Origin of the sequence: Amycolatopsis tucumanensis, assembly GCF_021654135.1 — a bacterium.
GTDB classification, from domain to species: Bacteria; Actinomycetota; Actinomycetes; order Mycobacteriales; family Pseudonocardiaceae; genus Amycolatopsis_E; species Amycolatopsis_E tucumanensis.
This window is the reverse complement of the sequence record NZ_JAKGSD010000014.1, coordinates 2416-60086: the sequence shown is the minus strand read 5'-3', so window position 1 is coordinate 60086 and position 57671 is coordinate 2416. Positions and strand designations below refer to the sequence as shown.

The window sequence follows — 57671 nt, the reverse complement described above, 5'->3', positions numbered from 1 at the left end:
CGACGCCGTGCGATCGACACGCGGGGAGCCCGCCCCGGAGATCGTGCTGCGCGGCGTCCGGCCGGAGCCGGCGACCGGTGGCGTCGCCGAGGTCGTCGGCGCGGCCTGGCGCTCGCTGCGTCACGACGGACGTCTCGTGGTCGAGGTCGAACGCGGCGCTCCCGTGGCGGAGATCCGCGCCGCCCTGGAGTGGTACTTCGGTGAGATCGGCGCCGAGATCGACGACTGGGGCGACGGACGTCTCGTCGGCTGGGCGAAGCGCGCACGGCCGGTGGACCCGGACATCCCGGCCGGGAACCGGCTTGTGATCGGGGGCGATCGCGCGCCCGGCACGCCGCCCCCGGGCCCGGGCGACCTCGCGGTGAACACCGACGCCGTGACCCAGCCTGATGCCGCGGCGAACCCGCTGCCCGTGGGTGAGTTCGACGCCGTCCACTTCGAGGGTGTGCAGATCGACGCCTTCACCGGCCCGGCGATCGGGGCGCTGCCCAACGCCTTCGAGGCCGTGCCGGAGGGCGGCCGGGTGTCGATGGTCACGAGTGCGGACCTCGCGCCGCACGCCGGCGACCTGGTCGCCGCGGCGGTCTCGCTCGGCGCGACCGACCTGACGTTCACCGGCCTCTGGACCGACACCGTCGCGGTGCACATGGTCAAGGGTCCCTCCGACGCGTCCGGCTACGCCCAGGTCTACGCCACGGCGATCGACCGGATCGAAGCGGAGCTTTCGCGGAGCGACGACGCGCGGCTGCGGGCGATGCTCGAGCACGCCCACGCGGAGCACGCCCGGCACCAGGCGGCGGCCGCCGCGCAGACCGTGGAGCCGCGGCCGCCGGTGCGGCTGCGGATCGAACGGTGGGACCACGCGGACCTGACCGGTGAGGTCCTCCGCGCGGCAGGTGCGGCGCTGCCGGTCGGATCGACCGTGTCGATCACCACCGGCCGGAACGCCGACCGCGCCGTCATCGAGAACGCCCTGCGCGGCGCCGGCTTCGACCTCGATCACCTGCCCTCGCGTGCCATTACCGGCGTCAAGCGGTTCGAGCCGGGCGCCCATGGCTGGGCCGCCGACGACCAGGGCCGCCGGGACGCCGCGGAGGTCGTGGAGCTGTTGCGGGAACGGCGCGCCGTCGTGACCGACCTGCTCGCCCGCGTCGAGGGCGCCAAGCGCTGGGACACCGAGACGGTCAAGGACGTCGAGCGTCGCGTGCGGGGCCACCGGCTGACCCCTTCCGAGCTGCGGGGAGACCAGGACGCCGTACGCGCCCACCTGGCCGAGGTCCTGCGTGGTGAGGTCGCGCGGGCGGACGAGGTCCTCCGCCGCGCCGCCGAGCACCCGTTCGGCACGGAGCGCTTCCCGTCGCCCGCAGATATCGCGGCGGTGGGCGCCACCGGGCTGCTCGCGCTGGAGTTCGCCGCGGACGGGCGGTACGAGCAACCGCGGGCGCAGATGGACGAACCCGGGCTGCCGTGGCACGCCGAGACCCCGTGGACAGGGACGCTCGACGCACGGCGCTTGGACGAGGTGGCGGACTCGGCGCAGTACGACGAGATCGTCCTGGACCGGCTCGCCCGCGATCCGGTCACCGGCGGCATGGGCGCGGCCGCGGCCCGCGTGGCACGTCTGCTGTACAGCGACGGCCGCGTCGTGGTCGCCTTCGGCCCGGACACCGACGCGGACCTCATCGCGGAGGCGCGTGCGGCGTTCGGCGAGTGGTTCTTGCGCGTGCACGCGGAGACGTCGGATTCCGGCGACCGCCGGCTCGTCGCCGCGCTGCCGCGCGAGTTCCCCGCCGTGCCGCGAGCCGAGGGCCCGCGCCTGCTGGTCGGCGAGGCGTCCGCGTTGCCGGCCCCCGGCCCCGCCGATGTCGTCCTGTCCGCCCGGCATCTGACCTGGCCCGAGTCGCGACGGGACATCGCCCCCGCGGCCCCGGCACGCGGCTCCTTCGCCGAGGTCACGATCGACGGCCTGCAGGCGGTCTCGCACCCACCGTCCACGGGCGAGATCGTGGCCGCGTTCGAAGCCCTCCGCGACGGCGGCCTGTTCCGGGCACGGGCCGCCGAGCAGAGCGCCGTGACCTTCCCGGCGAGCAAGGTGCGCAACGAGGCAGGCGATCTCGTCGACCTCCTCGTCACCCTCGGCGCCACCGAGATCGTGCTGACCGGCGAGCCGGGGGTGACGGTGACCGCGCGCAAGGGCGCCACCGACGCGGCGGCTTACGTGGCGGCCTACACCGAGGCGGTCAAGCGTCTCTCCGCCCGGCCGAACGACCACACCTACGAGCTGCAGCACGCTCAGGAGCGGCTCGCGGTCCACCGGGCCGAGGCCGCCGGCGCCCCGGCCGCCACCCGTGACCCGGTAACCGTCCACATGGAACACTGGCCGACCCGGCAGCTCAGCTGGTACCAGCTGGAGAAGCTCGGCGCCACGCTGCCTCCGGGATCGGAGGTGCGGATCACCACCGGCACGCGCGACCTGGACCCGGCACCGCCCGCGCGGCGAGGGCGGCTGGAGATCACCACGTCACGTGAGGACGGCCGGGTCGTGATCTCCGCTCGCGTCGTGGACACGAGCGCCGGTGAAGTGCTGGCCCCCGCGATGCAGTCCGTGCGTGCCGGCCTGCCGCGCGTCAGGATCGACGAGGAGGGCAGCGGCCGCGTCCGGTTCCACGTCGGCAGCGTTCCGGCCGAGGTGGTCATCGGGGACGACGGCGAACTCGGCGGCGCCAGGTCCGCGTCGAGACTGGAACCAGGCGGCCGGGGTGGCCCCGCGATCCGGATCGCGGTCGCGGCGGGACTGACCCCGGAAGTGACCGCGCGGGAGATCGCCTTCCAGATCGGCAAGTCCCGTCACGAACTGGAGGAACTGCCCGCGGAGCGGCTGTTCCGCGGATTGCGGCGGCGCAAGCTCCCGGTTCCGTCGGCTGAGGTGGTCGGCCGGCTGGCCGTGCTCGAGGTCATGGCCCAGCAGCGTGCCGGCCGTCAGCTCACCACGCTGGCCGACATGCTCGCGCTCGAGGACGAGATCCGGCGGGCGTTGCCGGCGGGACTCGACTTCGAGCAGGTCAAGCTGGAGCGGCTGAGCACGCGAACCCGCGAGATGCTGGCCGAGCGGCCCGTGCCGCGGCCACCCGCGCCGACCGAGGTGGCCCCGTGGAACGTGCGGCGCGTCGAGCGCGGGTTCACCTTCAACCGGTTCGATCCGGCGTGGCAGGGCGCCGAAATCCCCGCCGTGCCGGCCCGCCCGACGCCGTCGGTGCCGTTCGACGTCCTGCGGGAGACCGTCGAGCACGCGGACAACGCCTACGCGCTGCTGGGCCGGGACCTCGACCTGCCCGCGCTGCACCGCACCTTCGGTGACCTCCTGCCGCAGGCCGTGCGGGCCGCGCACATCCACGGCGCCGAGTACCTGACCCAGCTGGCGCAGCGCTGGCCGGATGACCTGGGCACCGGGCTGACCGCGGCGCTCAACGCGACTCCGCCGCAGGTGGTTGCGCGGTCGATCGCGGACGCCGCGCCCTGGTTCGGTTTCCGCGCGGACGACACGGCGGCCTTCACCGAGTGGCTGGAGCGGGCCGGCATCCCCGCCGACCTGACGCAGGCGGACCTGCTGCGGCTGCGGGAGGTCGCCGCGCTGATGGTGCTGGGCGACCACTTCGTCACTGCCGCGCAGCGCCGCCAGTTCGCGGAAGCCGACCCCACCGCCATCGGCGACGCGTTCCACAGCCTGCCCGACGGGCTGACCGCGCACGCGCTGCTCCCCGGCTCGGACGCCGACTTCGTGCCGGCCGCGCTCGCCGAGATCGAGCGCCTCCCGCGCGCTCGCCAGGCGGAACTCAGCCGCGACGCGGACGCCATGCTGCACCGCTTCTTCTCCGGCGGAAGCGGCGGCGCCGAGGTGTCCCCAGCGGTGCGCGACCGCATCCGGGCGGCGCTGCACGCCCACGGCGCGACCTTCGCCGCCTGGCTCACCGGGCAGATCCCGGGCGCCGCCGTCACCCACGGGTACGCGCAAATGGACGTGGCCGCCGAGCTGACCGCGCTCGTGCCCGCCACCCCCGCGGCGCCGGTGACCGAGCCGGACTTCCGCGACGACCGCCAGGTGCGGGCCCGGCTGCAGGACCTGCTCACGCTCGTCGACGCCCACCAGCGCGGATCCGGCGGGCTGGTGCAGGCGGAACAGCGGCTCCGGGAGGCCGCCGAGGAAGGGCCGGCCGCCGCGATCGCGCTCGCCGACGAACTCGCGGAACCGATGACGAAGCTGCTGGAAGCCATCGGGGAGCGCGTCAACGAGCTGCGGGGCCAGGTGGCCGAGCTGGCCCGGCGGCACGAACCGGGAGAGAGCCGCGCCGAAGTCGCCCTCACCCGCCGGTACCAGCGCCTGACCGGGGCCCTCGACCTGGTGCGGACGCGCTGGGAGGACCAGCAGGAGCAGCTGACCTTCGCGCACACCGCGCTCGACGGGCTCACGGCGTGGACCGAACTCGCCGAAGAGGCGCGGGCCGCGGAAGCCGCGAACGGGCCGCTGCCGGTGCTGGGCGGCGAAACGGTGACGCCGGCTCTCGCGGACCTGTACGCGCGCGAGGCCGCACGCGAGCTGGAGACCGAGCTCCGGCGCGTCGACGAGCTGCGCAGGCCGTTCGAGGTCGCACTCGGCGAACTGGTCCGGGAAACCGAGTCCCTGGAGCAGATCCACGAGGAGCACCCCCGCCTCGCCGCGCACGGCGAGGACATCGACCCGGCCGAGGACCGGTCCAGGGTCTTCCGCGCGGACGTCGAAGGACTCGGGCGGCAGACGGCATCGACCGTGGCCGAGCGGGATCTGGCGGCCATCGAGCACCTGGTCGAACTGCTCGGCCAGCACGACGCGATCGTGCGGGCCCTGCGCGAGCAGGGTCACGAGGGCCGTCGCGCGGCGGACTTCGCCGCGCTGGCCCAGCACGCCGACCCGGCGCTCCGCCAGCTGGGGGCGGAGCTGGCGGCGGTCGAGGAGGAGCTCCGGCGCCTCGTCAGCGGCGACGCCGCCGCCACCGACCACGGGCTGGGCCTCAGCGTCGCGCTCGCCCGCAGCGACCACCGGTTCAAGCTGATCGAAGAGGTCATGATCAGCCACCGCCGGTTCCGTGGCCGCGTGCGTCCCGCCGGGGTGCGGTTGCTCGCGCAGCTCGCCCAGGCGGACGAGCACCCCGCGGGCGCCTGGGCCGCCGTCATGAAGGAGGTCCTGCAGGGCACCTTCGGCAACTCCGAGGTCAAGGGCGTCTTCGGCGATCGGCTCTACAACATCAAGCTGACGCAGGTCAACGAGTTCCCGATCAAGGGCCTGTACGTGCCGGTCGAGGAGCAGGCGCCGCCGGACATGGTGGCCGTCGGCGAGCCGTCGTTCCACAACATCGTCAAGGTCGTGTGGTACTCGGGCACGGACAAGACCCGCGGCGGGCGCGTCTTCCGGTCCGGCTTCACCATGCAGATCAACGTCGGTCCCACCGCCGAGCAGATTCGCGCCGGCGATCACCCGCTGGCGGAGCAGTTCCGCTTCCACGGCAAGGCGGCCTGGATCGAGCAGAACCACCCCGGTGAACGCATCGAGAGCGAAGCCGACCTCGCGAAGTTCATCAGCCGGCTCGGGCACGACCCGACGGCGGGCCTCGACCTACCGCTGCCAGCGCTGATCCCGGTCTACTGGGTCGAGGGCGGGCAGCTGGTCGTCGCCGTCCGGCCGGACGCCGACCCGGAGGCGGCCAAGGAGGCCCTGCACCGGTTGGTGCTGCGGGAGGTCGCCGCCTTCCGGTCGCAGAACCCGTCGGCGGGCATCGAGGCGCGGACCACGATGCTGGCGCAGGGCGGCAACCTCATCGGCATCGTGGTCGGCACCGCCGCGGGGCTGCTCTCCGGTCTGGGCGTGAGCGCGCTGTACCTGCTGGGCCGGTTGTTCTACTTCGCGTGGGCCGGGTTGTTCGCCCCGTGGTCCTACGTCACGGCGACGGGCAAGCAGACCGAGGCCGCCAACGAGATGCGGCGGCAGCGCGCGTTCATGATGCGCGGTGGCATCGGCCCGACCGCCGACTCGCTCGAGGAGGGCAAGCACGAGGCCGCCGAGGAGCTGCGCCCGATGGCCGACCTGGCCGCCGTCCGCAGCGTCCCGGAGACCGCCCCGCCGAGCAAGCCGGAGCCGCTCACCGGGAACGAGGCGGCCGACTTCCAGAACAAGCTCAGCACCGTCGGTGGCGAGATCGCCCAGCAGCTCGTGGACAACGACTTCCCGCGGACTCACCTGCGCGGCCGGGAAGATCTGATCGAGACGTTCGCGAAGCTGACCGACGTGCGCTGGTCCGACGAGCGCATCGCCCACCGCGACGCCGGCACCGTGGCCGTGCAGGACGCCGGCACGCTGATGTTCACGATGCCGACCGGGGAGCACGTCAAGGTCTCGCTCGAGGTCGGCCGGTTCGACCGGTCGTACCAGCTGCTCAAGGGCGGCGACGTGCCCTCCACCGAGCTGCGGTACTGGATCGGCATCTCGCCCGACGTATACCGCGCCGGCGACGCCGCGATCCGCGCGGCGGTCTCCGAGCAGCTGGTCGACGTGGTCATCAAGGCGGGACAGCTGTGGCTCCAGCCGCCGCTGCGGTCCCTGATCACTGAGCTGTACGGGACCTACCCCCTGGAGGTCCTGATCACCGCCGGGTTCGCCGCCGCGACGGGCGGCTGGAACATGCTCGGGTCCTCGATCGGCTCCAGCGCCGGTGGCCGCGGCGGCATGGTGAGCTCGCGCTACCTGAACTTCAAGTACCTGGCGCTGGCCCGGAAGCTGTGGGAGGACGCGGTCCGGGAACGCCAGGGCTTCAAGGCGCTGGTCGGCACGGGCGCGCGGACGGCGATGGCCGAGGATTCCCTGCGGCTCATGGGTTCCGCGGCCGAGCTGAACCGGAAGCTCGGCGCCGAGATCCGCCGCTTCCTGCCCGCCAGTCAGGCGGATCCCGAGTACGTGCCCGACGATCCGGGGCGGATGCTCCACGAGGGCGCCATCCAGATGCGGGACCGCATCCGCACCCGGCCGGGAATCGAGGACGCCCGGCTGCTCACCGCCGACGAAGTCCGCGCGGAACAGGCCGTCGCCGCGCACAAGAGCGCCGTCGAGGCCGCCGCCAAGGCCAAGGCGGCGGCGGAGAAGGCCGCCAAGGCCGTGAAGGAGGCCGCCGCGGATGAGGTCGCGGAGAAGACCGCGGCGGCCGAGCGGGCCCGGGCCGCCCAGCGGGACGCCGAAGAAGCGGTCAAGACCACGAAGGCCGCGTCCGAGGAGGCGGCCAGGGTGGCGGAAGAGGCCAGGCGCGTGTCGGTCGAGCGGGAGCGACGGCTGATCGAGCTGGCCGAGACGATCGCGGCCGGCCGCGGAACGCCCGAGGACGAGCGGGCCGCGGCGGAGCTGGCCGGGGAAATCAGGTTCGAGCAGGCCGAGGCGCTGGAGGCCGGTGGCGGGTCGTTCACGCTCGTCGCGCTGGCGAAGGGCCGGATGCGGACCCCGAAGATCCCCGCGGAGATCCGGCTCCGGATCGGGGTCAGCGCCGAACTGCCCGTGCCGACCATGCCCGCGGTCACTCGGGCGGGCGTGTACAAGCGCGAGCGGACCGACGTCCGCGAGTTCAACGTGCTGCTCCCGGCTCAGTGGACGACGGGCGACACCCGGCTGCCCGCCGCCGAGCTCACGGAGTGGATGCACCGGGAGGCCGACGACCTCGTCGAGCGGGAGCGCTTCCTGCACCCGCGGTCGATGGGACAGCTGGGCAGCGCGGCCGGCGGCAAGGCGGCGGGCAGCGGCGGGATGAGCGTCGCTCTGAGCCTGCAGCAGGACAACATCCCCGCCGCGGGCCAGACCGTCACCGACGTCATCCAGAAAACGCTCGACGGAATCATGCGGATGGTCACCGGCCGCAGCGGGTTCGAGCGCCTGTCGATCCGGATGCAGAAGGAGGTCAGCCCGCTCATCGCGACCCCGCGGGCGATGGACGACCTCGCGTGGATGACGGCCCGCGAAATCCGCCGGGAGGAGGAGAACCTGCGGGAGGTGCTGGCGTCCTACGCCGACCACCCCGAGTTCGGGGCCAAGGCACGGGAGATCCTGGCGCGCCGGGACGCCGAGTTCGCGGAGCCCGAGTCGCTGATCTCGAAGCTGGACGAGATGATCGAGAGCGGCGAGCTCACCCGCCGCATCGAGCACCTGGCCATGGCGCGCCGGATGGGCCGCGGCGAACTCGTGCTCTACATCGACAAGGTCCGCCATCCCGGGCCGTGGGAGCTGGGCGCCAAGGCACAGGGCGCGCACCGCCAGCAACTGATCTTCCGGTTCCAGGCCGGCGTGCCCGGCGCCCCCACCCACCTCGTGGTCAACAGCTACGACTCCGCCTACCTGATCAAGGGCGAGGACCCGGAGACCGCGGTCCAGCTGATGGCCCTCCTCGTCAAGGCCGCGCACCTGGGGTACACGGGTGTGCCCGGGATGCTCGACCTGATGTACGGCGACCTGGCCACCGGCAACGTCCCGAACCTCCTCGCCCGGCTGCTCACCGCGTGGATCGGGCCGGCGACGAACCTCTTCCACGCCGCCATGCAGGTGCTGACCGCGAAGGTGTCGGTCCTGTTCAACGTCCTGTCGGCGGGCTGGAACCGCCGCGGCGAGTTCCTGACGCTGGAGCAGAACCGGTTGCGCTACGGCTACGACGGCGCCGTGATGGGCGAGGACCGCAACCAGCTCGCTCACTACGCGACCCGGCAGATCACCGATCACCTGCGCCGCCGCCAGCTCGACTTCCTGGAGTTCGCGGAGGTGGCCGGCTTCTACAGCCCGAAGACGATCGAGATCATGCGCGACGTCTTCGCCGAGGGCGCGCGCCCGCTCGCCGAGGTGTTCGTGCACCACGGCGTCCGGGCCGACCAGCTGCCCGACGGCTGGACGTGGGCGGACCTCGACCAGCACGTGCGCGACAACCAGCCGCCCGCGCTCGCCGAGCGCGAAGCTGCTGAGCTGCTGGCGCTGATCGAGGACGAGATGCGGGAGCAGGGCGTGCACCCGGCCGACCGCGATCGCGCGCACCAGGAGCTGCGGGAGAAGTGGGGCGAGACGGTCATCGCCCTGGCCATGGCCAAGGCCCAGGACGGCGCCGGCCTCGCGGGGAACTACAACACCAACGTCATGGTCCGGACCGGGTTCGGGAAGGTGATCGTCCGCGTCCCGGCCGCCGACGCGACCTACATGGACCTCCGGATCTGGCACGAGGCGGACCTGTACCAGGCGATGGCCCCGGCCGCCCGGAACGCGTTCGTGTCGAACGCCGCTCGCATGTGGCAGTCGCTCGGCGGCAGTCAGGTCCACGCGTTCGAAGACGGTCGGCTCCTCGCTACGGACGAGGCCGCACCCGATCACCTGCTCGACGGCATCGCGGCGCTGCTCGCCGAGGCCAGCCACGCCGTGGCCGCCGAGCTGCCGATGCTTCCGGCCGGCTGGCCGGCCAGCGGGGACACGGCGGGCTTCGCGCGCCGGCTGTCCGACATGACCGAGACGGTGCACGACCAGGTTGCCGACGAGCACGGCGCCTTGCTGGACGCGTTCGGCGTGCCGGACGATCCGCTCGCGGTGGTGCGCGACAGCTGGCAGGAGCTGACTCGGCGCCGGTTCGGCCTGGTGCACATGGACCTGCACCGGGGCAACATCCTCGTCCGCGAGAACGACATCGCCGTGCTGGACTGGGAACTGGCGCTGTACGGCGACCCGGTCGCCGACCTCGCGAACCACCTCTACTACATGGGCTACTCCGACGCCGAACACGCGAAGCTGATGGAGCGCTGGACCCGGTTGATGCCCGCCGAGGCCATCGCCGGGTGGGAGGAGGACCTGCCGCGCTACCAGAACCACGCCTGGATCAAGTCGGCCCTCGTTGACACCGCGCGGGTCGCGGAGGCCTTCGCCGACACGGCGACCACCGACGCGCGCAAGGACGTGCTGGTCGCCGACCTCACGGCGAAACTGAACAAGGCGCACGAGCTGTGGGGCACCGGTCGCCGGTTCAGCGAACCCGCGGTGCGTGCGCTCATCGAGGAGCACACCGGCGGCACCACCGCGGTCACCGAGCTGCCGGAGCTGCCGTCCGGCCCGCTGGAGGTCTCGCCGGAGACGGTTCGCTGGGTCGCCGCGCGGGCGGGTCTCGACGCGACCGGTGTCGAAATCGGGATGGTGCAGGACGCCGAGCTGGCCCGGACGATGCGGGAGGAGGGCCAGAAGGGTGTCACGCCGACGCACCTGAACGGCAGGGCGATCTGGCTGATGCCGGAGGCGTTCGAGTCGGTCGAGACGCTGGTCCGAGTGCTGGCCCACGAGCTGGCGCACGCCGCGCAGCTGCGCGCGGGGGTCGTGCCCACCAAGCCGCTGGTCGACGCGCTGGAGCGCAATGCCGAGGCGCACGCGGATGCCGCCGTGGACCGCCTGCACGGCCGCCCGTCGCGGCCGCCGGTCGCCGAGCCGGACCAGCTGCCCGATCCGGGCGACGGCGAGCCGGTGAAGTACCTGTTCCACGGCGGGCGTCCCGCGCCGTCGGAGGACTTCGCGGCCGACCGGTCGGTGCGGGCGCAGCTCGACGAGATGATCACGCTCGCCGAGGCGCACCAGCGCGGGTGGGCAGCGCTGGCCGCGGTTCCCGCACGGGCGGACGACCCGATCGCGGCAATGCAGCGCGCCGAGGAACTGGCGGCCCCGATGATCGGCCTGCTGGACTCGATCGGTGCGCGCGCCGAGCGGTTGTCGCGCGAGGTCGCCGAGCTGGTGGCGCGGCGCGAGACCGGTGCGAGCGAGGCCGACCTCGCGCTCACCGAGCGGTACCGGCGGCTCGCCGGCCTGCTGGAGCAGATCCGAACCGCCCGGGACGACCACCAGGCGCAACTGGAACGCGCCGCGGTCGCGCTGGCGCAGCACACGTTGTGGGGCCAGGTCGTCGAGCAGGAGCGGGCGAGCGGCCGGCCGCAGCCGGACGGCGCCTCGGCGACCATTGCCGAGCAGCGCGCCGAAGCCGCGCGGTCGCGCCTGGAACGCGAGCTCCAGCGCGCCGAGGAGCTGCACGTCCCGTTCGCCGCCGCCCTGTCGGAACTCGCCGGGGAAAACCAGGCGCTCGACCGGGTGTACGCGGAACACCCGCGTCTCGTCGCGCACGGCGAGGACATCGACCCGGACCAGGACGCGCCCCGGGCGCTGCGCCCCGACCCTGTCGGCACCAGCGGCAAGCTGACGGTGGCGGGACTGTCCGAACGCGACCTCGCCGCCGTCCAGCGGTTGTTCGACCTCGCCGAGCACCACCAGCGGATCGTGCGGTCCCTGACCGCGCAGGATCTGTCCGGCGCGAGGGCTCGCGACTTCGCGGACAACTCCGACCCGGCGGTGCGGCAGGCGGCGGCCGAGCTCCGAACCCTGGAGGACGAGCTCAAGCGCCTGGTGAGTGGTGACGCGGCGGGCCAGGACCACGGTCTCGGGCTGAACAAGGCGATCAGTCGCAGCGACGCGAGGTTCAACCTCCTCGAGGACGTCCTGCTGACGCACCCCCGCTTCCGCGGCCGGAGCACCGACGCCTTCGCGATGCTCAAACTGCTCGCGCAGTTGCGCACCGCGGAGGAGCACCCCGCGCCTGGGTTCGCGCACTGGCTGTCCAGCCTGCGCGAGAAGGGCCTCGGGTTCCCGGGCGCCAAGGGCGTGCTGGACGACCGGATCTACCACGTGTCGGTGACGCAGACCGACCAGTTCCCGGTCGCGTCGCTGTACACCCCCGTGCACGAGCAGGAACCGCCCGACCGGCTCGCCGCCGTCGAGCGGTCCTACCACAACGTCGACAAGGTCGACTGGTGGTCGGGCACCGAAGACTCGCGGGGCGGCCGGCTGCCCCGCGCCGGGTTCACCCTGCAGTCCATCGTGGGGCCCTCGCTCGCCGAGATCGAGGCGGGGACGCACCCGCTGGCCGCCGAGTTCCGGTTGCGCAGGAAGGCCGACTGGATCGAGGACCGGTTCGGGGTGACCATCTCCACCGCGGAGGACCTCGAGGAGTTCGTCCGGGAGCACGGCACCGACCCCACCGACGGCGTGAACCTGCCGATGCCGGCGGCGGTGCCGGTGCGGTGGGTCCACGCGGCCCAGTCGGTCGTCGCGGTGCGGCCGGACGCCACCCGCGCGGAAGCCGACGACGCCCGGGACCGGATCCTGGAGGCACAGGTCTCCGCCTACCGGTCGGAGCTGCCCGACGCCGCGGTGCAGATCCGAGCCGCGCTCATGGCGCAGCTCGGCGGTGGTGCGGGTGTGGCCGCCGGGACGCTCGCGTCCCTGCTGGCCGGCCAGGGGCTCAGCACCGTGTTCCTCGTCGGCCGCGGGGTCTACCTCGGCTGGTCCGTCGTCCTCGGCCCGGTCGCGGACTACATCGCGTACGCCAACCTGATCAACGCGCTGATGGACTTCGCGCTCCAGGACGCGGCCCTCATGCGCGGCGGCATCGGCCCCACCGCGACTTCGATCGCCGAGGGTGCACGCGAAGCCGCCACGGCGCTGCAGCCTCTGGCCGAACTCACCGGCAACCGGATGCCGGACGTGCCCCCGGCCGAGCTGCCCGCCCGGCTGACCACCGCGGAACTCGCCGAGTTCCAGGAACTGGTCGGGCAGGCCGGCGCGGAGATCGCGGCGCAGCTGGCGGCGGGCGAGTTCCCGGAAACCTACCTGTACAGCACCGATCTGCAGCGGACGTTCGAGCGGATGCGGTCGGCGCGCTGGGAGGACGAGCGGATCGCCGCGCGGGACGCGGGCAAGCAGTCCGTCCGGGACGCCGGCACGCTCGTGCTGGAGCTGCCGAGCGGCGAGACGCTGAAGGTCTCGCTGGTGGTGGGAGGTCTCGAGCGCTCGTACCAGATCCTCAAGGGCGGGCACGTGCCCACGCTGGAGCAGCGCTACTGGATCGGCGTCTCGCCCAACACCTACTCCGCCGGGCCCGACGCCATCCGGGCCGCCGTGTCCGAGCAGCTGGTCGACGTCGTGGTCAAGGGCGAGCAGATGTGGATCCAGCCCAGCCTGGCGACCCTGGCGAAGGAGCACTTCGCGACGTTGCCGATGGAAGCCGCGATCACCACCGCCTTCAACCTCGCCGCGGGCAGCCCGGAGCTGATCGCACCGCTGGTCGCGGGCAGCGGCGGAGCCCGCGGCGGCGTGGTGAAGGCACGGCACCGCAACTGGCTGGACCTGATGCTCGCGTACAAGCTGTGGGAGGACGGCGTCCGGGCGCAGCAGGGGTTCCAGGAGATCATCGGCGTCGGCGCCAAGATCCAGGCGGCGGACACGGCGCTGCGGTTGATGGACGCTGCGCACGGGATCGTCCGGGGCGTGCGCGCGGAGATCGACGCGCACCTGCCCGCGGAAGCCGCGCGGCCACTGGCGCCCGCTGAGCCGGCCGCGCTGATCGCACAGGCGGCCGGGGAGATGGTCCTCCGTGCCGCGAGCCACCCCGGGGTGAAGGCTGTCCGGTTCCTGACCGCGGAGGAGATCGCGGCCGAAAAGGCGGCAGCCGCGCACGAGGCGGCCAAGAACGCGGTCGCCGCCGCGGAGGAGGCCGGCGAGGCGGAGCTCGCCGCGGCCCGGGCGGAGGCGGCAGCGGCGGAGCGCGTCGCCCGCGAGACGGCGGTGGCAGCGGCGGAACAGGCGAAGCGGAAGGCCGCGGGCGAAGCGTTCACCGAGGAGGAGATCGCCGCGGCGATCCGCGAGGGTGACGGGCTGACGGTGATCATCACTGCCAAACCGCGCCCGCACACTCCCAAGCTGCCGGGCGAGCTGCGGATCACGATCGGTGTCTCCGACGAGCTGCCCACCACGGCCGCGCCGATGACGAGCCACACCGGCATCTACAAGCGGGGCGCGACCGACGTCCGGGAGTTCCTCACGTACCTGCCCGCGCAGTGGGCGGGCACCCTGCCCGCGGACGACCTGGCGCGGTTGGTCCACCGGCAGATCGACGACCTCCTCATGCGCGAGCGCTACCTGCATCGCAGGAGCAGCAGGCAGCTCGCCGCCGCCGCGTTCGGGCAGGCCGCGGGCAGTGGCGCGGTGAACGCCGCGGTCAGCCTCGAACAGGGCAACACCGCGGCCGCCGGGCAGTCGGCCGCGGAGGCCGCCCAGCGGACCGCGGACGGCGCCATGAGGTTCGTGACCACCCGCGCCACCGTCGAGCGGTTCGCGGTCAAGGTGCGCAAGGAAATGCCCGGCGCCGGTGCCACGCCGCGGGCGATGGACGACGTGGCGTGGGCGACCGCCACCGAGGCGCAGGCGGCGGAAACCCGCCTCCGGGCACTGCTCACCGCCCACCTCGACGACGCGGTCCTGGGCGCGAAGGCGCGGGAGATCCTCGACCGGCGCGGCCCCGAACCGGTCCCGCCCGGGACGTTGCTCGAAGAGATCCGCCGGATGCGCGAGACCGGTGAGCTGACGCGCCGCGTCCGGCACCTGGCCGACGCGGAGGACCGGGGCGACAACCAGCTGCTCCTGAAGGTCGACCGGCTGTCGCGGCCGGGCCCCAAGGAGCTGTTCGCCAAGCTGCGCGGCGCGCACCGGCAGCACCTGTTGTTCCAGTTCGTGCCCGGCGAGCCCGGCGGCGCGACGCGCGTGATCCGCAACTCCGTCGACTCGAGCTTCGTCGTCATCGGCGAGGACGTGGACGCCGCGCTGGACCTGATCTCCCGGATCACCGAGGTGTTCCACCGCGGCGCGTTCGGCATGCCGAGCGGGCGTGCGCTGCTGGTCAACGAGCTGGGACCAGGCAACCTCGGCAGCGCGATCAGCCGCGGCACCACCGAAGGGATGCGCCCGGACCCGAGGCCGCGCAACTTCGCCCTGCACGTGCTGGCGGGCGGCCTGTCCAGCTGGGCGAACCAGCTGGTGAACAAGTGGTTCGGGCGCGGGGATTTCATCGCACTCGACCTGTTCCGCCGCGGCTACGCCTACGACGGCGTGGTGATGTCGGCGGACCGCGACCAGCTCGCGCACTACCTCGCGCAGCGGATGGCCGAGTACAGCCGGCGCCAGGTGATCGACCTGCTGGAGTTCGCCGAGGAGGCGGGCTGGCACGAGCCGCAGACGGTGGCGCAGCTGCGCGAAGTCCTCGAGGACGGCACGCCGGCGGCCGAGGTGTTCGCGCGCCACGGTGTCAGCGCCGAGCAGCTGGAGGAGGGCTGGCGGTGGTCCGACCTCGACCGGCACGTGCGCGGCGCCGGGGCGCCGGCAGCGGAGGGGCACCAGAACGGGGAAGGAGACGGCGATGACGACGCTGCAGGTGACCAAGGTGGACGATCTGGCGGCGTTCCCGGGGATTCGGCTACTGGGGCCGGAGGACGGGGAGCCGATCGAACCGGGGCTGACGCTGACCGACTCGGCGACTGGTCGCGTCTGGACGGTCCTGTCCGTGGAGTTCCCGACACCGCTGGCGCGCCGCAACGGGTGGACGACGGTGCTGCTGCGACGGACGGGGGAACCGGCGCCGGCCGTGGGGACGATGTTGAGCAACGAGTCCGGCACGACCGCGAGCAGCTCCACCTCGCACTGACCGCTCTCGCGCGGCTGCTGCCCGAGTTGCACCTGTCCCGGACGGACGGGGAGCTGCAAGCCCACCTGTCGGGCGTGCCGATCGTGGTGGACTACAGCGATGCCAGGACCCGGCGCGGTCCACGTCTGATGCCGGCGTTCGCCGGAAGTCCCGCCGGGCCGTCCGCCACCATCCGGCTCGAGCTGGACCCCGGCACCAGGCGGGATCAGGCCATGCTGGAGCTCGCCGGCCCGCTCGGCGAGGCGCGGCACGAACTGCGCCACGAGACCCGGCTCGAGCGGCTGCGTCGCGGCAGGTTGCGCGGCCCGGACGAGGCGACGGCCGTCGACGCCCCGCTGGCCGGACGGCTCCTCACCCTCGACGTGCTCGCGCTCCAGCAGGCCGAGGCCGTCGCCGAGCACGGGGACGCGGCAGTGAGGGGCGATCTGGCCGAGCAGGCCGGGGACGTCGTGATCGCGCTGCCCGAGGGCCGGGATTTCGACGCCATCGCCCAGGCGCACTTGCAGCCGCTGACCCGCGCTCTGCTCTCCGAGCAGGAAGACCTCCTCGACCTCGCCACCCGCGAGGAGCTGCGCCGGCTGACGACGGAGGAGCAGCGCAGCCTTCCGGAGCCGGAGTGGGCGGCGCACAACGTCGTCCGCGGCGAGGTCCGCGCAATCACGCGCGAATCGCCGTTCCCGCCGGCGCGTGCGTCGCGGGTGCTCGGTGAGCGCGGTGGCCTGGTGCCCTCGCCCGGCTCGCGGCTGGCGATGGCGCAGGCGGTGCTGAGCGAGGACGGCGAGCGCACCGCGGACGACCTGGCACGTGCGGTGCGGCTGCTCGCGCCGTGGCCGGCCGACCCGGCCGGGCCGCTGGCGCACGCCGACGCCGCGATGGTGCTCCACGACTACTGGATCGGCCTCGACATCGACGTCGCGGCGCGGCGGACGTTCGACGGGTTCGCCGACGGCGACCCCGGCAAGCCGCTGGGCAGCGAGCCGGTCGGCCGCATCGAGGACCGTGGTGGACGGTTCCAGCGCCTGGTCGACGTGCGTCGGTTGGATCCGGCTCAGCGGGCCGAGGCGATCGACGCCGCCTACCAGACAGTCGTAAACGCCCTGGCGCGCACCAGCGGCAACGCGTTCGCCTACGTCGTGGTGCACCGGGCAGGCGCCGAACCGCACGTCACCGCCATCGCCGCCCGCGACGGACAGTCACCGGTGTTCCTCGACCCCGCGCACGCCAGGTCCGCGTCCGAACCGTTGTACCGGCACGAGGACGGCGTGTACGCCCTCGACGTCATCGTTCACGGCGGACCGAGCAGGTCCGCGGCGGTGGCCGCCGCCGTGCCGATCAACGGCCTGGAGCTGTCCGAGCTCAGCTCCCGTCCGCCCACCCGGAGCTACCTGGAGGCGATCCCCCAGGCCGATCGCGGCGCCTGGAAGAGCCTGGCCGAGCAGATCCACGTCCTCGAGATGATCAACGACGATGTCGCGGCCCACCCCACGTCGTTCCCGCCCGAGGTCGCCGCTCTCTACAATTCGCTGGTCGACGACCGGCCTGCCCGGCTGCAGCTGCGGGCCCTCGCGCACACGACCGGCGACCCGGCCGCGTTCGCGATGGCGGTACGGAGCCTGCAGAGCACCGCCCGGTCGCAGGGAATCCCCGTCGCCGAGCTGCTCACCACGATGTGGGAACGCGAGCTCGGGGTTCTGCCCACCGACGTGGCCACCGCGACACCGCTGCGGTACCCGGCGAGCAAGATGTCCGACGAGGAGTGGATCTATCACGTCCTGAAACTGATCGACGCCGAGAAGCTGACCCCCGCCCAGCTGCTCCGCCTCGGCGAGGTACGGCCCGATCTGCTCGCCCTGCTGAACTCCACGCACGGCGCCGCGGACACCAGCGCCGAGGTCGACGCACCCTACGACGAGCCGGGCGGGCTGCGGCCGGTGATCGCCCGCGCCCTCGAGAAGGTTGCGGAGACTATCAGCGACGCGACCGGCGCGTTCCTGAAGAAGGTGCACCCGAAGAAGTGGGCCCACCTGTTGTGGCGGCCGGGGATCTCGGCGTTCGAGACGTTCCTCGCCGCCCGGTCGATCTACCACCTCGGCAGCCCCAAGCTCCCCGCGATGGCCGCCTTCCAGGGCATCCGCGACGGCGAGCCGTTCGGCTCCGAGCTGGGCGCCGCGGGCCGGGTGGAACAGGTCACCGGCGCGCGGTTCCGCACCTATCCCGGCCAGGATCCGGGCGTCGACGCGCCGAGCGCGATCGAGTTCGCCCTCCGGGACAAGCCCGGGGCGATCGCCGTGATGCTGCACCGGCTCACCGAGGATCCGCACGGGCCGCACGCCGGGGTCGTCGTGATCAACCACGAAGGCACGCTGTACTGGCTGACGGACGAGGTGATCAGCGGCAAGCGCGTGTCGCTGCGGCCGCCCACGATCCGGGAGGTCGCCGACCGGACCCGCGAACGCGCCACACGCATCGCGAACGCCGCACAGTCCGCCGTGGCGACCGTTGAGATCTACGCGAAGTACGGGATCGGCCCGCGGATCCGGCCCAGGCAGCTGCTGCCCCAGGAGCGCATGACACGCCGCCCTGACTACCCGACGCAGTACGGAACCGACGTGCTGGTGATCGACGGCGACGGCAAGCCGGTGCCGCTGCGCGGCACGACCCGCAGCCCGATCAGCCAGCTCCCCCCGACCGCCGAGTACGTCCGCGCGGCGCAGGACCACGAGCTCGCGGAGTGGGTCACCCGGGCCGTCGGGCTGGCCACGTCCGAGGTCCAGCCCGAGCAGCTGGGCGAGCTGGGCGAGGTCCACCGGACCTTGACCGATCCGCGGGCCCGGCGTCAGCTGGTCGCCTGGTTCCACGCGGTCAGCGGCGATCAGGCCCTGCTGCGGCGCGGCCTGGAGACCTTCCGCGCCCGCGCCGTCGACGCGAACCCGGACGTTCCCGCGGAGCAGGCTGTCGAGGAGGCGCTGGCGGCGGAGTGGGAGCGTGGTCTGGGGGCGCTACTCCCGGACGAGCTCTCCCCCGGCGCCGTGCGGTACGCCGCGCCGCGTGATCTGTCCGCCGGGGCCGAAGGGACGCCGCTGGAGCTGCCGGACGACGCGGTGCGGGCGTTCGCGAAACAGACTCCCGTGCTCGCCGAGCTCGTCCGGAAACATCACCTGCGCCGGCCCGTCGGCCAGGCGGTCGACCTGCGGCGCTACCAGCCGGCTGCGCGGGGCCGGATTCCGTCCGCCGAGCGGAGCAGCGTCGCGGACCCCGCCGTGCGGTTGGCTCAGGACCAGGCCGCTGCCCGGGCCGGCTACACCGCGGCCAACCAGGACAACGGCGAAGCCCTCGCGCTGCTGGCGGACCACGAGTTCTACTACACCCCGGACAAGAGCGGCATGGTGCTCGTGCACCGGGCGTTCGGCGAGCTGCTCGACTCCGTTCTCTCGCGTCAGGACCCGCGCCACCCGGCCAATCCGTATCCGCTGGTGTACCGGCCGATGATCCGGAGCGCGGAACAGCCGCACTGGCCGTGGCGTCGCGACGAACGGCCGTTCATGGAGACGCTCGACCCACGCCGGCTCGAGGCCGAGGGGAGCCGCACCGGTGTGGCTTACCAGGTGCTGCGGGCACTGGCCGGAGCGCGGCCGGAGATCATCCGGCAGCGCCTGGTGACGGAGATGCCCAGCACCGGTGATCACCTCGTCCGGTTGCACCTCCCCGACGGAGTGCGCGAGCTGGCCGTGCCGAACGAGTTTCAGATCCCGCCGTCGCCGTCCGCTCCCCGGTGGATGCTGGCCGTGGAGAACGCGCTCATCCACCAGGGTCTGATGGCCGCGCCGCGCTTCGGCAACGCCGACCACGTGCAGCGGGTGCTTGGGGCCGTGTCGGGCCTGGAGGTGACCCAGTCCCACCTGCCCGCCCTCCGCGCCACCGTCGCCGCGCTGGAGAACCTGCTCCCGGCGCTCGCCGACGCCAGGATGCCGCTGATGGCGACGATGCCGCAGGTCAAGCACGGGGTGTATGTGGCGGCCACGCCGGTGTGGGAAGACGGCGAGATCCGGCTGGACATCCCGGACCTGACCGTCCGGCCCACCATCGGAGTATTCGCCCGGATGCTCGAGCTCGGCGCGCCGCTGGTGCACGGGGTTCCGCCGCTGCCCGGGGAGGCGCCACCGCCGGTTCCGGGCGAGGCGCAGTCCGTTCCGCCGGTGCCGGCCAACGCCGACCCGGGCATCAACCCGGTCGCGCCACGCACGCGCCGCCGCGGCGAGGACTGGGCGGTGTGGAACCGCTTCGACGAAAACCTGCGCGGGGCGGATTCCGCCGGTGTTCCCGCTCCGGGCAAGGCGCAGGTCCACCAGGAAATCCTGAGCATCGTCAACGGCACGGACCGCGACAAGGCGGCGGAGTTCCTCCGCACCTACTGGCGGCAGATGGGTGCCGACGGCGTCTTCCCGCGCCTGAGCACCTCCGTCAAGTACCGCGGGGTGGAGGTCCCGGTGCTGCGACGTCTCGCCGACGGCCGGTTCGTCGTGCACGACACCGAGGCGCCGCCGGTGAAGTCGGAAACCATCGAGGGCAGCCGCAAGGTCGGCCGCCGCGACACGTTGCCGCCCGCGCGGCGCGCGGATGCGGACCTGCTCGCGGCCGGGCGGCCCGGCCTCCAGGAGTACCTGGCCGAGGCGAACGACGCGATCAAGGGCACGCACCGGCCGGACAGCCGGTTCACCACGCCGCTGGACAAGTTCGACCAGGCCGGGTTCAACGACCTGTCGAGCAACCACTGGAACAACAAGCTCGGCGACATCGCGGCCGAGCACGCGGTGCGCGACCTGCGCAAGGAGTACCGGGAGTCGGGCCGGGGCGACCTGCGGCCGGTCAAGGTCCCGGACCGGGGCGCCAACCACTTCGACTCCGTTTACCGCGACGGCAACGGCGACTACGTGATCGTGGAGGCGAAGGGCCCGAGCGCCGGGCTGAACGTCAACGGCGGCTACGAGCAGGGACACCCGCAGTACGTGCGCAACATCCTTGACGCGATGGAGAAGCGCGGCGGCTACGAGGGCCGCGTCGCCAGGGAGATGCGCGCCCAGCTCGACAGCGGCCGGCTGCGTTACTTCCGCGTCAATGCCGAGGTGGCCAAGGCCGACCTGAGCGAGTACACCGAGGACGAGCTCCGGGCCATGCCGGCCGCGGACCGCCCGGTCGACATCTACGCCGGGTACGTTCGCAAGGAGTTCGACCTGAGCATCACGACGACGAAGCCGGCGGTAACGTGAGACCCGACGCCGGTGGTGCACCGCGGACCGACGAGCAGAAGGAAGTGTCTGGAGTGGACTTTCAGTGGCGCCCGGCCAACGAGGTCGAGAGCGGCATGCTGGCCGCGCTGCAGGACAGCGACAGCCGGCGCTACGCCCAGCTGCTGCGCGACGCCCCGCTGTACGTGCCGGCCACCCCGGAGCCGGGGGACCCGTGGCCGATCAGCCTGCCGATGCCCGAGGGCAACCACGTCATCGTGTTCACCTCGGAGGAGTCGCTCGACTGGGCGCTCGGCGGCGTGGTCGACAGCTGGCGCGAGACCACCATCGGCGGGCTGCGCGAGTTCCACCCCGATCACGCCCAGCTCGTGGTGAACCCGGGCATCCCGATCGGCGTGTACCTGGTCCTGGGCGAGGTGGAGGACCTGGCCGAGGGGCGTCAGGAGCTGGTCCCGGTCGAAGACGTGCAGAACGCGATGGTCGACGAGGTGCTGGGCGAGGTCCGCCGCCTGGTGCTGGAGGAGCTGGGCGGCGACGCCGAGGCCGCCGCGGCGCTGCAGCCGGTCAACGAGCTGGAGGAGCGACTGCGCGAGTCGGTGTCCGAACTGGACTTCGACGCGTTCCTGCTCGCGCTGATCGGCGCCGACGTCGTGCTGCCCGCCACCGAACCGGTCCCGGACCCGGCGGTGATCGAGTCCGGTGAGTTCCCGTGGCGGATCCTCGGTGACGACGAGACCCCGGTGGTGCCGCTGTTCAGCTCGGAGCAGGTGCTCGACGTCGTCGCTCCCGGCGGCGGCCCACGCGCCACTGTGTCCTTTTTGGACGTCCTGCTGAACTGGCCGGGCGAGGACCACGTGCTGTGCTTCAACCCCGGCACGAGCATGGAACTGACGTTGCCCGGTAGCAGCGTGCCGGAGCTGGTGTCGGCGATCGCGGAGGCGGCGGCCGCCGGCGGCCCCGCCGACGGCCGATCCGGCAACGGCGCCGCACCGGGAGCCTGACCTGGGCTAACCCGTGCCGCGCACGGCCTCCAGCAGGTCGTCCAGCGACAACGTCCGCAGGTCGTCCCTCGTCGGGCGCTGACCCAGCGAACGCAGCCGCGTCGACTGGGACTTGCGCATCCGCTCCAGCAGCTTGCGCGCCTCGCGGGCGTTGCCGAAGTTCTGGTCGCGCTCCATCTGCCCGAACCACTCCAGCAGTGCCACGTCCAGGTCCTGGCCGAGCAGGTAGTCGTCGCTGCGGGCCATGTGCAAGCTGATCGCGACAAGTTCCTCGGGGCTGTAGTTCTCGAAGACCAGCGTCTTGTTGAACCGGGACGCCAGACCGGGGTTGGCGTCCATGAACTTCGCCATCTCGTCGGTGTAGCCCGCGACGATCACGGCGACCTCGTCGCGGTGGTCCTCCATCAGCTTCACCAGCGTGTCGATGGCTTCCTGGCCGAAATCGGCGCCGCTGCCGCTGGAGCGGGACAGCGTGTACGCCTCGTCGATGAACAGCACGCCACCGCGCGCCTCCTCGAACGCCGAGGCCGCCTTCTCCGCGGTGTGACCGATGTACTGGCCGACCAGATCGCGCCGCGAAACTTCCTTGAACCGCCCGTTTGGCAGGATTCCCAGCGCCTTGAGCAGCTGGCCGTAGATGCGCGCCACCGTGGTCTTACCGGTGCCGGGCGCGCCGGCGAACACCAGGTGGTTGCTGACCGTGCCGACGGACAACCCCTCGCTGCGGCGCCACTCGTTGACCTGGATCTCGTCGATCAGCCCGCGCACCTCGGCCTTGACGCTCGCCAGGCCGATCATGCCGTCGAGCTCGCCGAGCAGTTTGTCGACGGTCTCCAGGTCCTGGTGGTTGCCCGTGGTCGCGACCGCGCCCACCGGGACCTTGCCGCGCGCCGGATCGCCCTCGCGGACCTCGGTGCGCGCGCCGTCGGCGAGGTGGATGCCCGGCACGGCGGTGTTCTCCACGCGGCAGTCCTCGATCACGCCGCCGCAGCCGCGCCCGACGCTGATCCCGACGCCCTGCGTGTCGTGCACCCAGCACGTGCTGATCGTTGGCGAGCTCTGGTCGGCCACCGCGACCCCGGCGTCGCCGGTCTGCGAGACGTCGCAGCGGTCCAGGCTCGAGTCGCCTGCCTGGTACATGTACACGCCGCGGAACCCGCACCCGGCGATCGTGGTGTGCTGGACCTTCACCCGCGCGCCGAGTCGCAGGATCACGCCGTCGTCGGCGATTTCACGGATCTCGCAGCGGTCGATCACCCCGTCCGACTCTTCGATGACGATCCCGTACTGGGAGCCGGTGACGTGGCTGTTTCGGATCTCGATGCGGTCGGCGGCCGCGACGTCGATGCCCGGCGCGAACCGGGCCGTCGCCGTGCATTCGACGATCTTCACCTGGCCGCCGCGGACGCGGATGGCGGCGTGCTCCTCGGAGGTCAGCTTCAGCCCGATCAGGTCGACCCGGCTGTCGGTCACGGACACGACCGGCTGGTCGGGAAACGGCGAGCTGATGGTGACGCTGCCCGGCTCGCGCGCCGACAGCGTCACGTGCTGGCGTGTGATCGAGATCGGCTCGGGGTACTCACCGGGAGCGATCGAGATGACCGCGCCGTCGTCGGCCGCTTCGAGCGCGTCGCGGATGGTGGGCAGGGCGCCGCGCTGGTCCGGGGCGACGAAGAGGGTGCGTGGCATGGCTTCCGTGGTTCGGCCGACTAGGGTTTGCAGGACAAAAGGTACCCCAGAGAGGCAAGCGCGCGTGGAACCTGTGTGGCAGCCGGACAATGAAATCGAGCACGCACTGCAGGCCGCGCTCGCAGACGGGGACGGCCGGCGCTACGCGCAGCTCCTGCTGGCCGCGCCCGTGTACCTGCCCGTGCTGCCGGCGCGCGGCACCCCGGAGTGGGAGGAGCTCGTCGGCCTGCTGCCGCTGGAGCGCGAGCACGTCCTGGTCTTCACCTCGCCCCGGTCGATGGCGGCGGTACTGGGGCCCTTCGCGCAGGAGCACGTCCAGACCACGTTCGCGGAGATCAGGGGGAGCTGGCAGCCGGGCAGCTCGCTGCAGCTGGCGATCAACCCCGGCCTGCCGATCGGCGCGGTGCTGGCCCCGGACGCGCTGATCGCACTCGCGGAGGGACGCGAGCAACTGGTGGCCGCGGCCGACGCGGAAGAGGCCGCGTTCGAAGAGATGCGCCGCCGGGTGCGTGAGCTCGTGCTGGAGGAATTCGGCGCGGGACGGGAACCGGGACCGGTGCCGGCTCCGTCGAACGCACTGGAAACCGCCCTGGTCGCCGCGGTCGGCGGGCAGGACGAGAACGCATACCTGGAGGCACTGGTGAACGGTCAGGTGGTCGTCGCGACGACCCGGCCCGTCCAGGACTCCGATGAGGACCTGCCCTGGCGCACCGCGGGGAGCGGGGACTTCCCGGTCGTCGCACTCTTCTCGTCCACCGCGATGCTCGACCGTCTGGCGCCCGGGCAGCCCTACGCCACCGTGCCCTTCCTCGGTGTCCTGGCGCAGTGGCCGGACGAGTCGCACGTGTTGTGCTTCAACCCGGGCGCGGAAACCGAGCTGATCCTCACCGGCGAGGGCGTGTTCGACCTGGTCGAGGTCGTCGCCGGGGCGCTGTCGCCCGGTGGGGGCGGGGACTAGCGCCAGGTACCCCGGTTCTGCTTGCTTTTCCCGTGTCCGTTCCACCCTGTCCACGGAAAGGTGCCCACCGTGTCCGCGAACCCGTCCCGCCCGGTGCGGTACCGGCTGCTGGGCCCGATCGAGGTGTCAGGGCCGGACGGGCCGGTGCGGCTGGGCGGGCCGAAGCAGCGCTCGGTGCTCGCGGCGCTGCTGCTCAACGCCGGGCGCGTGGTGCCGGACGAGCAGCTGTTCGCCCTGGTCTGGGGCGCCGCGCCGCCGGCGACGGTGCGTGGTCAGGTGCAGGTGTACGTCTCCGAGCTGCGCAAGCTGATCGGCGCCGACGTGATCAGCAGGCGCGCGCCGGGGTACGTGATCGAGGTCGGGCCGGGTGAGCTGGACCTGCACGAGTTCGACGAGGCCGTCGACAGGGCGCGCGCGGACCTCGACGCCGGTCGCGTCGCCGACGCGGCCCGGCGGCTGCGCGCGGCGCTGGACCTGTGGCACGGGCCGGCGCTGGGCGGGGTCACCCAGTCGCTGCTCGACCGGGAGGGCCCGCCGCTCGCGGAGAAGCGGCTGAGCGCGCTGGAGGACTACTTCGACGCCGAACTCGCCGCGGGGCGGCACCGCTCGGTGGTCACCGAGCTGCGGCAGGAAGCCGAGGACAACCCGTTCCGGGAACGCCTGCAGGCCCTGCTGATGCTCGCGTTGCACCGCTGCGGCCGCACGCCCGAGGCGCTGGAGGTCTACACCGCGGTCCGGTCGCGGCTCATCGACGAACTCGGCGTCGAGCCGGGCCCGCTGCTGCGGGACACGCAGGTGCGGCTGCTGCGCGACGAGCCGGAGGAGGGGCCGGTGCCGCGGCAGCTGCCCGGTGACGTGCCGCAGTTCGCCGGGCGGATGCGCGACCTCGCGCGGCTGGACGCGTTGCTGCCGCTGGACGGCAGTGGCGACCGGCCATCGGTGTCGGTGGCGGTGGTCAGCGGTGGCGCCGGTGTCGGCAAGTCGGCGTTCGCGGTGCACTGGGCGCACCGGGTGCGGGAGCGGTTCCCGGACGGGCAGCTCTACGTCAACCTGCGTGGTTTCGATCCCGGCGCGTGCGCGATGAGCCCGGCGGAGGCGGTGCGGCGGTTCCTCGACGCGCTCGCCGTTCCGGCGCAACGGATCCCGGTGAGCGTGGAGGCGCAGGTCAGCCTCTACCGCAGTCTGCTGGCGGACAAGCAGGTGCTGGTGGTGCTGGACAACGCGCGCGACGCCGAGCAGGTGCGCCCGCTGCTGCCCGGCGCGCCCGGCAGTTTCACGCTCGTGACGAGCCGGAACCAGCTGGCCGGGCTGGTCGCGGTCGAGGGCGCGGCGCCGGTGAGCCTGGACCTGCTGTCCGATGCGGAGGCCCGCGAACTGCTCGCGCGGCGGCTCGGGGCGGACCGGGTGGCGGCGGAGCCGGAGGCGGTCGCCTCGATCAACACGTTGTGCGCGCGGTTGCCGCTGGCGCTGGCGATCGTGGCCGCGCGGGCGGCGACGAACCCGGGGTTCACGCTGGGGGAGCTGGCCGCCGAGCTGTGCGCCGCACGCGGCGGGCTGGACGCTTTCGAGGGCGATGACGCGAGTTCCGATGTGCGGGCGGTGTTCTCGTGGTCGTACCACGCGATCAGCGCCGACGCGGCCCGGTTGTTCCGGTTCCTCGGCCTGCACCCGGGGCCGCACGTGACCGTCGCGGCGGCGGCGAGTCTGCTCGGGGTGCCCCGGGTGCGGCCGCTGCTGGCCGAGTTGACGCGTGCGCACCTGGTCGCCGAGCGCGCGCCGGGGCGGTACGCGTTCCACGACTTGCTGCGCGCGTACGCGATCGAGCTGACGCAGGAGGAGGACGCGGAGGCGGAGCGGACCGCGGCGGTGCGGCGGATGTTCGACCACTACGTGCACACGGCGCACGCGGGCGCGGCAGCGCTGAGCCCGCAACGGGAGCCGCTGGCGCTCGATTCGCCGTCGCCGGGTGTGGTGGTGGAGCCGCCCGCGGACGCCGGCGCCTGGTTCGCGGCGGAGCACCCGGTGCTGGTGGCGGCGATCGACCGCGCGGCGGCGACCGGGTTCGACACGCACGCGTGGCAGCTGGCGTGCGCGCTGAGCCACACGTTCGTGCGGCAGGGCAGGCACTGGCTGGGGGAGCCGCGGACGTACGAGGTGGCGCTGGAGGCGGCCGCGCGGCTGGGGGATCCGGTCGCGCTGGCGCACAGCCACCGGGGGCTCGCGGTCATCCTGACGGCGCTGGGGCGGGACGAGGAGGCGCGGGCGCAGCTCGATCGGGCGCTGGACCTGTTCGAGGAGCTGGGGGACCTCGGGTACCAGGCCGATGTGCGGCAGGGGCTCACGTGGGTGTGCGATCGGCTCGGGGACTACGCCGAGGAGTTCCACCACGCGCGGCGGGCGCTGGAGTTGTTCCAGGCGGCGGGGAACCGGTACGGGGCCGCCAGTGCGCTGAACAACATGGGCTGGAGCTGCGCCCGGCTGGGGGATTACGAGCAGGCGCTGGCGCACTGCAAGGAGTCGATCGCGGTGCAGGCCGAGCTGGGGAACCTGGTCGGTGAGGCGAACGCGTGGGACAGCGTCGGGTACGCGCAGCAGTCGCTGGGAAACCTGGACGAGGCGGTGCGCTGCTACGAGACCGCCGTGGGGCTGTATCGCCGCCACGGAAGCCGCTACTACGAAAGCCGAACGCTCAACCGCCTCGGCGACGCGCACCTGGCGCGAGGTGATGCGGCTGCGGCTCAACGTGCTTGGCGCGCGGCGCTGGAGTTGCTGGAGGAGCTGGGGTCGCCCGACGGGGGCCAGATCCGCGCGAAGCTGGGTGGGGTTTCGGAGTGGTCGGCGTAGCTGGTTCGGGGTGGGCTGGCTGCGGTGGCTGGTTCGGGGTGGGCTGGCCGGTTCGGCGGTGAGTGGACAATTGCCACGCAGGTGGTGAGTGGACCAACCGTGGCGCGCGAGGTGCCGCGCAGGCATGACCGGTCCCTTCATCGCTACGCGAGTGCCACCTTCATGCGGTGTTGCGGGTATCGCTGATGCCGGGAAGGGATGAACGGTCCGTTCATCGGCGCGTGGGTGGCGACCTCGTGGGTTGGTGGTTGGGCCAACGATGCGGTGAAGGGATGAACGGTCCCTTCACCGCGGCGCGGGTGGCCCTTTCGCGGGTTGATGAGTGGGCCCACGGCGCGAAGCGATGAACGGTCCGTTCATCGCCACGCGAGCCACGCCACCCACCCCGACCCAGACAAACCAACCCCGCCCCACCTCATGATCACCCTCCGCAAGCACCCCTCACCACCCGCACCCACCAGGCAACAGCCGCGTTAACCCCAAGCAACCAACGCAACCGCCACACCCCTTCGAAGCATTTTCGAAGCGGAGTTTGTAACTCTGTCGGAGTAACGCGGGAACGGCTTGGCGCACCAGTGCGTCCCAGGCTGCGAACGACGAGATCGGGGCGGTGAACGAATGAGCGACGGTTCGCGGAGCCGCTTGGGCGCGCTGGTCCAGGGCTTCCGCCGGCGCGCGGGCCTCACCCAGCGTGAGGTCGCCGACCTGGCGGGGCTCAGCGTGGCCGGCCTGCGTGACGTCGAGCAGGGACGTGTCACCCGGCCGCGCGTGTCCACTCTGCGCAAGCTGGGCGATGTGCTCGGTCTGTCCCGTGTGGAGCTGGGGGAACTGCTCCGCGAGGCGGGCAGCGAGCAGGCCACCGGCGGCGGGCTGCGGGTCGAGGTCCTCGGGCCGCTCCGGGTCATCGCGGACGGCGAACCCGTCGACCCCGGCTCGGAAACCCAGCGCACCCTCCTCGCGCTCCTCGCGCTGTCCCCGAACGCCCCCGTCGGCCGGGACGCGCTCGTCGAAGCCGTCTGGGGCGACCAGCCCGACCACGGCACCGTCGACCTCCTCCAGTCCCGCATCTCCCGCCTGCGCCGCCGCCTCCAGGGCGACCCGGAGAGCGGCTTCATCGTCTCCGCGCGCGGCGGCTACCAGCTCAAGGTCGCCGAGGGCCAGCACGACCTGCTCCTCTTCCGCCAGCTCGTCGCCCGCGCGCGGCACGTCCGCGAGGAGGGCGAACTCGCCGAAGCGTGCGGTCTCTTCGCCGAAGCCGTCGGCCTCTGGCGGGGCGAACCGCTCGAAGGGCTGAGCGCCCTGGACTCCCACCCGATCGTCGTCGCGCTCGTGCGCGAGTACCGGGCCGTCGTCGTCGAGTACGCGGGCGCCGCCTCGGATCTGGGGCGCTACCAGGAGGTTCTGCCGCTCCTGCAGCGCGTCGCGGAGGCCGATCCGCTCCACGAGGCCGTTCACGCGCGCCTGATGATCGCCCTCGCCGGTAGCGGGCAGCAGGCCGCCGCGCTCGACGTGTTCGACACCCTGCGCCGCCGCCTCGCCACCGAACTCGGCGCGGACCCCGGGCCGGAACTGGCCACCGCCTACCAGCGCGTCCTGCGCCAGGAGGTCGCGCGGCCGGAGTTCGCCCCGGTCAGCGCCCACCGCCAGCTGCCGCTCGACACCGCCGACTTCAGCGGCCGCGAAGCCGAGCTGACCACCCTGCGTGACGGGCTCCGCGCGATCGACGGCGGCACCGCGGTCGGCATCGCGCTCATCGAAGGCATGGCCGGCGTCGGCAAGACCCGCCTCGCCGTGCACGTCGCCCACCAGCTGCTCGCCGAGGGCCGCTACGGCGACTGCCAGCTCTACGTCGACCTGCGCGGCCACTCCGACCAGCCGCCGGCCGACCCGGCCGCGGTGCTCGCGTCGTTCCTGCGCCTGCTCGGCGTCCCCGGCGACCAGATCCCGCCCAGCCTCGACGAGCGCGCCTCCCTCTACCGCGACCGCGTCTACGGCCGGGATGTGCTGGTGCTGCTGGACAACGCGGCCAGCGAGGACCAGATCCTGCCGCTGCTGCCCGCCGGGCCGACCAACCTCGTCCTGGTCACCAGCCGCCGCGCGCTCGCCCTCGACGGCGCCCGCACCCTGCCGCTGGACGTCTTCACCCCGGCCGAGGCCCGCGAACTGCTCGTCCGCGTCGTCGGCGCCAAGCGGGTGGAGAGCGAACCCGAGGCCGCCCGCCGCGTCGGCGAACTGTGCGGCTGGCTGCCGATGGCCGTCGCGCTCGCCGCCCGCCGCCTCCAGTCCCGTCCAACATGGACAGTCGCCGACCTTGCCGCCCGCCTGGCCGAAACCGGTGACCGCATCGACGAACTGGCCGCGGGCAGCCGACGGCTGCGGGCCGTGTTCGAACTGTCCTACCAGGCCTTGGCGGCCGAGGAACAGCGCCTGTTCCGCCTGCTGGGCCTTCACCCCGGCGCGGACTTCACGCCCGAGTCGGTCGGCGCGCTCGCCGGGCTCACCCCGTCGCGGGCTAGGTGGCTGCTCGACCGCCTCGTGGACGAGAACCTGGTCACCGTCGTCACCCGCGACCGGTACCGGCTGCACAACCTGCTCGCCGAGTACGCGCGCGGCCTCGCCCGCGACAACGAGCCGGAGCCGGCCCGGCGCGCCGCGATCACCCGCGTGCTCGACTTCTACCTGCACACCGCGGCCCGCGCGACGCAGCTGATCTACCCGGCCAAGCACCTCCCGCTCACCGGGGCCGCGCCCGCCCACGGCCCGGTGCTGCCCGACCGCGAGGCGGCGAAGCGGTGGCTGGAGGCCGAGCGGCCGTGCCTGATCGCCGCCGTCAGCCTGGCCGCCGAACAGGGCTGGCCGACGCACGCCTGGCAGCTGACCCGCTGCCTGCGCGCGTACCTGTACCTCTACGGCTACAGCCACGACCACGACTGGGTGCACACGCACGAGGCCGCGCTGGCGGCCGCGACCGCGGCGCAGGACCGCGTCGGCGAGGCGCACACCCGCTCCGACCTGGCGGCCGCGTACCTGCACCACGGCCGCGCCGCCGACGCGCGCGAGCAGTTCCTGCGCGCGATCGACCTGCACCGCGCGAACGACGAGCGCGAACTGGAAGCCACTTCGCTGACCGCGCTGGCCGTGCTCTGCCACCGCGTCGGCGAGTTCCCCGAGGCGCTGCGGCTGTTCCGCACGGCGGGCGTCCGCTGCGCCGGGGACCCCCGGCTGGAAAGCGCTGTCGCCGCGAACCTCGGCGCCACGCTGTCCACGCTCGGCCGGCTCGACGAGGCTGTCGACCAGTACCGGCACGCGCTGGTGCTGTCCAGGCAGGCGGGCGACCCGGACGGGGAGAGCGGCGCGCTGGCCGACCTCGGCGACGCGTGGCGGCGGCTGGGCAGGCACCGCGAGGCGATCGAGCACCTGAAGGAGGCCGCCGACCTCGCCGAGGCGCACGGCCTGGAACCGCGGATCGCCTACGCCCGGCACCGCCTGGGCAACACCTACCGGCAGACCGGCCGGTTCGACGACGCGCTCGGCAACCTCAACGAGGCGCTGCGGATCGTCCGCACGGTCAGCGGCCCGGCGACCGAGAGCGAAGTGCTCATCGACTTCGGCGGGGTGCACCGCGACATCGGCGACCTGCTCACCGCCGCGGACCTGGTCGAGGCCGGGCTGCGTGCGGCGATCAACCGCGGCGAGCGCTACCAGCAGGCGCGGGCGCTCAACGAACTGGCCGAACTGCACCGCTGCGCCGCGCGAGCCGGCCTGGCGCAGGACTACTGGCGCCGCGCCTACGCCCTGTTCGACGAACTGGGCACGCCAGAAGCGGCCGAGCTGCGCGACTTCACCGGAGACCGCTGGCCCGTCACGTCCGTGGCCTGACCCCGAACTCCCGGGCCGGCCATCGCCTGGCCCGGGACCAGCGGACACGCCGAGGCGCCGCCTCGCCTCGGCGTGTCCGCCACTCACCGGGAATTCGAGCGCCGCTCAGATGAGCCCGTTGCGCAGCGCGTAGGACACGGCGTGCGTGCGGTTGCGCAGCCCAAGCCTGCTGGTGAGGCTGTGCAGGATGTTCTTGACGGTGCGCTCCGAATAGGACATTTCCGCGGCGATCTCGGCGGTGTCCTGGCCGTCGGCGAGGCGGCGCAGCACCTCGGTCTCGCGGCGGGACAGCCCGTTCAGCATCAGCTCGCGCGGCGCCAGCACCTCGCGCTGCAGGCGGGCCAGCCCGTGCAACACCTGGCCGAGCTGTTCGGCAGGCAGGTGGCCGTGTCCCTGGTGCGCGTCGGCGATGGCGCGCAGCAGGCGGGCCGTCGTGACCTCCGCGCGCGGGAGCAGCACCACCAGGCCGTTCTCGATCGCGGTCCACAGTTCCGCCGGGCGGGGCGCGTCGGTGATCAGTACCAGTCGCGCGTTCGTCGGGGCGTCGGCCACCAGCTCCGGCAGACCGGCCACCGACTCGGTCATCGCGACCACGACGTCCGCCGAGGCGGGCGTGCCGTTGACGACGTGGATGCCGGGTTTGCCCTGGATCTCGCTGAGCAGGCCGGCGCGCAGGAACACGTCGTCGGCCAGCACCGCGACGCGGACCACCGCGCGGTCGGCCGCCGGGACGGCGTGCAGGCGGGCGGCGGGCCGGCCGCCGGGGATCTCCCGCGTAGCGGTGCTGTACGGCATAGGGCCACCTAACCGTACCGATACAGGCGGAACCAGGCGGAAGCACCGGCAGGTTTCGGCGCCCGCAGTTCTGCCGGTTTAATGGGTGGCGGTGAGCGAGACACTGGACATAGGGTCGCCGGGGGAGGGTCCGACCTTCGGTGAACTGCTGCTACGCCATCGCCGCGCGGCCCGGCTCACCCAGGCCGACCTCGCGCAGGCCTCCGGGGTCAGCGTGCGCGCGCTGTCCGACCTGGAACGCGGCCGAGCCCGCGCCGCGCAGCGCCGCTCCACCGAAGCGCTCGCCGACGCGCTCGGGCTGACCGGCGGAAACCGTGAAGACTTCCTGGCCGCGGCCCGCGACGGCCGCCGTCGCAGGTCCAGACCAGCCGCGCCGTTCGCGGGGCCGCCGCCGGCCGCGGTGCCGGACCTGGTCGGCCGCGACCACGAGCTGGACGCGTTGCGCCGCGCCGCGGCCGACGCCCTCACCACCCCGAGCGGTGTGGTCGTGTCGCTCGTCGGGCACCCCGGCGTCGGCAAGACGGCGCTGGCCCGCACGGCCGCGCACCTGCTGGCGGCCGAGTTCCCGGACGGGTTCCTGTCGGTCGACCTGCGCGGCATGGACGACCAGCCGGTCACCCCGCGGGCCGCACTGGACGTCCTGCTGCGTGGCCTGAACGTGCCGGCGGCGGAGATCCCGGCCGCGGTGGCCGAGCAGTCGTCGTTGTTCCGGTCGCTGCTGGCCGGCCGCCGGGTCCTGGTGCTGCTGGACAACGCGGCCGACGAGGCGCAGGTCCGCCCCCTGCTGGCGGTCGCCACCGGGTGCCTGACGCTCATCACCTGCCGCCGCGCGCTGGCCGGGCTGGAGTCGGCGCGCTGGTTGTGGCTGCGGCCGCTGGAGACCGCGGACGCGTCCGCGCTGGTCGCGGCGATCGCCGGGCCGGACCGGGTGCGCGCCGAGCCGTCCGCGGCCGCGGAACTGGCCGAGCTGTGCGGGAACCTGCCGCTGGCCGTGCGGATCGCGGGCAACCGGCTGGCGACCAGGCCGCACTGGACGATCGCCTACCTGGTCGACCAGTTGCGTGACGAGAGCACGCGGCTGGCCGCGTTGTCGGCGGGGGACCTGCGGGTGCGGTCGGCGTTCGAGATGTCGCACCGGCGGCTGTCCCCGGCGGCGCGGCTGGTGTTCCGCCGCCTTGCGGTGATCCCGGGCCCGGACTTCGGTGCCGACCTGGCCACCGTCGCCACCGGCATGGCGGCCCCGGACGTGCGGGCCCACATCGACGAGCTGGTCGACGCGAACCTCCTGCAGGCGGGCAGCGTGCCCGGCCGCTACACCTTCCACGACCTGATCCGCCTGTTCGCGCGCGAGCGGCTGGCCGTCGAGGAGGACGCCGGCGAGACGTCGGCGGCGACGTGCGCGGTGCTGGACCACCTGCTGGACACCGGGATCGAGGCCGGGCGGCTGTTCTACCCGGACGCGTTGCGGGATTCGGTGGAGGCGAGCCGGTTCGCGACGCGGGAGGAGGCCGCGGCCTGGCTCGACGCGGAGGCGGCGAACTGGCTCGCCGCGCAACGGGCCGCGCTCGCGCACGGCAAGCACCGGCAGGTGGTGGACCTGGCCCGGGCGTTGCACTGGTTCTCCGACGGCCGGATCCAGCAGCTGCCGTGGGCCGAGGTGTTCGCGCTGGGCGTGGACGCGGCGCGGGCGCTGGGCAGCCGGCCGGACGAGGCTGTGTTGCTCAACTTCCTCGGGTGGGCGCGGTACTACTGCCTCGGCGACAACGAAGGTGGCCGCGCCGCGCACGAGGAGGCGCTGGCGATCGCGACCGAGATCGGCGACCGGCGTGAGCAGACGTGGGCGCTCGGGTACCTCGGTTCGGTGCTGTTGCGGCTGGGCCGGCCGGAGGAGGCGCTGGACCACGTCGAGCGGTCGGTCGGCTTGGCGGACATGGATTTCTGGATGGGGCAGGGGTCGATCCGCAACGTGCTGGGGAAGGTGCTGTGCGCGGTCGGCCGTCCCGGCGAGGCGCTGCTGGTGCACCGCGAGGTGCTCGCCGACACCGACCGCTACCGGGACGACGCGAACCCGTTCACGTACCGGTTCTTCCGCGCGCTGACGTTCCAGTTGCTCGGCAGGGCGCTGACGGAGACCGGTGACTGGCCGGGCGGCGCCGAGGCGTTCCGGACGGCGCGGACGCTGTTCGACGAGGGCGGTTTCCCCGTGCCGGGCGCCGAATGCGCCGTCCAGGAGGGCGCGGCCTGGCGGGAGGCCGGTCGACTGGGCCTCGCGGAGGACTGCCTGCAGGCGGCTTTGGAGGTGTTCACGCAGGTGCTGACGCGCTGGCAGCGGGCGCAGGCGCTCGCGGAGCTGGCGCTGGTGCTGGACGCGACCGGTCGAGGCCAGTTGGCGGCCGAGCACCGTCGGGAGGCGCTTGTGGTGTGTGAGGACTTGGGCACCGAGGCGGCGGCGGAGCTGGCGAAGCGGTTGTTGTCCGGGCCGGGTTGAGCCGGCGTGCGGATCCGGGCACCGAGGCGCCGGAGGTGGCGAAGCCTCTCGCCGCCCGGGCGCGGCGGGTGTGGGCGGGCAGGGTTGACCGTCCGATAGGGCATGGCGGCGTGTGGTCGCTGGCGTCGCGCGTCGCTTCGGGTTTCACTGAGCGTGATCTCGGCAGGAACGATCAGTACGGGGAGCGCGGACGTGGGCGAGCAGGACGCTCAGAACTGGGCCGCGCGCAGCCACCGCGAACTGTACGAGGCCGTGCACACCGCCGCCGGCCCCGCCGCGGAGGCCGCTCGCGCCGCGATGCCGGAACCGACGCCGTTCGACCTGGACGAGACCCTCGAGCGCCTCTTCGCCCACGGCGGATTCGACACACTGCACGAAGCCGCCGGCGACTTGCGTCCCGCGGCCGAGCGCGCGTGGCGTGCGCACGACGAGGCGGTGGCGGTGATGGCCGCGTTCGCTGCCGGAGTCGCGGAGGTTGGCTCGTCGATCCCACAGCAGACCGAAGCGCCTACGAGTGACGGTGGTTGCTCACGGGAGTTTCCGCCGACGGATCGCGGTGCAGGGGATTCGCTGCCGTCCGCGTCTGCTTCATGTGGTGCGGTGCCGGTGTTGCCGGACAGCGATTCTCAGCGGAGCGATTCACCGGTCCCGTCCACGTCTGCTTCATCCGTGTTGGCGGACAGCGAATTTCACCGGGGGGCTCTGGCGGTTTCGTCCACATGTGCTTCTCCCGGTTCTACATCACCCTTGCGCCGCAACGATCCCGGGCCCAGCGATCAGCCGGTTTCAGCCGCTGCTCCGTCTTCCGTGACGGCATCATCGTTGCGGCACAATGACTTCCGGCGGAGTGATCCGCCGGTTCCGCCCGCGTCCGCGATCAGCGGCGCCGCGGGTGGCGCCACCCATCGGCCGGGTGCGACGAACTCGCCCCGGCCGCCCGGCACGCGCACCACCGGCCCGGCGATCCCGGGTTCCGGCGGTGCTGGCTCGTCGTGCCCCGGCACCGCCGGTTTCGGCGGTGCCGGGAGCCCGGGCAGCGGTGGCGGCGCGTTCGCCGTCCGGTTCGGCGAGGCGGCGGGGCCCGGCGCAGGCGGCCGGGTCCCCGCCGCGTGGCCGGCATGACCCCCCGAAGACCCGACTTCGTCCTGTCCGCCCCCGAGTTCGACCTCCTCTGGGGCGACCTCGAACTGCCGCCCGCGCCGTACCCGCTGCGGGTGCCCAGCAACGGCCGCACATTCGCCGTCCGGGCGCGGCTCACTGACGAGGTGTACCGGTCGTGCGCGGAACGCGGCCTGGCGTCCGGCCGCCGGCTCGACGCCCGGCTCGAAGCGCTGCTCGCGCTGCTGGCCGGGCCGGAGGTGTCGGTCGACGCCGTCGGGCACATCGGTTACCCGGTCCGCGCCCTCGCCGCGGCCGCGGGCCGGACCGGAGTGCTGGCCGTGCTCGCCGGCGGCGAGATCTGGCTGACCGAGATCCCGCCCACCGCGCTGGTCCCGGAGATCGTCGCGGTGTTCCCGCCCGGCACGCCCGGCGCGCCGGTGGATCAGTTCACGGTGGACGCCCTCGCTGGAAGCCGTTCCAGCGGAGGGCAGATCGGCGCGCACGCCGGCACACGATCATCCACTGTGGTCACCTGGTTCGACTCGTCGCGCGGCCGGTACCTCGTCTCCCGTGACGGCGATGGCATCACCGTCACGCCCACCGACGACGCCCGCCTCACCGATCGCGTGACCGCGCTGTTGACGAGCACCGCGGAGATACATACTGTAGGTATGTAACTGTTCGCGGCGTAGCGAGGTGTCCATGGGGCAGTCGGGGCCCAGTGCCACGGGCCGGATCGAGGTCGCGGCGGAGCCGGGGCGGGTGTACGACCTGGTGAGCGATCCCGGCGTGCTCGCCGAGCTGGCCGAGGAGTACAGCGGGTTCCGCTGGCTGCGCGGAGTGACCGGCGCCCGGGTCGGCGCGCGGTTCCGCGGGATCAACCGCCGTGGAGCGCGGTTGTGGAGCACCGTCAGCACGATCACCGACGCCGACGAGGGAAAGCGGTTCGCCTTCGAGGTGCGTTCGCTGGGCATCCCGGTTTCCCGGTGGCAATACGACATCGAGCCCGCCGGCGACGGCTGCGTGGTGACCGAAAGCACGTGGGACAAGCGACCGGTCTGGTTCCGCGCGCCGAGTTCGCTGGTGACCGGCGTGTGGCAGCGCGACGACAAGAACCGGTCCAACATCGCCGCGACGCTCCAGCGCCTGAAGACCCGCGCCGAACGCGACTGAGCCAGGCGCCGGTGCTGAACCCGCGCCGCCGGCGCTGGGATTGGCTGAGCCGCTTCTGCGGTGGATCGGGTGGCTGAGCTAGTCGTCCAGCGGAACTGGGCAGTGGTGGTGAGTGTGCTGCTGTCGGAGGGGGTTGGGGGCTGAAGGGGTAGCCCGCGGTGGGTTCGTGCGGCCGTGGCTTGGGGGATTGGCTGGGCCACTTCGCCACTTCGGCACGTCGCTGCGGTGGATCGGGTGGCTGAGCCAGTCGTCCAGCGGAACCCGGAGGAGCGGCAACCGGCAGCGCCAGTGGCCGGAGGGCTGGGGCCGGAGGGCTGGGGCCGGAGGGCTGGGGCCGGACGGGCGCGACAGCCGTCCGCTCAGCGGTAGACCACCAGCGCGCCCCGGTTCTTGCGCAGCGTCACGTCGGGCGGCACCTGGGTCAGCTCGCCGTCCACCGCGAGGCGCAGGCGGCCGCCGGGGGCGCTGATCTTCAGATGCGGCGCCGCCGGCCGGTCCTGGTAGGGCGTGCACCAGCGCAGCGTTCCGGTGAGCACGGCCAGCACGACCCGCGTGCGCGCGAACGGGCTTTCCGCGTACACCACGCGGATGTCGAGCAGCCCGTCGTGCAGGCTGGGGCGGTACGTGGGCGCGAACCCGCGCGGGCGGTACGCCCCGTTGCCCGCGAAGATCATCCACACCCGGCGTCGCTCGCCGTTCACCACCAGCTCCTGCGGCTTCGCGCGGCGCAGCACATGCACCAGCCCGACCAGCACCGCGGGCCACTTCCCGATCCGCTTCTCCCACTTCTCCCGGTACCGGACCAGATCGGTGTAGAGACCGGTGCTGCAGGTGTTGACGAACACCTGGCTGTCCGCCACCCCGAGGTCGATCCGCACCGCGGAACCGGTCCGCAGCGCGGTGACCGCGTCGTCCGGCGTCTCCACGCCGAGGTCGCGTGCGAAGTGATTCAGGGTGCCCGCCGGGACGACGAGGAGCGGGACGCCGTGCTCGGCGGCGACCCGCGCGGCGACGTTGATCGTGCCGTCCCCGCCCGCGACGCCCAGGACGCGGCAGGTCCGGGCGGCCTCGGTGATCGCCTCGGTGAGGTCCTCGCCGTCGGCCGGTTCGACGATCTTGGCCTGCGGCAGTTCCGCGGCGATGTGGTCCAAAATCGCCGCGCCCGCGCTGCCAGCGGACGAGTTGGCCACCAGGACCAGCCCGTCACCCGTCGGCAGGGCGGGCGCCGGACACGGCTCGGCGTCCGACGGGCCGGCCGGGGTGCGCGGCCACCACGACAACGTCACGAGGCCCGCGGTCAGGCCGAGGCCGACCCCGGCGAGCACGTCGGACGGGTAGTGCGCGCCGGTGACCACGCGGGAGGTGGCCACCCCGGCGGCGAGAGCCCCGACCGGCGCGGCGAGCGCGGGCCACTCCAGCGTGGCCCCGACGGCGAAGGCGGCCGCGGACGCGGAGTGCCCGGACGGGAAGGACGTCGTCCACGGCGCGCGCCGCAACTGCCGGACCGGCGGGATGGCGACCGTCGACGGGCGGGTGCGGCGGATGATCCGCTTGCTCAGGCCGTTGGCCGTCGCGCTCGCGATGCCCAGCGCAAGCATCCCGCGCAGGGCGGCGCGGCGCGCGCGGCGGTTGCGCGTCGCGGCGAGCGTGCCGCTGACCGCCCACCACAGGCCGCCGTAGTTGGCCGCGCGGCCGAGGCGGGGCAGCACCCGGTCCAGGAGCGCCGAGTCGGTCGCCGCCACCCGCGCGAACACCTGCCGGTCCAGCCGGGACACCCATCGCCGCATGCCGGCAGTCTATGCGCGTTCCGGGCTTGCTTCCGGGCACGGCGAGGAGTACACCGGATTCTATGACAACTGTCATGACGGTGGCCGAGCTGGACGGCACGTCCACGGCGGAGGTCGCCGAACTGGTCCTGGCCTGCTCCGCGGGCACTCTCCGGAACCGCTTCCTGATGCCGGGGCGGCCGGACCCGCGGGACGTCCTCGTCCGCTACCGGCGTTACCTCCTCGCCGGGCCGCCACACGGGGTCGCGCTGGTCGCGTTCAGCGGGCGGTCGCCTGCCGGGCTGCTGAACCTGGTCGCGGGCGAGGCGCGGGCCGCGGAGCTCGGCATCGTGGTCGCGGACCCGTGGCAGCGGCAGGGGATCGCGACGGCGATGGCTTCGTGGTTGCGGACTTCGGGCCGGTGGGAGGGGTGGACGGTGCGGGCGGTGACGCACGCGGACAATGTGGCGGCGAAGGCTTTGTTGCGGGGTCAGGGTTTCCGGCTGCTGGGCGGGGTCGATCGCGGCGAGTACCGCTACGAGTTGACGATGCCGGGACCGGTGTGGGAGGTGGCGAGGTGACGCGCGGGCCGCGGGAGCGGATGGTCTACAGCGCTGCGCAGCTGATCCGGACGCAGGGGGTGAGCGGCACCGGGATGCGGGAGGTCGTCGAGCACGCGTCGGCGCCGCGGGGGTCCCTGCAGCACTACTTCCCGGGCGGCAAGGACCAGCTGGTGCGTGAGGCGCTGGCGTGGTCCGGCGACTTCGCGGCGCGGCGGGTCGAGCGGTACGCCGAGGCCGCGCCGACTCCCGCCGGGTTGTTCGCCGGGATGGTGGCGCAGTGGCGGGACCAGTTCCGCGAGGAGGGTTTCGCGGCGGGGTGCCCGCTCGTCGCGGCGACGGCGGACGTGGTGGCGGGCAACGAAAACCTGCGGCAGGCCGTGTGCGCGGGGTTCGAGACGTGGCTGCGGCCGGTGGCGGACAGTCTGCGGGAGATGGGTGTGCCGGAGGCGCGTAGCCGGTCGCTCGCGATGGTGATGATCAGCGCGCTCGAAGGGGCGATCGTGATGGCGCGGGCGCAGGAGAACGTGGCGCCGCTGGACGCGGTGGTGGCGGAGCTGGGGCCGGTGCTGGATGCGGCGCGGGGTTGATGGTGGGTTTGGTGGGGCGGTTGTGATGGTGCGGGCGCTGGGGGATGTGGCGCGGTTGGATGCGGTGGTGGCGGAGCTGGGGCGGTGCTGGATGCGGCGCGGGGTTGATGGGTGGGTGCGTGTTCTGGTCGACGCCGCCGGGATGGGGCGCCCTCGCGGCCCGCGTATCGGTTTGGGTGTGGCGGAGGGTGCCCGCTTGGTCGCGCCGGTCATGATCAGTGCGCTCGGAGGAGCGATCGACGCGGCGCGCGCCTGAGGGCGAGTGTCCGTTCCGTTCAAGACCGCCGCCCCGCGCGGGTCCTAGCGTCCAGGGCATGCGTATCGGAATCGGGCTTCCCGCCGCTGTGCCGGGGGCGGACTTCACGTCGATCGGGGACTGGGCCGCGGAGTGCGAACGCCTCGGGTTCGCCTCGCTGAGTGTGATCGACCGGCTCGTCTGCGACAACCTCGATCCGCTCGTCGCGTTGGCCGCCGCGGCCGCGCGCACCGCCCGGATCGAGCTGATGACCACCGTGCTCGACGCCGGCTACCGCCGCAATCCCGTGCTCCTCGCCAAGCAGATCGGCTCCCTGGAACGGCTTTCCGGCGGCCGGCTCACCGTCGGGCTCGGCATGGGCGGCTGGCCGGAGGACTACGCGGCCAGCGGAGTCCCCATGACCGGCCGCGGTGCCGCGTTTGAGGACACCCTGGCGGCCATGCGCGCGGTCTGGCGCGGCGAGACGCATGGCGCGTCCGGGCCGGTCCCGGCATTGCCGGACGGGCGTCCAGGTCTGCTGCTGGCCGGGCTCACCCCAGCCGGATTCGCCCGCGCCGCCGCGATGTCCGGCGGCTGGGTGGCGCCCTCCTTCGGCCTGCCGGTCCTCGAACAAGGCGTGGCGGCCGTTCGCGCGATCTCGCCGGGAGCGCGGATCGTCGTCGAGCGGTACTTCTGCTTCGGGCCGGGCGCCGAGCGCCGCGCGGACGACTACATCGCCCACTACTACGGTCCCGCCTACGCCGACCAGGTGCGGCCGGACGTGCTCACCGACCGCGGCCACCTGCACAAAGAGATCACCCGCCTCGCCGAGGCAGGCGCCGACGACCTCGTGCTGCTGCCCTGCACGGGCGAGCCGGAGCAGATCGGGCTCCTCGCCGCGCGGCTGCCCACTGTGGACGAACCCGGCACTGTCGGGTGAAAACCCGGCCGCGGCGTTTGCCGTGTGCCCGCACCAGGGAACCACCGCCACGAGTATCCGGAGTGGACCCACCGGGGTGCACCGGAGAGGAGGCTCACCGTGAGCGGATGGGTGAGGGTGCGCGACGAGCCGGCGGGGCTGAACGGAACATTCGTCCTCGCCCGGCCACGGCCCGGCACCGTGGGCGAGACCCAGCGCGTTGCCCACGTCTTCCCGTTGCCCGCAGAGCGGCCTGGCGTGCTGGTCGCGTACTGCGGCTTCGAGGGCCGCCGCGGCGAGCTGGACCTGCTGGACCGCCCGGTGGGCATGCCGTGCGAGCGCTGTCTGGTCGTCGCGGCCCGCCGGGCCGGCGCCGAGTCGATCCCCAGCCAGCGTCGCAACTGACCGGACATCCGTCCGCCGCAAAACCCCAGCGAATACCTCCTTGACTCGATCTCGCGCCCAAACTTAAAGTACGGTCGTCCACAAAGTTTGACGACGGGGGCGACCATGACGACCGACGTGCTCACCGGCTCACTGCGCGGCGCGCCCTGGCGGCGGCTCGCCGTGCTGGGCGACAGTGTCGCCGAGGGGCTGGGCGACCCGGTCGACGGCTACCCGCCGCCGCCGTGGGCCGACCGGCTCGCCGACCTGCTGCGCGAACAGCAGCCCGGCCTGGCCTACGCCAACCTCGGCGTGCGCGACCTGCGCGCCGCCCAGGTCCGGGACACCCAGCTCGCCGCGGCCCTGGACTTCCGGCCGGACCTGGCCGTGGTCGCCGCCGGTGGCAACGACATGCTGCGCCGCTCGTTCGACCCCGTCGCGGTCGAGGAAACGCTTTCCGAGATCGTCTCCGCCCTGCGCGCGGCCGGCGCCGCCGTGGTGGTCATGGGCCTGTTCGACATCTCCCGGTCCCCGGTCGCCGACGAGGACCGGCGCGACGGGCTCCGGGTGCGCCTGACTCAGCTCGCGCGGCTGACCCGCCGCGTCGCCGACCGCCACGGCGCCTGGTACATCGACCTCGGTGACCACCCGGCCTCCGCCGACGCGGGGATCTACAGCGCCGACCGGCTGCACGTCAACGCCCGCGGCCACGCGATCGTCGTCACCGAAACGGTCCGCAGGCTCGCCGCGGAGCTGTCGTGCTGACCCGGCAGCAGGTCGTCGAGGGCGTCACCGGCCAGTACGACCTGTTCGCCGGGCTCGTCGAGTCGGCCGCCGACGGCTGGGACGCGCCCACCCGGTGCACGAAGTGGCGGGTCCGGGACGTCGCCGCGCACGTGGTCGGCAACGCCGTCGACAGCGCGGCGGGCACCATCGGCAGGCGCACCCCCGACGAGCAGGCTACGGCTCTCGCGCACCACGAGCCCGCCGAGCTGGCCGCGATGCTCCGCGAAGCCAACGGGAAACTCCGGGCGGCACTGTCCACACTCGACGATCGACTGTGGGCGAAGCCGAGCGGTGTGCAGGGCCGGACGGTCGGCAACGGCGTCCTGACCCTGTGGTACGACGCCTACGTGCACGGCGACGACATCCGCGCAGCGTTGGGTCGCGAGTCCGAACGGGGCAGCGGGCTGACCGCCGCCGTGCACTGGGTGGCGGAGTCCTTGCGTCAGAAGGGCTGGGGACCCGCACGCCTGGAACTGCGCGGTTTCGGCCCGGTTGACATCGGCCGCGGCGGAGGCACAGTCGAGGCGGACGCGCTGGACTTCGTGCTCACCGCCTCCGGCAGGCGCGACCCGGCCGCGCTCGGCCTCGGCCGCGACGTCAACGTCTACTCACGCTGACTTCTGGGCCGCGGCGTACGCGAGCTTGTCCGGGTTGACGACCGTGTGCAGCGCGATCAGGCCGTCCTCACCCGGTTCGAGCAGCACGACCCCGAACAGCTCGCCGTGCAGGTGCATCGCGAGGCCGGGCGAGCCGTTGATCGAGCGCACCGCGAACTCGATCTGATCCGCACGCGGGTCGCGGTGCAGACCGGCGACGTACCGGGCGACGCGGTCGCGGCCGAGGATCGGGCGGCGGGCCGCGCTGACCTTGCCGCCGCCGTCCGCCCAGGACACGACCTGGTCGGCGAACATCCGCTCCAGCGCGGCCAGATCGCCGTCGACGGTGGCGGCGAGGAAGCGCTCCACGATCTCGCGGCGCTGCTCGGTCGTCGCGGTGAAGCGTTTGCGCCCGTCGCCGACGTGCTGCCGCGCGCGGCGGTAGAGCTGGCGGACGTGGGATTCGTCGAGGTCGAGGATCTCACCGATCTCGCGGTGGCTGTGGCCGAACGCCTCACGCAGCACGAACGCCGCGCGCTCCGGCGGGGTCAGCCGTTCCAGCAGGAAGAGCAGTCCCATCGACAGCGAGTCGCGCTGCTCCGCGGTCTCCAGCGGGCCCAGCTCGCCGTGCTCGGTGAACACCGGCTCCGGCAGCCACGGCCCGGTGTACAGCTCGCGCCGCGCCCGCGCGGAGGTGAGCCGGGTCAGGCACAGGTTCGTGACGACCTTCGTCAGCCACGCCTCCGGCACGTCGACGCCGTCGGCGGCGTCCCAGCGCAGGTAGGCCTCCTGCACGACGTCCTCGGCCTCGGACGCCTCGCCGAGCAGCCGGTAGGCCAGGCCGAGCAGGCGCGGGCGGTTGGCTTCGAAACGGGCGAGGCGGTCCACGCCTCCCAGGATGCCAGTTACCGGCCCTGCTGCGGATCGAAATCGTCGTGCTCGTCACCCGAGGACGTGCCCTGCTCGCCGCGCAGCACCTCCTGCTCCTCGGGGGAGGAGTCCTCGGCGCCGGGCAGGTCGTCGCGGGCGTCGTCGTGCTTGCGTTCCATGCGCCCGGGCTACCCGGCCGCGGGCCGCCGAAACGGGTCAGGCCGGTGGTTCGGTGGTGCGGTAGATGGTGGTCAGCCACACGTCGAGCAGCACGTCGACCGCGTTCGCCTCCAGCACGGCCGGCTCGTCGCCGGCGAAGGTGGCGTACAGGACGCGCTCGTTCATCAGGTTCAGGGCGATCGCCAGCTCCCGCGCCGGCCGTCCGGGCGGGGCCGCGCCGCGCGCCCGCTCGGCCTCGATGGCCTCCGCGGTGCGGCTGACCCAGGTCCCCATCATCCCCGCCCACAGGTCCCGCACCTCGGCGTTGGTGTGGCGGGCCTCCGCGGCGGCGAGCGCGACCGAGCGGTGCGCCCGGAACGTCGTGTAGATGGCGTCCAGGCACTGCCGCCAGCGCTCCGCGGGGGTCGGGGCGGGGTGGTCGAACACCGCCGAGGACGCCCGGTCGGCCTCCTCGGTGACCCGGTCCAGCAGCGTGAGCAGCACCGCGTCCTTGGAGCGGAAGTAGAAGTAGAACGTCGGCCGGGAAATGCCCGCGCCACGCGCGAGGTCGTCGATCGAGATGTCGCTCAGCGGCCGGTCCGCCAGCAGCCGCTCGGCGGTGGCGAGGATCGCCAGCTCCCGCTCGTCACCGCTGGGCCGGGGCGCGCGGCGGCCGCGGGCCGGGCGGTTGCGGACGGCGGGATCGGTGGCCATGCGCTCACCGTATCAGGTGGTCCAACACTTTGTCGGCGTTCTCGACAGGGTGTTGACCATGTCGACATACCGTTGGTACGTTGCGGTGGCAGACGCCTGAGGAACGGGGGAGCGATGACGCTGGAACACGTCGACGTCCTGATCGTCGGTGCCGGGTTGTCCGGGATCGGCGCCGCCAGCCACCTGCAGGCCGAGTGCCCCGGCCGCACCTACGCGATCTTCGAGTCGCGCGGCGCGATCGGCGGCACCTGGGACCTGTTCCGCTACCCGGGCGTCCGCTCCGACTCGGACATGTTCACGCTCGGCTACTCGTTCGAGCCGTGGACCGACGCGAAGGCGATCGCGGACGGCCCGTCCATCCGCGAGTACGTGCGGACCACCGCGCGCAAACGCGGCATCGACCGCAGGATCCGGTTCCACCACCGCGTGGTGCGCGCGGAGTGGTCGTCGGACCAGGCACTGTGGACGGTCGAGGCGGAGCGCACCGACACGGGTGAACGGGTGCGGATCACCTGCGACTTCCTGTTCGTCAACTCCGGGTACTACCGCTACGACCAGGGTTACGCGCCGGAGTTCCCGGGCCAGGACGAGTTCGCCGGCACCGTCGTGCACCCGCAGCACTGGCCGGAGGACCTGGACTACACCGGCAAGCGCGTCGTCGTGATCGGCAGCGGCGCCACGGCCGTGACGCTGCTGCCCGCGATGGCAGGCGACGCGGCGCACGTGACGATGCTGCAGCGCTCGCCCAGCTACGTGCTGTCGCTGCCGGGCACCGATCCGGTCGCCGACAAGCTGCGCGGCGTGCTGCCGCCGAAGGTGGCCTATCCGATCGTGCGGTGGAAGAACGTGCTGTCCGCCATGCTGTTCTTCCAGCTCAGCCGCCGCACCCCGGCGTTCGTGCGGAAGTTCCTGCGCAAGGCGGTGTCCGCGCAGCTGCCACGCGGGTTCGAGGTGGACCGGCACTTCAACCCCAGCTACGACCCGTGGGACCAGCGGGTGTGCTTCGTGCCGGACGGCGACCTGTTCAAGGCCGTCCGCAGCGGCAAGGCCGACATCGTCACCGACACCATCGAGAAGTTCACCCCTGAGGGCGTGCGGTTGTCCTCGGGCCGGGTGCTGGAGGCCGACGTCATCGTCACGGCCACCGGCCTGAACCTGCTGCCGTTCGGCGGGCTGGACCTGGTGGTCGACGGCGAGCCGGTGGAGATCGGCGAACGCCTGGCGTACAAGGGCATGATGCTCTCCGGCGTGCCGAACTACGCGTTCACCATCGGCTACACGAACGCGTCCTGGACGCTGAAGGCCGACCTCGTCGCCGGGTACGTGTGCCGCCTGCTCAACCACCTCGACGAGCACGGCTACACCACCTGCACCCCGGTGCCGCCGCCGTCGGTCCGCGGGACCGAGCCGCTCATCGACCTCAAGTCCGGGTACGTGCTGCGCAGCATCGACAAGCTGCCCAAGCAGGGCCCGGCCGCGCCGTGGCGGCTGTTCCAGAACTACCCGCGCGACGTGCTGCTGATGCGGCACGGGTCGCTGACGGACGACGCCATGCGGTTCACCCGCACCGCCAAGCAGGCGAAGGAGCGGGTGGCCTGATGCGCGACTACGTGTTCGACGGCGGCACGGCCGTGGTGACCGGGGCGGCCAGCGGGATCGGCGAGGCGCTGGCGCACGCGCTGGCCGCGCGGGGCTCGGACCTGGTGCTGCTGGACCGCGACGCCGACCGGCTGGCGGCGGTGGCCAAGGCCGTGCGGACGGGCGTGGACGTCTCCACCCACGTGGCCGACCTGGCCTCGGCGGAGGAGACCGCCGCGGCCGCCGAGCGGGTGCTGGCCGAGAACCCGCGGCTGACGTTGCTGATCAACAACGCCGGGGTCGCGCTGGGCGGCCGGTTCGACGAGGTGACGCTGGAGGAGTTCGGCTGGGTCGTGGACGTCAACTTCCGCGCCCCGGTCCAGCTGACGCACGCGCTGCTGCCCGCGCTCAAGGCCGCGCCCGGCTCGCACATCGCCAACGTGTCCAGCCTGTTCGGGCTGATCGCGCCGCCCGGCCAGTCGGCGTACTCGGCCAGCAAGTTCGCGATCCGCGGGTTCACCGAGGCGATCCGGCACGAGCTGGCCGGCCAGGTCGGGGTCACGTCGGTGCACCCGGGCGGCATCCGCACCCGGATCGCGGAGTCCGCGCGCGTGGGCAGCGGCGTGGCCGGCGGGATGGATACGCGGCAGTGGGAACGCGTGCTGCGGATGGACCCGGCGAAGGCCGCGGCGGTCATCGTGGACGCGATCGAGCACCGCAAGCCGCGGGTGCTGATCGGCCGGGACGCGAAGATCCTCGACCTGCTGGTGCGGCTGCTGCCCGGCGCGCACAGCCGGCTGCTGGGCAGGTTGCGGTGACCGTGGACTTCGTGGACGTGCGCGGGCGGCGGGCCCGCTACCGGGCCGATGGCGACGGGCCGCCGGTCCTGCTGCTGCACGGGATCGGCCGGAGCCTGCGGGACTGGTCCGAGCAGCAGGACCTGCTCGCCGGCTCGTACCGCACCTACAGCGTCGACCTCGCCGGCTTCGGGATGTCGGAACCGTTGCCGGGCAAGCACACGCTCGCCGCGCTGGCCGGGTTCGCGGCGGACTTCCTGGACGCGGTGGGGGAGACGCGGCCGGTGCACGTGGCCGGGAACTCGCTCGGCGGCGCGGTCGCGATGCGGTTGTCGGTCGACGCGCCGGAGCGGGTGCGGAGCCTGGCGCTGGTGAACAGCGCGGGGTTCGGCCGCGAGGTGACCATCGCGCTGCGGCTGCTGGCGTTGCGGCCGCTGGGGAAGCTGCTGCTGCGCCCCAGTGTGGCCGGGGCGGTGCGGACCGAGCGGGCGCTGTTCCACGACCGCAAGTTCGCGACGCGGGAGCGGGTCGAGCACGCGCTGGAGATCGCCCGGCAGCCGCACGCCGCGCGGGTGATGCTGGAGACGGCGCGCGGGCTCGGCGGTTTCCGCGGCGTGCGGGAGGACTGGCGGGCCGAGCTGATCGAGGCGGTGGCCGCGCGGGCCCTGCCGACGCTCGTCGTGTGGGGCGACCGCGACCTCATCCTGCCCGCCCTGCACCTCGACGCCGCCCGGCGCGCGTTGCCGCACGCGCAGACCCGGCTGTTCACCGACACCGGGCACATGCCGCAGATCGAGCGCGCCGCGGAGTTCCACGACCTGGTGACGCGCTTCTGGGCGGAGCAGGTCAGCCCCAGGTGAGCGGGTCGAGGTGGAGGTAGAACCGCAACCGGCCGGCGTCCGGCGCCGTGCCGTACCGCTCGGCGAACTCCGCGTCCGCGGCCCTCGCCCATTCCTCGTCCGGCCAGGTCTCCCTGGCGTTGGCCAGCAGCAGCGCGAGGTCGGCGTGGCGGTCGGCCCGGCCGAGGCGCCCTAGATCGACGAAGCCCGTGACCGCGTGGGTCCCGGGGTCGACGACGATGTTGGGCAGGCAGAGGTCGCCGTGGCAGACCACGGTGTCGGTGGCCTCCTCGGCGCGACGCCGCTCGACCTGCGGCACGAGACGCGCCAGCAGTTCCGGCGGCGGGGTGCTTTGCTGCTCGACGGGCAGGAATTCCGGGTTCACCGCACCACGGGCGACGACGTCCCGCGCCACGGCGACCATCGTGTCCAGGTCGCGGCTGAACGGGCAGTCGTCCGCGGGCAGGTCGTGCAGCCGCCGCACCGCGTCCGCGATGTGCGGCCAGGCGCGGCCGAGGTCGTCGGCGGACAGCCGGTCGGCCGGCACGCCTGGAACCGCGCTGGTCACGAGGCAGGCGCCGGTCTCGCCGGAGTGCCAGTCCAGCACCCGTGGTCCCGGCACGCCCTGCCCGGCGAGCCAGGCGATCCGGTCGCGTTCGTGCCGCAGGCCGGGCGCGTCCGCGGGCGGCACGTGCTTGGCGTAGCGGTCGCCGTCGGCGCTGCGGACCACCGCGGCGCCCGACTCGCCACCGGTGACCGGACGCCAGCCGGGATGATCGTGCATCGCGTCAGGCTATCGATTCAGGACCAGAGCGTGACCGGCCGCGGCACTCGCTCCCCGTCCAGCGTCCACGTGCTCGTCGAAGAAGGTCACGTGCCCGGTGGTCTGGTGGCGTTCGGGGCGGGGACCGGGCGCGTGTGCGGTGGGTGCTTGGCGCGCAACGGTTGCCGCCGACGCCATGCGCCCGGGTTGCCGCTGACTGGGCGTCACCTGGGTGATCGGGCTGTCGGTTCAGGACCAAGGCGTGACCGGCCGCGGCACTCGCTCCCCGTCCAGCGTCCACGTGCTCGTCGGAGAAGGCCACGTGCCCGGTGATCTGGTGGCGTTCGGGGCGGGGACCGGGCGGGTGTGCGGTGGGTGCTTGGCGCGCAACGGTTGCCGCCGACGCCGTGCGCCCGGGTTGCCGCTGGCTGGGCGTCACCTGGGTGATCGGGCTGTCGGTTCAGGACCAGGGTGTGACCGGCCGCGGCACTCGCTCTCCGTCCAGCGTCAGGTCCATGTGCTCGTCGAAGAAGGCCACGTGCCCGGCGAGCTGCACGGCGGTTGCCGCCGACGCCATGCGCTCGGGTTGCCGCCGACCGCGCGTCACCTGGGTGATCCGGCTGTCGATTCAGGACCAGGGTGTGACCGGCCGCGGCACTCGCTCCCCGTCCAGCGTCACGTCCACGTGCTCGTCGAAGAAGGCCACGTGCCCGGCGAGCTGCGCGGCGTCCGGGAGCGGCTTCTCGTACGCCCACGCGAGGTCCGGGTGCGTCCGGCCGCCGACCTCGGCCGACCAGTACCGCGCCCGCCCCTTGTAGGCGCATGTGGTCTCGCGGGCCGACTCGCGCAGCCTGCTGAAGTCCACATCGGACGGTGGCAGGTACAGCCGCGGCGGCAGGGACGTCTCGAACACCAGCAGCGGCGCCTTCGTGTCCGCCAGCGCCACCCCGTCGACCTCCACCCGCACGTGCCGCGAGCTGCGCCGCACGTCGACGCGGTGGAACGGGTCGCGCGGGTGGGACACGATCGGCTCGTCCTCTTCGAGCCACTCGTCGAACGCGTCGAAGTCGGTGATCACGTACTCCGCCAGATCCGGGTCGTCCGGCCGGAACCCGGCGCCCTCCAGGACCACCCCGTCCAGGCTCAGCGTGAGCGGCGCGCCCGCGGTGGTGTGCGCGGCGAACCCGGTGCTCGGGTCCAGCACACCGGTGTTGGGCCCGAGCGACACCGGGTGCCACTCGACGTCGGACGGCGGGGCGGGCGTGAGCGAGGCGTGGACGTCGGCCGCCGGGAAGGCGTACTGCGGCACCACCCGCCGCGGCTCCCACACCAGGGCCGCCCGGCGGGAATCGGCGAACACCTTCCCGCCGGCCACCGCCCGCACCCGCTTGCGCGTCGGCTCGAACCGCAGTTCGGGCAGCTCACGCGCCTGACGAAGGCTCAGCTGCAGCGCCATCGCCCCACTGTCCGCCCCGCCGGCCCGCGCGTCAACGCCGCAGCGCCTTGCGCGCCAGCCAGTTGCCGAGGAACTGCGCGCCCTGCACCAGCACGATGATCGTCACCACCGCCAGCCACGTCACCACCCAGTCGAACCGGTGGTAGCCGTAGGTGATGGCGAAGTCACCGAGCCCGCCGCCGCCGACCGCGCCCGCCACCGCCGTCATGTCGACGATCGCGACGAACACGAACGTGTAGCCCAGGACCAGCGGCCCGAGCGCCTCCGGCACCAGCAGCGTGAGGATGATCCGCAGCGAGCTCGCGCCCATCGCCCGCGCCGCCTCGATCACGCCGGGGTCGATGGTGACCAGGTTCTGCTCGACGATCCGCGATATCCCGAACGTCGCCGCGAACACCAGCGCGAACGTCGCCGCCGCGGTGCCCAGCTGGGTGCCGACGACGAAGATCGTCACCGGCCCGATCGCGGTGATGAAGATGATGAACGGGATCGGCCGGATGATGTTCACCAGCACGTTGAGCACGGTGAACACGAACCGGTTCGCCAGCAGCCCGCCCGCGCGCGTCGTGTAGAGCAGGATGCCCAGCACCAGCCCGAGCGCGCCGCCGACGACCAGCGTCACCACGGCCATGCCCAGCGTCTGCGCGATGGCCTCCCAGAACACCGGGCCGAGGGTCTCCCAGTCCAGGCTCATGCCGCGATCTCCTCGATCTCGGTGGTGGTGCGCAGGTCCGCGATCAGGGCGTCCACGTCGGCGTCGGCGCCGATCAGTTCGAGCGTCAGACCGCCGAACGACCGGCCGGACAACGCGGTGATGCCGCCGTAGACGATCTCGAACCGCACGTTGTGCTTGCCGACCGCGTCGGACAGCACCGCGCCCAGCCTGCCGTCGTCGTGCACCTTCGCCGACACCAGCCGCCCGCCGTGCCGCGCCCGGATGCGGTCCAGGTCCGCGCCGTCCGGGGTGTCCCGCACGACCGACCCGACGAACCGCTGCGCCGTGCGCGTCTTCGGCGACGAGAACACCTCGAACACGCTGCCCTGCTCGATCACCCGGCCGGAGTCCAGCACCGCGACCCGGTCGGCGATCTCACGCACCACCTCCATGTCGTGGGTGATCACCACGATCGTCACGCCCAGCTCGGTGTTGACCCGCTTGAGCAGCCGCAGCACCTCGCCGGTGGTCTCCGGGTCGAGCGCGCTGGTGGACTCGTCGGCGAGCAGGATCTTCGGGTTCGTCGCCAGCGCGCGGGCGATCCCCACGCGCTGCTTCTGCCCGCCGGAGAGCTGGTCCGGGTAGTGCCACGCCTTGTCGGTGATGCCGACGAACTTCAGCAGCTCGGCCACCCGCGCCTTCCGGCGCGCCTTGTCCCACCCGGCGATCTTCAACGGGTAGGCCACGTTGCCGAACACCGTGCGCGAGCGGAACAGGTTGAACTGCTGGAAGATCATGCCGATCCCGGCCCGCACTTCACGCAGCTCCCGCTCGCGCAGCGTGGTCAGGTCCACGCCGTCGACGAGGACCCGCCCGGAGGTGACCGGTTCCAGCGCGTTGATCAGCCGGACCAGCGTGCTCTTGCCCGCGCCGGAGTAGCCGATGATGCCGAAGACCTCGCCGGCGGCGATGGTCAGGTCGACGTCTTCCAGGGCCGTGACGTCACCGAACCGCTTGGTGACGCCCTGGAACTCGATTAGCGCGTTCACTTCTTCGCGGCCCGCACGGTCTGCTCGAGGCGGTCCAGGATCGCCTGCAGGTCGGTGTTCGGGCGCTCGACCAGCACGGCGGTGTTCTTCGACTCGGCCTTCACCTCGCCGGCCACCCGCGGATCGCGGTAGAGCTGGGCGAGCTTGAGGTAGGTCGGGTTGTCCTTGTCCTGCGCGCGGGTGACGAAGGTGTTGATGTAGGGCTCGGCCGAGGGGTTCGCCGGGTCGTCGTTGAACAGCGCCTTCGACGGGTCGAGGTTCGCGTCCAGGGCGAAGTTGTTGTTGACGATCGCGCCGTCGACCGAGGGGAGCGCGGCCACGGTCTGGGAAGCGTCCACCGGCGTCACGGTCACCTTGGAGGCGGCCTGGTCGATCTCGGCCGGCGTGGACAGCACGTTCCCGCCGCCACGCAGCGAGATCAGGCCGGCCGACTGCAGCACCAGCAGGGCGCGCGCCTGGTTGGTCGGGTCGTTCGGGATCGCGATCCGGCCGCCTGCCGGGATGTCGGCGAGGGTGGCGTGCTTGCGCGAGTAGAGGCTCAGCGGCACCACGTAGGTCGAGCCGATCGGGGTGAGGTCCTGGTTCGCGCTGACGTTGTAGTTTGCGAGGAACAGCAGGTGCTGGAACAGGTTCACGTCCAGCTGGCCCTGCGCGAGCGCCGGGTTGGCCTGGGTGTAGTCGGAGAAGTTGACCAGTTCCAGGTCGATGCCGTTGTCGGCGGCGATCTGCCGGAAGGTCTTCCAGTAGTCGGCGCCGGCGTCGGTCACGCCGATCTTCACGGTGGTGTGACCGGCGGTGGTGCCGGAGTCCGATGTCGTGTTGACGACGATCAGGACCACGGCGACGAGGACGACGACCACGGCGAGGATGACGCCGATCAGCGGGCCACGCTTCCGGCGCGGCTTTTCGGGGAGGATGGCGTCGTCTGGGGTGTTTTCGGACATGGCGCCATCCTGCCGACGATCACCGGGTTGGGGGACTGCTGTCCCGCCTGGTGATCGGCGGCAGGATGGATTTGCCTTCGATCGTCCGGTTGTGCTAGTGGATCATCCGCGGTAGCGGCCCTGGGTCTGGACGTTCAGCTCGTCCATCCGGACCGACTTCGCGCTCGCCGTGCGCGGGTCGTGCAGCGCGAACACGTCCAGCCCCTTCTGGATGTCGGAGGAGTAGATGTGGCCGTTGTAGTAGTAGGCCGACCACGACCCGCCGACGATCAGCTGCTCGGTGGACAGCGGCCCGCGCTCCCAGTGCGCCAGCTCCTTCGGGTGGGCGGAGTCGGTGAAGTCCCACACCGAGATCCCGCCCTGGTACCAGGCCTGCACCATGATGTCGCGGCCCTTGACCGGGATCAGCGAGCCGTTGTGCGCCACGCAGTTCTCGGTCGCGGCCTGCTCGCGCGGGATCTTGAAGTAGCTCGCGAAGCGCAGGCTGCGGTCGTCGCCGCGGCCGGTGATGTCGTAGATCGCGTCCGCGCCGCGGACCGCGCCGATCCCCGCCGAGCACGCCGGCTGGCCGCCGCCGCCCAGCTCGTCGGTGAAGACGACCTTGGTGCCGTCGTTGTTGAACGTCGCCGAGTGCCAGAACGCGAAGTTGGTGTCGTCCTGGACCTGCTCGATGATCCGCGGGTGCTCCCGGTCGGAGATGTCGAACAGCACGCCGTCACCCATGCACGCGCCCGCCGCCAGGTCCTTGTCCGGGTAGGCGGTGATGTCGTGGCAGCCGGAGGTGGCGGTGACGTAGTGGTTCGGGAAGGTGCCGGGGATGCCGGGGTTGCCGCCCTCCGGGCCGAAGACCACCGGCTCGTTGACGACGGCCGCGGCGGCCGGGTTGCGCACCGGGACCTTGACCACGGAGATCAGGTCGTGCGGCGGCTGGCAGTCCGGGAATTCCGGGCGCGGGCTGTAGGAGGAGACGTAGAGGTAGACGTCCTTGCCGTTCTTGCCCGGCACCAGCGTGTGGGTGTGCGAACCGCACTTCGTCTCGACCGCGGCCACGTACTTCGGGTTGGCCAGATCGCTGATGTCGAAGATCTTGATGCCCTCCCACGAGTTCTGGTTCGTGGCGGGCTGGCCGGTGCTGGCGCAGGAGTTGTCGCTGCGTGAGGAGTCGGTGGACAGGAACAGCAGGTCGCCGGACACCGACACGTCGTTCTGCGAGCCGGGGCAGAGGACCTGGCTGACGATCTTCGGCTTGCTGGGCTTTTTGATGTCGTAGATCGTGAAGCCGTTGTAGTTGCCGACGATCGCGTGGTCGTCGGTGAACGCGATGTCCGTGCCGAAGGCGTCCACGTTGTCGAACGGGGCCTGCTTCGGGATGTTCGCCAGGTGCTGGATGTTGCGGGACTGGCTGACCTCGTCGACCCCCGGAATGCCGGGAGCGGCCGACGCCGGTGCGGCGCCGAGTGTGGTCAGCGACAGGGCGATCGCGCCGGCGAGCGCGAAGAGCCGGCGTCTGCGTTGCGTCCCCGGAGCCACGTGGCCAACCCCTTTCGTTCGGAAGAAATACGAAGTATGCCCGGATCCTCGGTGGCGAGGACAGCGCCGAAAGTAGGCTTTTCCTGCGGTACGGTCGCGGGAACGGACGAGTGCGAGGAGGCCTGGGTGCGGGCGTTCGTCGTGGGAACGCTGCTGGCCGCGGCGGTGCTGGCGTCGGCGTGCGCAGCCGAGCCGGAGGCGCCGCCGGTCGTGGTGCCCGGTGCGCCAGGGGAGCCGGCCCGCACGCTGCCCGCGGACGAGGCGGGCTCGGCGGTGCCGGCGAACCGGCACAACGACGCCGACGTGTCGTACGCGCAGCGGATGATCATGCACCACCAGCAGGCGATCCGGATGGGCGAGCTGGCGCCGGCGCGGGCCGCGCGGGAGGACGTGAAGGGCCTGGCGGCCCGCATCACCGCGACGCAGGCGCCGGAGATCACGTCGATGACGGCGTGGCTGCGGCAGCGGGGGCTCGAGGTGCCGGGGGAGCACGCCGGTCACCACGGCTCGCACGGGCCCATGCCGGGGATGGCGACCGAGGATCAGCTGGCCGCGCTGGCGGCCGCGACGGGCCCCGAGTTCGACCGGATGTTCCTGCAGCTGATGACAGCGCACCACGAGGGCGCGATCACCATGGCGACGGAGGTGCTGAGCGCCGGTTCGGACGTCTTCGTGGAGGAAATGGCGACCGACGTGATCGCCTCCCAGAGCGACGAGGTGACGCGGATGCGCTCGATGGCGGGCTGATCCGGCACCCGGAGAGGGGCTGCCTCGACTGCCCTCGGCCCAGGGCAGCCCGGCCGGGGCCGGGCGCGCTGAGCGGTGCACTGGCCACCCGCGCCCGCTACCGGCGGGCCCTGCTGCGCTCGCCGCCTCTGGCGGCGTGCCCGCCGCTCCCTGCGGTGCGCCCGCCGCTCCCTGCTACCCGCCGCTCCCTGCGCTGCTACCCGCCGCTCCCTGCGCTGCTACCCGCCGCTCCCTGCGGTGCCACTCGCCGCTCTCGCCACCGGCCAGCTCGCCGCGCCTGCCGCTTCCGGCGGCCCTACTACGCGCTCGCCGTCCGCCGCTTCAGGCGGCCCCTCTGCCACAGAGCGCCGCCGAGCATGCCGCGTCTGCGGCCTGCCTTGCTGGGTCTGCAGCGCTTGCCGCGCTCGCGGCCCCCTGCGGTGCCACTCGCCGCTCGCCACCGGCCAGCTTGCCGCGCCTGCCGCCGCGGTCCGCCGCTCTCGGCAGCAGCCAGCTCGCCGCGCTCACCGTCGCTCCCGGCGGCGCGGTCCGCCGCCGTGCGCGCCGCCCTGCCGCGTCTGCGGCCTGCCTTGCTGGGTCTGCAGCGCTTGCCGCGCTCGCGACCCCCTGCGGTGCCACTCGCCGCTCGCCATCGGTTAGCTTGCCGCGCCTGCCGCTGCGGGCCGCCGCTCTCGGCAGCAGCCAGCTCGCCGCGCTCACCGCCGCTCCCGGCGGCGCGGTCCGTCGCCGTGTGCACCGCCCTGCCGCCGCCACCCGCTACCCCGTCCCCATCGCCCCGCCGCCGTGCGCACCGCCCTGCCGCCGCAGCCCGCTACCCCGTCCGCATCACCCCGCGGCCGTGCGCACCACCCCGGGGAGCATTCCCTCACCCCCCACGCAGGGGCCGGGCACGTCACCCGCCGGTTGCACTTCGAGGGTGATTCCTCCTCTCCGTGGTGCGGCGCGCGCCACCGAGGAGGATGGTGGAACCCATGGCGGAGCCGAACGTGACGGGATGGGCCGCGGCCGGCGGCGTCCTCATCCTGGCGATCATCGCGTCCGCCGCCCTCGGTGACGCGTGGTACTTCCTCGCCGGTGTGATGGCGGGCCTCGGCCTGCTGGCCGGCATGCGGTCGAGCACGCCCTCGAACTGAGGCGGGTTCAGCCGAGTGTTGCCCGGAGGCGGTTGAGCGCTCGGTGCTGCACCACGCGCACCTGGTTCACCGACAACCCCAGCGCCGCGGCCGTCTCTTCCGCCGTCAGGCCTGCCGCGACACGCAGCAGCACGATCTCCCGCTCCACGCCGGGCAGCGCCAGCACCGGTGAATCGGCCTCGGGGGAGCGTGCTCCGGCCACCGTCTGCGCCGTCAGTTCGTACACGAGCGCCGGGAAGGAGCCCGTCCAGCCGGGCAGCGCGTGCAGGATCGCCAGGCAGGCTTCCTGCGCCACCTCGTCCGCGCCCCGGCTCAGCCGCGCCCGGCAGTACCGCACCACGACCGGCGTCACCGCGGCGACCAGTTCCCCGATCGCCCCCGTCTCGCCACCGGCGGCGGCCGCCACCAGGTCCGCGCCGGGAAGCCGCGCGCTCATCACGTCCTGCGCCGCCATCGCGCTCCCCCTCCTCGACAACTCCCACGCGCGAACCGCCCGCCTGGTTGCCTCCGCCGCTAAGGTGATCATCATGCGGCTCGCAGTGGCGGTCATCGCGGCGGTTCTGGCCCTCGGCGCGGCTCCGGCGGCCGCCGCGCCCCGGCCGCTCACCGTCGCCAGCTACAACATCCACGCGGGCGCCGGGCAGGACGGCGTCTTCGACCTCGCCCGCACCGCCGCCGCGATCCGCGACCTGCACGCGGACGTCGTGGGGCTGCAGGAGGTCGACGTCCACTGGGACGCGCGCAGCGAGTACCGCGACGAGGCCACCGAACTCGCACGCGCCCTGAAGATGCACGTGTTCTTCGCGCCGATCTACGACCTCGACCCGCCCGCCCCCGGTGCGCCGCGCCGCCAGTACGGCCTCGCCGTGCTGAGCCGCTTCCCGATCGTCGCCGCGCGGAACCTCGAGATCACCCGGTTGTCGACGCTCACCCCGGACGCCACCCCAGCCCCCGCGCCGGGTTTCGCGGAGGTCACCGTCGCCGCGCACGGCGGGCCGGTCCGCGTCTACGCCACCCACCTGGACTACCGCGCCGATCCGTCGGTGCGGCAGGCGCAGGTCGCCGACATGCTCGCCGTCCTCGACCGGCTGCCCGGCCCGGAAATCCTCACCGGCGACTTCAACGCCGAACCCGCCGCACCCGAACTCGCTCCACTGTGGACTGACCTGGCCGACGCCGACCCGCGCGCGGGGACCTACCCGGCCGCGGAACCGGTGAAGCGCATCGACTTCGTGACCGCGTCCCCGCACTTCGGGATCCGTTCCGCGCGGGCGGTCGCGACGACGGCGTCCGACCACCGGCCGGTGGTCGCCGAGCTGGACCGGATGCGGCCGGTCTCGTCGTAGCGCGCAGCGGTCACGGGGAGTTCACCCGCGGGCAACCCGAGTGCTGCCCGCGTCTCATCCGCGGAAGCGACGGTGCCTGGGTGTCCCCGGAAAGCTAGGAGTTCCCGATGGCCGAGTTCATCGCCGCCGTGATCGCCAAGATCGGCGCCACCCTGCTCGAGTCCCTCATCGCGCGGATCGCGCAGGCGCTGTTCACGGACTCGTTCGCGCCCGCCAACGCCTGATCACGCGTGCAGGAGGTGCGGCAGGACGGCGGGGTCGTCCAGCGCTGTCACGTAGAGCGCCGACCGGCCCGAAAGCGGCCAGCGCAACGGTGTGCGGCCGGGCCACGCGCTGTTCGTCACCACGACCACCGACAGTCCGGCCGCCTGTGCCGCTGGCGACGGCCTCCGATCACGGGCCGGTGGTGGCCGAGCTGGAACGGGTCCGTTCGCGCCCGCCAACGCCTGATCACGCGTGCAGGAGGTGCGGCAGGACGGCGG

At 73.0% G+C, this 57671-nt stretch carries 34 protein-coding genes (1 of these 34 running past the window's edge); 21 read left to right on the top strand and 13 right to left on the bottom strand.

Features of this window, described 5'->3' with window-relative positions:
• Positions 1 to 20866 carry the end of a hypothetical protein gene (locus L2C96_RS16395; RefSeq protein WP_237336811.1) on the top strand. Its footprint begins 32051 nt before the window's first position, so only the last 20866 of its 52917 coding nucleotides appear in the window; its start codon lies off the left edge, out of view; it ends in the stop codon at positions 20864 to 20866.
• A gap of 53 nt (positions 20867 to 20919) precedes the next feature.
• A complete protein-coding gene (locus tag L2C96_RS16390) occupies positions 20920 to 21846 on the top strand; it encodes an SseB family protein (RefSeq protein ID WP_237336810.1) in 927 nt (308 codons plus the stop codon).
• Between the two features lie 6 nt (positions 21847 to 21852).
• Here the strand turns inward: L2C96_RS16390 and L2C96_RS16385 are convergent, their stop codons facing one another.
• Complete coding sequence (locus tag L2C96_RS16385; protein ID WP_020416787.1) at positions 21853 to 23535, bottom strand: right-handed parallel beta-helix repeat-containing protein; 1683 nt, start codon at positions 23533 to 23535, stop codon at positions 21853 to 21855.
• 64 nt (positions 23536 to 23599) lie between these two features.
• Between L2C96_RS16385 and L2C96_RS45075 the strand changes: the two genes are divergently transcribed.
• From L2C96_RS45075 to L2C96_RS16370, 3 genes are all read left to right on the top strand, one after another.
• Positions 23600 to 24493 (top strand): SseB family protein, encoded by an 894-nt coding sequence (locus L2C96_RS45075; RefSeq protein ID WP_237336809.1) that lies wholly within the window; start codon positions 23600 to 23602, stop codon positions 24491 to 24493.
• Between the two features lie 69 nt (positions 24494 to 24562).
• Positions 24563 to 27337 (top strand): AfsR/SARP family transcriptional regulator, encoded by a 2775-nt coding sequence (locus L2C96_RS16375; RefSeq protein WP_237336808.1) that lies wholly within the window; start codon positions 24563 to 24565, stop codon positions 27335 to 27337.
• Positions 27338 to 27955: 618 nt separating this feature from the next.
• Positions 27956 to 31216, top strand: coding sequence for a BTAD domain-containing putative transcriptional regulator (locus tag L2C96_RS16370; RefSeq protein ID WP_237336807.1), 3261 nt, complete (start codon positions 27956 to 27958; stop codon positions 31214 to 31216).
• 105 nt (positions 31217 to 31321) lie between these two features.
• On the opposite strand, the gene L2C96_RS16365 is transcribed toward L2C96_RS16370, so the two are convergent.
• Positions 31322 to 32011: a helix-turn-helix transcriptional regulator gene (locus L2C96_RS16365; protein ID WP_237336806.1), complete on the bottom strand. Its 690-nt coding sequence runs from the start codon at positions 32009 to 32011 to the stop codon at positions 31322 to 31324.
• A gap of 85 nt (positions 32012 to 32096) precedes the next feature.
• On the opposite strand from L2C96_RS16365, the gene L2C96_RS16360 reads away from it, so the two are divergent.
• From L2C96_RS16360 to L2C96_RS16345, 4 genes are all read left to right on the top strand, one after another.
• Entirely contained in the window at positions 32097 to 34499 is a 2403-nt protein-coding gene (locus tag L2C96_RS16360) for an ATP-binding protein (protein WP_237336805.1), read from the top strand.
• A gap of 192 nt (positions 34500 to 34691) precedes the next feature.
• Positions 34692 to 35621, top strand: coding sequence for a hypothetical protein (locus L2C96_RS16355; protein WP_237336804.1), 930 nt, complete (start codon positions 34692 to 34694; stop codon positions 35619 to 35621).
• Positions 35618 to 36277, top strand: coding sequence for an ESX secretion-associated protein EspG (locus L2C96_RS16350; RefSeq protein ID WP_237336803.1), 660 nt, complete (start codon positions 35618 to 35620; stop codon positions 36275 to 36277). Before L2C96_RS16355 ends, L2C96_RS16350 begins: the two co-directional genes overlap by 4 nt.
• 25 nt (positions 36278 to 36302) lie before the next feature.
• Positions 36303 to 36773 (top strand): SRPBCC family protein, encoded by a 471-nt coding sequence (locus L2C96_RS16345; protein ID WP_237336802.1) that lies wholly within the window; start codon positions 36303 to 36305, stop codon positions 36771 to 36773.
• 359 nt (positions 36774 to 37132) lie between these two features.
• Here the strand turns inward: L2C96_RS16345 and L2C96_RS16340 are convergent, their stop codons facing one another.
• Entirely contained in the window at positions 37133 to 38560 is a 1428-nt protein-coding gene (locus tag L2C96_RS16340) for a bifunctional phosphatase PAP2/diacylglycerol kinase family protein (protein ID WP_237336801.1), read from the bottom strand.
• A 62-nt stretch (positions 38561 to 38622) separates the two neighbouring features.
• On the opposite strand from L2C96_RS16340, the gene L2C96_RS16335 reads away from it, so the two are divergent.
• From L2C96_RS16335 to L2C96_RS16310, 6 genes are all read left to right on the top strand, one after another.
• Positions 38623 to 39120, top strand: a complete 498-nt coding sequence (locus tag L2C96_RS16335) for a GNAT family N-acetyltransferase (RefSeq protein ID WP_237336800.1) — start codon at positions 38623 to 38625, stop codon at positions 39118 to 39120.
• Positions 39117 to 39689 (top strand): LmrA/YxaF family transcription factor, encoded by a 573-nt coding sequence (locus L2C96_RS16330; RefSeq protein ID WP_425550245.1) that lies wholly within the window; start codon positions 39117 to 39119, stop codon positions 39687 to 39689. The genes L2C96_RS16335 and L2C96_RS16330 overlap by 4 nt, the downstream gene beginning before the upstream one ends.
• 314 nt (positions 39690 to 40003) lie before the next feature.
• Complete coding sequence (locus L2C96_RS16325; protein ID WP_237336798.1) at positions 40004 to 40864, top strand: LLM class flavin-dependent oxidoreductase; 861 nt, start codon at positions 40004 to 40006, stop codon at positions 40862 to 40864.
• Between the two features lie 99 nt (positions 40865 to 40963).
• Positions 40964 to 41248, top strand: a complete 285-nt coding sequence (locus L2C96_RS16320; protein ID WP_235716070.1) for a hypothetical protein — start codon at positions 40964 to 40966, stop codon at positions 41246 to 41248.
• Positions 41249 to 41353: 105 nt separating this feature from the next.
• Positions 41354 to 41992 carry an SGNH/GDSL hydrolase family protein gene (locus L2C96_RS16315; RefSeq protein ID WP_237336797.1) on the top strand — a complete coding sequence of 213 codons (639 nt, stop codon included), beginning with the start codon at positions 41354 to 41356 and terminating at the stop codon, positions 41990 to 41992.
• Complete coding sequence (locus tag L2C96_RS16310; RefSeq protein WP_237336796.1) at positions 41986 to 42630, top strand: maleylpyruvate isomerase family mycothiol-dependent enzyme; 645 nt, start codon at positions 41986 to 41988, stop codon at positions 42628 to 42630. The genes L2C96_RS16315 and L2C96_RS16310 overlap by 7 nt, the downstream gene beginning before the upstream one ends.
• On the opposite strand, the gene sigJ is transcribed toward L2C96_RS16310, so the two are convergent.
• From sigJ to L2C96_RS16295, 3 genes are read right to left on the bottom strand one after another with little or no spacing between them, the layout of a single operon-like run.
• The gene (gene sigJ / locus L2C96_RS16305) at positions 42622 to 43497 is read right to left on the bottom strand and encodes an RNA polymerase sigma factor SigJ (RefSeq protein ID WP_237336795.1); all 876 of its coding nucleotides are present in this window, start codon (positions 43495 to 43497) and stop codon (positions 42622 to 42624) included. The genes L2C96_RS16310 and sigJ overlap by 9 nt on opposite strands.
• A gap of 17 nt (positions 43498 to 43514) precedes the next feature.
• Positions 43515 to 43658 (bottom strand): hypothetical protein, encoded by a 144-nt coding sequence (locus tag L2C96_RS16300; protein ID WP_237336794.1) that lies wholly within the window; start codon positions 43656 to 43658, stop codon positions 43515 to 43517.
• A 37-nt stretch (positions 43659 to 43695) separates the two neighbouring features.
• A complete protein-coding gene (locus L2C96_RS16295) occupies positions 43696 to 44352 on the bottom strand; it encodes a TetR/AcrR family transcriptional regulator (protein ID WP_020416804.1) in 657 nt (218 codons plus the stop codon).
• 114 nt (positions 44353 to 44466) lie between these two features.
• On the opposite strand from L2C96_RS16295, the gene L2C96_RS16290 reads away from it, so the two are divergent.
• Genes L2C96_RS16290 through L2C96_RS16280 form a run of 3 tightly spaced genes read left to right on the top strand, consistent with a single transcriptional unit; the run spans position 44467 to position 47587 of the window.
• Positions 44467 to 45951, top strand: coding sequence for a flavin-containing monooxygenase (locus tag L2C96_RS16290; RefSeq protein WP_237336793.1), 1485 nt, complete (start codon positions 44467 to 44469; stop codon positions 45949 to 45951).
• Positions 45951 to 46748 carry an SDR family NAD(P)-dependent oxidoreductase gene (locus L2C96_RS16285; RefSeq protein WP_237336792.1) on the top strand — a complete coding sequence of 266 codons (798 nt, stop codon included), beginning with the start codon at positions 45951 to 45953 and terminating at the stop codon, positions 46746 to 46748. Before L2C96_RS16290 ends, L2C96_RS16285 begins: the two co-directional genes overlap by 1 nt.
• Positions 46745 to 47587: an alpha/beta fold hydrolase gene (locus L2C96_RS16280; protein WP_020416807.1), complete on the top strand. Its 843-nt coding sequence runs from the start codon at positions 46745 to 46747 to the stop codon at positions 47585 to 47587. The genes L2C96_RS16285 and L2C96_RS16280 overlap by 4 nt, the downstream gene beginning before the upstream one ends.
• Here L2C96_RS16280 and L2C96_RS16275 read toward each other — a convergent pair.
• From L2C96_RS16275 to L2C96_RS16250, 6 genes are all read right to left on the bottom strand, one after another.
• Positions 47574 to 48350: an APH(3'') family aminoglycoside O-phosphotransferase gene (locus tag L2C96_RS16275; RefSeq protein ID WP_237336791.1), complete on the bottom strand. Its 777-nt coding sequence runs from the start codon at positions 48348 to 48350 to the stop codon at positions 47574 to 47576. The two genes, L2C96_RS16280 and L2C96_RS16275, sit on opposite strands and share 14 nt — an antisense overlap.
• Positions 48351 to 48957: 607 nt before the next feature.
• On the bottom strand, positions 48958 to 49785 hold the full coding sequence (locus tag L2C96_RS16270; protein WP_237336790.1) for a DUF427 domain-containing protein: 828 nt from the start codon (positions 49783 to 49785) through the stop codon (positions 48958 to 48960).
• 31 nt (positions 49786 to 49816) lie between these two features.
• Positions 49817 to 50479 (bottom strand): methionine ABC transporter permease, encoded by a 663-nt coding sequence (locus L2C96_RS16265; protein ID WP_237336789.1) that lies wholly within the window; start codon positions 50477 to 50479, stop codon positions 49817 to 49819.
• Positions 50476 to 51489 carry a methionine ABC transporter ATP-binding protein gene (locus L2C96_RS16260; protein ID WP_237336788.1) on the bottom strand — a complete coding sequence of 338 codons (1014 nt, stop codon included), beginning with the start codon at positions 51487 to 51489 and terminating at the stop codon, positions 50476 to 50478. Before L2C96_RS16260 ends, L2C96_RS16265 begins: the two co-directional genes overlap by 4 nt.
• A complete protein-coding gene (locus tag L2C96_RS16255) occupies positions 51486 to 52433 on the bottom strand; it encodes a MetQ/NlpA family ABC transporter substrate-binding protein (protein ID WP_237336787.1) in 948 nt (315 codons plus the stop codon). The genes L2C96_RS16260 and L2C96_RS16255 overlap by 4 nt, the downstream gene beginning before the upstream one ends.
• 102 nt (positions 52434 to 52535) lie before the next feature.
• On the bottom strand, positions 52536 to 53963 hold the full coding sequence (locus L2C96_RS16250; RefSeq protein ID WP_237336786.1) for an LVIVD repeat-containing protein: 1428 nt from the start codon (positions 53961 to 53963) through the stop codon (positions 52536 to 52538).
• Positions 53964 to 54089: 126 nt separating this feature from the next.
• On the opposite strand from L2C96_RS16250, the gene L2C96_RS16245 reads away from it, so the two are divergent.
• Both L2C96_RS16245 and L2C96_RS16240 read left to right on the top strand, forming a co-directional pair.
• Positions 54090 to 54710 carry a DUF305 domain-containing protein gene (locus L2C96_RS16245; protein WP_237336785.1) on the top strand — a complete coding sequence of 207 codons (621 nt, stop codon included), beginning with the start codon at positions 54090 to 54092 and terminating at the stop codon, positions 54708 to 54710.
• A 971-nt stretch (positions 54711 to 55681) separates the two neighbouring features.
• Complete coding sequence (locus L2C96_RS16240; protein ID WP_020418839.1) at positions 55682 to 55843, top strand: hypothetical protein; 162 nt, start codon at positions 55682 to 55684, stop codon at positions 55841 to 55843.
• Positions 55844 to 55850: 7 nt separating this feature from the next.
• Here L2C96_RS16240 and L2C96_RS16235 read toward each other — a convergent pair whose 3' ends face one another.
• Positions 55851 to 56297 carry a sigma factor-like helix-turn-helix DNA-binding protein gene (locus L2C96_RS16235; RefSeq protein ID WP_237336784.1) on the bottom strand — a complete coding sequence of 149 codons (447 nt, stop codon included), beginning with the start codon at positions 56295 to 56297 and terminating at the stop codon, positions 55851 to 55853.
• Between the two features lie 64 nt (positions 56298 to 56361).
• Between L2C96_RS16235 and L2C96_RS16230 the strand changes: the two genes are divergently transcribed.
• Entirely contained in the window at positions 56362 to 57189 is an 828-nt protein-coding gene (locus tag L2C96_RS16230) for an endonuclease/exonuclease/phosphatase family protein (RefSeq protein ID WP_237336783.1), read from the top strand.
• Positions 57190 to 57671 lie beyond the last annotated feature (482 nt).

What these genes read in the sequence shown, in the direction of transcription:
- L2C96_RS16285 (WP_237336792.1), top strand. Translation starts at nt 45,951, where the DNA reads ATGCGCGACTACGTGTTCGACGGCGGCACGGCCGTGGTGACCGGGGCG.
- L2C96_RS16270 (WP_237336790.1), bottom strand. Translation starts at nt 49,785, where the DNA reads ATGGCGCTGCAGCTGAGCCTTCGTCAGGCGCGTGAGCTGCCCGAACTG.
- L2C96_RS16365 (WP_237336806.1), bottom strand. Translation starts at nt 32,011, where the DNA reads ATGCCGTACAGCACCGCTACGCGGGAGATCCCCGGCGGCCGGCCCGCC.
- L2C96_RS16255 (WP_237336787.1), bottom strand. Translation starts at nt 52,433, where the DNA reads ATGTCCGAAAACACCCCAGACGACGCCATCCTCCCCGAAAAGCCGCGC.
- L2C96_RS16315 (WP_237336797.1), top strand. Translation starts at nt 41,354, where the DNA reads ATGACGACCGACGTGCTCACCGGCTCACTGCGCGGCGCGCCCTGGCGG.
- L2C96_RS16240 (WP_020418839.1), top strand. Translation starts at nt 55,682, where the DNA reads ATGGCGGAGCCGAACGTGACGGGATGGGCCGCGGCCGGCGGCGTCCTC.
- L2C96_RS16350 (WP_237336803.1), top strand. Translation starts at nt 35,618, where the DNA reads ATGACCCCCCGAAGACCCGACTTCGTCCTGTCCGCCCCCGAGTTCGAC.
- L2C96_RS16370 (WP_237336807.1), top strand. Translation starts at nt 27,956, where the DNA reads ATGAGCGACGGTTCGCGGAGCCGCTTGGGCGCGCTGGTCCAGGGCTTC.
- L2C96_RS16335 (WP_237336800.1), top strand. Translation starts at nt 38,623, where the DNA reads ATGACAACTGTCATGACGGTGGCCGAGCTGGACGGCACGTCCACGGCG.
- L2C96_RS16290 (WP_237336793.1), top strand. Translation starts at nt 44,467, where the DNA reads ATGACGCTGGAACACGTCGACGTCCTGATCGTCGGTGCCGGGTTGTCC.
- L2C96_RS16340 (WP_237336801.1), bottom strand. Translation starts at nt 38,560, where the DNA reads ATGCGGCGATGGGTGTCCCGGCTGGACCGGCAGGTGTTCGCGCGGGTG.
- L2C96_RS16235 (WP_237336784.1), bottom strand. Translation starts at nt 56,297, where the DNA reads ATGGCGGCGCAGGACGTGATGAGCGCGCGGCTTCCCGGCGCGGACCTG.
- L2C96_RS16275 (WP_237336791.1), bottom strand. Translation starts at nt 48,350, where the DNA reads ATGCACGATCATCCCGGCTGGCGTCCGGTCACCGGTGGCGAGTCGGGC.
- L2C96_RS16385 (WP_020416787.1), bottom strand. Translation starts at nt 23,535, where the DNA reads ATGCCACGCACCCTCTTCGTCGCCCCGGACCAGCGCGGCGCCCTGCCC.
- L2C96_RS16265 (WP_237336789.1), bottom strand. Translation starts at nt 50,479, where the DNA reads ATGAGCCTGGACTGGGAGACCCTCGGCCCGGTGTTCTGGGAGGCCATC.
- L2C96_RS16295 (WP_020416804.1), bottom strand. Translation starts at nt 44,352, where the DNA reads ATGGCCACCGATCCCGCCGTCCGCAACCGCCCGGCCCGCGGCCGCCGC.
- L2C96_RS16300 (WP_237336794.1), bottom strand. Translation starts at nt 43,658, where the DNA reads ATGGAACGCAAGCACGACGACGCCCGCGACGACCTGCCCGGCGCCGAG.
- L2C96_RS16345 (WP_237336802.1), top strand. Translation starts at nt 36,303, where the DNA reads ATGGGGCAGTCGGGGCCCAGTGCCACGGGCCGGATCGAGGTCGCGGCG.
- L2C96_RS16325 (WP_237336798.1), top strand. Translation starts at nt 40,004, where the DNA reads ATGCGTATCGGAATCGGGCTTCCCGCCGCTGTGCCGGGGGCGGACTTC.